Genomic DNA, 57,671 nt, shown 5'->3' with positions numbered 1-57,671 from the left:
GCGACCGAAGTCCTTTTTGTCGGCATACCACTTAGATCGCCAGTCTTTATTGACCGCGACGCGGAGACCGATCGGGTTAGTCTTTTGGCCCATATCGTTTACTCGTCAGAAAGCACAATTCGCACATGGCAAGTCCGTTTGAGGATCGGACCAGCCGAGCCACGGGCCTTGGGAGTGAACCGTTTCATTGTTAAGCCGGTGCAGGCCACAGCCTCGCGCACCGTCAAATTTTCAGCCTTGAGGCCGTTGTTGTTCTCAGCGTTCGCGATGGCCGACTTGAGCGTCTTGGCAACCACGCGAGCCGATTTGCGGGAAACGAACGCCAAGGCAGCCTGAGCCTTCAGCGCGGGCATGCCCTGAATCTGGCGAACCACCTCGCGCATCTTCTGAGCCGACATCCGAACGTTCCGGGTAATAGCTTTAACTTCCATACTATTTGGCCTCCGCTTTCGCCGTATGCGCACCATGCTTCTTAAAGGTGCGGGTCAGCGAAAATTCGCCGAGACGGTGACCCACCATGTTTTCAGTCACGAAGACCGGGTTGAATACTTTGCCGTTGTGAACATTGAATGTCAGCCCGACAAATTCGGGGGTGATCATTGAACGTCGCGACCAGGTCTTGATCGGGGCCTTGGAGCTGGTCGATTTCGCCTTCTGGATTTTCTCCAGGAGATGCAAATCTACAAACGGGCCTTTTTTGATTGAGCGTCCCATACGGTTGCGGTTACTTGAGCTTCATCGGACGGCCATCGCGGCGAACCAGGATGAACCGGTTGGAATGTTTTCTACGATTACGAGTCCTGTAGCCCTTGGCCAAAAGACCCCAGGGCGAGGTGAGGTGCTGACGACCACCACCGCTCTTGGACTTACCGGCACCACCACCATTCGGATGATCCACAGGGTTACGCGTCACACCACGATTCACCGGGCGAATGCCACGGTGACGGCTGCGACCCGCCTTACCCAAAATCACGTTCGAGTGGTCCACATTGCCCACCTGACCGATGGTCGCAAAGCAAACCTCGTTGATCTTGCGGATTTCGCCGGAAGGCAACTTCACCTGAGCATATCCCTCAGCACGCGACATCAGCATCGCCGCGCCGCCAGCCGAGCGGACGATCTGCCCACCGCGACCCGGGCTCAGCTCGATGTTGTGAATCTGAATGCCGACCGGAATCGACTTCAGCGGGAGGCTGTTTCCCAACTCGGGAGGGGCCGTCTCACCGCTCATCAACTTAGCTCCAACCTGCAGTCCTTGAGGACAGAGGATATACCGCTTGTCCCCATCGGTGTACTGCAACAGCGCCAAGCGGGCACTGCGGCAGGGATCATACTCGATCGCAGCCACCGTAGCTTCCACACCATGCTTATTGCGCCGAAAGTCCACCAAGCGGAGCTTCTTCTTATGACCGCCGCCGATACCCCGGGCAGTCACACGACCGTAGGCATTGCGCCCGCCCGATCGTCGCTTAATCTCCACCAGGCTTTTTTCGGGCCGGGTCTTCGTAATGTCGTCAAACGACGCGATGGTGATATATCGCGTCGACGGCGTTAACGGCCTAAAGGTTTTGACTGGCATAAAATCAATAAAACCGAGTTTGTTCTCGGAGGCGTCGAGCCATCATTCCCGGCTCCTGGAGAGCTTCGGTTATCGGTTCGACTAATACGCTCATCCCGAACACGGGACGAAACGGAGCGCGGAAAATAGCAAATGCATGGAGCCGTGCAACATGTTTTTCAAAAAACTTCACATCAAGCGGTCACGTGCCTCTCGAACCCGCCGCACGGAATCGGCACAAACGCCCCCAAATGCCGTCAAATGTCCCATTTTCCGACCAACCCGGGCCTCCTGTTTACCATAGAGGTGAAGTTTAATGCCCGGGTCCCTCAGAGCTTCGTTCCAACGAGGAATCCCCTTACCCCAAACATCCCCCAACAGGTTCGCCATGGCCGCGGGCGCATGCAGATCCGTCGCACCCAATGGCAGCCCACAAACAGCCCTCAATTGCTGCTCAAATTGACTCGTCACGGCCGCGTCAAGAGTTAAATGCCCAGAATTGTGCGTGCGCGGGGCGAGCTCATTCACGAGCAGTTTACCGTCCCGCGTGAGGAACATTTCCACGGTCAAAAGCCCGACGACCTGGAGCGCCTTGAGGATGCCGGCCGTTAGCGATTCCGCCTGCTCTGCCAGTGAGCGATCAATGTTCGCCGGAGCAAAAGTCACATCGAGAATGTGGTTAGCGTGTTGGTTCTCAAACACCGGAAAAGCCCGAAATTCACCGGCGGCAGTCCGAGCCCCAATGACGGATATCTCCTTCTCAAAATCCACAAAGGCCTCATAGATCCCCTCGGCACCTGCCAAGCTCCTCCATGCCGATTCCAGATCCGACGCCCCCCTGACCTTCACCTGCCCTTTGCCGTCGTAGCCAAAGCTGGCGGTTTTGAGCACCGCCGGTAACCCCAACTCCTGAGCCGCCCGCTGAAGTTCCTGCTCGCTGCCAATGCGTCGGAACGGGGTGACCGGGAAACCATGTTCCTGGAGAAAGGTCTTCTCTCGAAGCCGATGTTGCGTGATGTGCAGAACCCGGCCGTCCGGCCTCACCGGACAGACTTCAGAGGCCGCCTGTGTAGTCGCGGATGGCACGTTCTCAAACTCAAAGGTGACCACCTGGACGGTTGCCGCAAACCGTCGCACCGCCTCCAGATCCGCATAGCTGGCCACCACTTCCTCATCGGCCACCTGACCAGCCGGGGAGTGCGAGTCCGGGGAGAAAATGGCGACGCGATATCCCAACTGCTTAGCGGCCATCGCCAGCATGCGGCCCAACTGGCCGCTTCCCAGGATGCCGATGGTCGCGCCAGGCAACAGTGGAAAGCCGGGTGCCGTGGACTGAGAGCCTGATGGTGATCCGTTCATGTGTTAATGCGGAAAAATGGGTCGTTGCAGCCGGAAATAGATCCGGCGACTTGGAGAAAGAAGACGAGAGGCGGAGGCTTGATTCAAGCCGATTTCCTAGTTGCGGTCTCGCCCGGACAAGCACGAAGGATCGACTCAGCCGCGCTTGGGCTCCGGAAGTCGATGGCTGTCCGCCAAGACACGCCGGGTTTGTGAAGAGCGAAAGTCGGCATAGGCTTTTCTGAACTTGGCATGCTTGCAGCCGAGGATCGCCGCCGCGAGCAAAGCAGCATTGATGGCTCCGGCTTTTCCGATCGCCAGAGTACCCACCGGAATCCCGCCCGGCATCTGAACGATGGACAGCAACGAGTCCATCCCCTTGAGCGCCTTGGATTCAACGGGCACCCCCAGCACCGGCAGGACCGTTTTGGAGGCACACATTCCGGGCAGGTGGGCCGCCCCGCCGGCTCCGGCAATGATCACCTGGATGCCGCGATCCGCGGCGGAGCCGGCATAGTCGAAGAGCAGGTCCGGGGTGCGGTGCGCCGAAACGACCCGAGCCTCGAAAGGAATGCCCAAATCCGCCAACTGAAGAGCGGCGTGTTGCATCGTCTCCCAGTCGGACTGGCTGCCCATGATGATACCAACGAGCGCGGGCGCTTTAGGCTTCGATTTCACGAAACCGACTTAACAGCGTCGGCTGGTGGAAATCAATGCTGCTCACCAGGAAAAGGCGGTAATGTTGGCTAGATCCCGCACGAAAAGCTGGGTCCCCGCAACGGCCAGGTGAGCCCACGACTCCTGCTCGGATACCGACGCTGAAGCGAGCAACTGGAACGACTGCGAACTCGCCTCCAGCAGATACAGTTTACCTTTCTGATCAAGGGCCAGGATCCGGCTTCCAGAGGCCACCATGCTCCAATACTTTCCAAAGCTTTGATCGGAGGTCCAACGTTCAGCGCCGGAGGTAAGCTCGAGACACATGACCCGCTGGCTTTTAAGATGGCAGTAGGCAAAGTCACCGATCACCACCGGAGTAGACATGTAACCCTGCGCCTTATGCACCCAGGACTCCTCGACCTGGACGCCGCCGGCACCGTCGACCAGTCGATGGAGGATCGTCTTGCCCCCGTAGGTACTGGTCAACACGGAGTTCGATCCTACAATCACAGGGGTCAGAATGTTCATTCCACGAAAGGCTTCCACCGGTTTCGACCACAGCACACTGCCCTTCTCGAGATCCAGGCCTACCAGCGTTTCACGTGTCTGAACCACAAGTTGCCGCCGCCCCAACAGCGTGGCGATCACGGGTGACGAGAACGCGCTACCCCACATGCCCCCGCCATCTTTCATGGCGCGCCACACCACTTCCCCGTCCTCCTTCCGAATCTTAAGCACCGACGCCCCCGCCTGAACATACACCGAATCGCCATCCAGAAGCGGAGAGGAAACAAACCCAAAATCGGGAACTGGGGAACCAAGCAACTTCACGAAATCCAGCCTCCACCGGTTGGAACCGGTCACCACGTCGAGGCACACCAACACATCCCGCATCCCGGCCACAAACAGATTCGTGCCATCACAGGCGGGTGTGGCCCGGATCCAATCGCCGTTGGACTTGGCGAAGAAGGGCACGGACAGAGCCCCCTCCCAGGACTGCTGCCACAGTTGAGCACCGGTGCGGCGCTCCAGCGCTCGAACGATCTCCTCTTTCTTGTCGCGGGTCTCCGTCACAAACACCCGGTCACCGGCGATGATCGGGCCTGAGTAGCCAGGACCCAACCCGACCTTCCAGGTCTTTTTAAGCCCCGCCAAATTGGAGGGCCAGGAGGCCTCCATGACTTTTCCATCGCGCGTTGGCCCGCGCCATTGCAACCAATCAGACGCCCCGAGAGGTAGGGCTCCAAGCCCGAACCAGAGGAGAACCAGCAACTCTGCGTGAACCAGCCGTTTGCATCTGCCGATCAAGATCATGGCTTCAAGGAGATGAGGATGTTGGTCTAACTTTTATCAACGCTCGAATGGAGTCGGCCAACTCCTGGGCGCGACCCGGGGTCGGCTCGCCCAGAAAAAGACCCACCAAACGGCCCGTCCGGTCCAGCAGTAGGACATTTGCCGAGCCAGACTTCAGAAACGGCTGGCCCGCAATCTGCCCCTTCCAGTCCATCAAGATGGGATGCGTGTAACGCTCGACAAAACGGCGCCTGATCATGCCGCGCAAAACCGACGGCACCTTCCTCACATCCGCCACCCCACAGAGGACCACCTGGTTAGTGTCGTAACCGAGGGACTTCACCGCCGAAACCCACTTCGAGACCTCAGCCGCTCCTTCCCGGTCGGCACAAGTCATGACGGTGATATGCGCGGCGGGGAATGACAGGTCATGCCGCGCTCCATACTGATCGTCCAGAGTCAGACGCCCGAGACGAAACTCAGTCGCCGAGTGCGCATCCGCGCCCGAGCTAGGCAGATCGAACGAGGAAGCCACCAGCAGAGCCCCGCCCAGGAGCAGTGCGGTCCCCACAGCCGAGGCCGGCCGAGACCGGACGCTCTCCGGTGAATAGCTGCGCCCTTTCCAGGTGGCCGGACGGCCCAGCGCGTATTGCACCAGAGCGAACCACTGGATCAATAACAGCGCCAGGATGCCCACCGGATGCAGCAGAGCGCCCACGAGGGACTGATGATACCGCCGCACAGAAAGAAGCCGAGGAACCATTGCTAGGGCAATAGCGGTCAAGGCGGCACCCCGCTCGAGATTACCCAAAGCGCTCCAGCCAGCCAGAGCCACGATCCAGGGCAACACCTGCCCGCCCGCGAGAAGGAAAGACATCGGCAATATCCGCTTGGGGGCAGCCAATCCTTCAATGGCGTTCTTCGCTAGCCCGCACCAAACCTCGGAGCCATTACGATACATCCGGCAGGTGGCGAGCGGAGTCGCATCGAAGAGGTCGGTTCTAAATCCGGCCTGCCGGAAGACTCGGGGCAAGCGAAGACCATCGTGCAATGTTGCCGGGATCTTGGAATGCCCTCCGCACTCTCGGTAGGCTCGCCGACATGCCACAAACAGTTGGCCGCATCCCGCCGCGAAGGAGGGAGAGGCAGATCGCCTCATGGCGTGCATGGGCAAGAAGCCGAGCAGAATGAAGTGGATCAGCGGAATCAGCAGTTTCTCACTGAACGATCCGGTCTCCTGACGTGGAATGCCGCTGGCAAGGTCCGCCCGCGACTCCTCCATAAAACGCACCATTTGCTGCAAGGCTTGAGGGTGGAGCCTGACGTCAGCATCCATAAACACCAGCCAGCGCCGGTTCGATAGCCTCGACAGAACGTGGCAGGCGTGCTGCTTTCCACACCAGCCAGGAGGGAGGGGCGGAGCAGCCTCGAGCCGCACCCGGGAATCACGCGCTTGAAATTCTCGAACAATCGCCGCAGTTCGGTCGGACGAATGGTCGTCCAGCACGATCAACTCCAAATCGACCCCCGCGTTGGAGAGCACCGACTCCAAAGTGGCAGGTAGGTTTGCTTCCTCGTTGCGGGCAGGTATCAGGACGCTCACTCCCGCTGACTCAGCGTTTAGAGCATCAGGCCGATGCCCCAGCTCATTGGGCTCTTGAGGCAGTGGCAGCAGCGGACGATAGACGCGGCTGTTCGCTAGAAAGAGAAGGAAAGGCCACGACGCCAGTCCCAACGCGATCCAAGCTAGTGTTTCCCAATTCATCTCACTCCATGCTCCTTCTGGAAGCGTTCACCTCGCAGCCATGATTTCATGGCACGCCAGAGATCATAAACACCCCCCTGCCCTGCCCCACCTAGCAGCAGGCATCGAAAGTCATCCGGATCCCGTCGGCTTGCTGCAGCAGCCAACGCGTCCTGCGTGGCCGCCATCCGCGCCTCAAAAAAAGAAGTCCATTCCGCCACGCTCCGCACGGAACCGTTCTCATCCTGGCCCCGCACCACCCAATCAGGGCGACCTAATCGCACAAGAATCTCGGGCAATCGTTCCTCCCAGAACACATACTCGATCGCCACGGGCAGGAAGATCGCACCCGGGCTGCGCGAGGCCACCGCCCCGAGCCCAGGATCGCACCGCAAGGGGCGTTCCCGGCAATCCGCGAACCTTCCCTGGGGCGTGATGCTCAAGGCGGCCGTGGGAGAGGCTAGAATCTCCTCCGCCGTGCGCAGGAACCGAATCGCCCCCCGGGTGGTTCGACGCTCCACGCCAAAGAATCCCATCCTCTTGAACATCGCATAGCGCTCCACCGCCGCCTGCTCCATGGGAGCATAGAGGTGGCGGTGGGGGAACAAGGCATCCTTCAAAACCAGCCCCACCAGAGGATCCCACCAAGAGGCGTGGTTTACGTAGACCACCCAGGGCACCTGACTCGGGAGCTCCGGATAATCTCCGACACAACAGCGCAAGGAATGGAAGTGCCGGCGGAGATACCACCGAGAGTAACGGGTAAACCAGGAAACCCACCGGGGCGAAATAGGCGGCCGGCCACCTCCTGCAGGAACACGCACCTCCGAGCCCTGAGAAGGCTCCAACCGGGCAGGAGGCAATGCAGCCCTCACTGGGCCAGGTCCCAACGGCGCACTCGCGGGAAGTGTTCTCACAGCACAGCCGCCACCTCTCCAACAGCCTCTCGCTCTCCCATCCCACGAGAATCACCTCGAGCAACAAAACCATCGCGATCCAGAGTGTCCGCTGCGATCCATCCGCTCATGAGCACCATGGGCATGCCAGGACCAGGATGGGCCGCGCCGCCAGCCAGATAGAGCCCCTTCAAGTCGGGCGATCGATTCCCAGGCTTGAATGCCCCGAGAAACCGCCCATGACTCGCCAGCCCATAGATGGCGCCGTTCAAGACCCGATACCGATCGTGAATATCCTGTGGTGTCAACGCACGCTCGAAGACGATTCGACTCTCGATGTCTTTCATGCCGCCAGTACGCTTGAGCTTTTCCAGAATGACTTTTCGGTAAGCGGGAAACATCGCGGACCAGTCGTGGTGAGGTCGCAGATAGGGTGTGTGCACCAGCACATAGAGAGCTTCGCCGCCCTCGGGCGCGGTGCCGGGCTCCGTGCAGCTCGTCGCCGCCAGGTAGCAGGTCGGGTCGGGAGCCGGCTCACCTCGCCGGTAGATCCAATCGAACTCCTCGTGAGGATCGCGGCTGAACACGAAATCATGGTGGGCTAGATGCTCGTACCTGCGATTCAAGCCAAGATACAGAACCACTCCTGAGCAAGCCGGCTCATAGTCGCGACGTCCCTCAAAGCGGCTGGACACTTTTCCACCCAGCAGTTCCCGGTGCGTACGGACAGCGTCCGCATTCGAAACCACCGCAGACAGAGGAACCGTCTCACCATCCGCCGTCCGCACTCCGACCACTTGGCCGTCACGATGCAGAATCTGCTCAATGCTCGCCTGCATTCGGAACTCAACCCCCAGCTCCTGCGCGAGCCTGAAGAGGGCGTTCGGAACGGCGCGGGTGCCTCCCTTCGGATACCAGATCCCCTCGTCCGTCTGCATGTGTGCGATCCCACACAACACCGCCGGAGAGCCGTAGGGGGACGACCCCACGTATTGGGTGTAATGGTCGATCATTTGGGCGACGCGAGGATCCGGATTAAAAGCTCGAACAGTGGACGCCACGGTTCTACCCATGCGCATGGCGAGAACATCAGAAAGCACCCCGGCGTCAAACGAGGTCTTAAAGTCGAACATGTCACTCAACCCACCAATGGGCTTGTAGAAGAAAAACTTTTGAGAAATCTGGTTCAGTCGCTCGCTCAGAGACATGAACGCTTGATAGCCAGCTCCGCTACCACGGCCGGGAGCAAAGGCGTCGAGTCTGGCCGCCATCTGCTTCGTGTCCTCGATCAAATCAAGACTGGACCCATCGTCAAAGAAACACCGCCACTGCGGATCAAGTCGGATCAGATCCAGATAATCCTCCATGTTCCGGCCAGCCTCCGCGAAAACCCGCCGCAGGACCGAGGGGATCGTCAGAATGGTCGGCCCCATGTCAAAGCGAAAGCCATCGCCTTCGAGTTGGGCCGCCTTACCACCCAGCCAATCGTTGCGCTCGAAAAGCACGACCGAGTAGCCGCGCGCCGCCAGCGTGCAGGCCGCTGACAAACCAGCGAGACCGCTACCCACAATTCCAACTTTGGTTTCGTCTGAACGTTTCATAAATCTTGGTTCCTTCGACTTCGAGTAGCCATGGCTTTGAGCATCTCCAAGAGACCCGCACAGCGGTCGAAAATGCTGAAGCTGTGAGCGCAACGAAGGTAGCCTCCGAAGAGCGCAGCATCCCCGGGCTGAGGGGCCGCAAAGGCAGGACGAAAGCGCCCCGCGGTGCGGGTGACCACCTTGGGCACGGTGAGATCAAGCAGCCCCTCAGGGCCCCGGGTCACACCGAACCCGCTTGAAGCGCGGCCACCAAACGGGATCCGGGCATCGCCGGTCGGCACAATGAGGTCATTGATCGAAACCACACCACCGCGCAACCGGTGGGCAAGGTCCCAGCCGGCGGCTTCGTCCTGGGTGAACACGGATGCCCCCAGGGCATAGGCGCAGTCATTGGCGCACCGAACGGCCTCGTCCTCGTCTCCCACCGCCACCAACACCAAGAGCGGGGACATCCATTCGGATTGCAGAATCAGGCTGTCAGGCCGAATGCCGCTGAGCACTGCGGGCCCCCGATGCGCCGAGCCCACCACCCACCGTGCCCCGGCTTCCACGGAATCCGGACGGAGAGGGTGCCCGTCCACAAGGAGAATCTGGGGACTTGGAAGGGTGGAGACCGAACCAGCCTTCAGCCGCGTGGCGAGCCGCTCCTCCAGGGCAGACAGCAATGCAGCAGGCACGAACACCCGCCGCGGGGCCATGCAGGTTCGGCCCGAGTTCAGACAAAGCCCAAAGGCCAGCGCATCGGCGGCTAAATCGAGGTCGGCATCGGGAAGGATCACCACCGGATCAACCCCGCTCAGCTCCACAGTCGCGGGAATGCCTCGGGGCGCCAGAAAAGCCAGGACATCGCGGCCGGCGCTGGAAGATCCCGTGAACAAAACCTTATCGATGCCCACCGACATGGCCGCCCTGGCAGACTCGACACTCTCAGGCAGGACCTTGATCAGATTCGGATCCAAGCCCGCCTCGACAAGAAGAGAGGCCAATTTGAGAATGGGACCGGATGTTTTGGGAGCCGGCTTAACCCATACCGCATTCCCGGCCGCCAAGGCCTGAAGTAACTGAACTCCGGGCAGCAAGAGTGGATAGTTGGAGGGAGCAATGATCAGAACCACGCCGAGAGGTTCGCGCGTCACCTGGGTACGAACTCGACCGAGCCAGAGAGGGCGGCCCGCGGCCCCCAGTCGCCGAGGAGCCAGGACGGAGGCCGCCTCACGCTCCAAAAACCGACAAGCTTCCACCAAGGGCAATACTTCCGAGGCCAGAACCTCCTCGAGGGGACGTTGACGCACCTGAGCGCTGAGGCCGGCGATGGCGGCCCCCCCAGCAGCCACGTTCGATCGAAAGCGCCGAAGGATGCGCAGGCGCTGCTGAATTGGAGTGCAGGCCCAGACCGTTTGAGCCCAGCGAGTGATCCGCATCGCAGCTCCGAGGTCGTCGACCATCGGGGTGGACGCGGGAGATCGGCTATCGTGGTCAAGAATCATGCAGGAGAACTGGGGGTGGATGCGGCGACGCCGCTCGGACTCGACGCCCCGCTAAGCTTACTAGCAAACCACCGACGGAGGGTCCCCGCGGTCTCCGGGAGCACCGATTTGACCGCCCCGGAACCTCCGAGTGGCAGTGCCGACTCGCCGCCGTCGGAACCGGCTGTCATGCAGCCCGACCGACCCAAGTCTTCCAGCAGGAGACGGGAGCTGATGCGGGCACTTTCAAAAATCACCGGCAGGCCGCTTCCTGGATGCGTGCCGCCTCCCACCAAATAGACCCCGTCCAGATCTTCGAAACGGTTCCGCGGACGCAGATGCAGCATTTGATCGAGAGTGTGTGCCAGGTTGAAGGTGGCTCCTTGGTGGATTTCGTAGGTTTGGTCCCACTGGTCAGGAGTGATGATCTTTTCATACTTAACCCGGCCTGCCACATCACCGTATCCTGCCTTGGCCATCTGTCGGTAAAGCAGCTCCCGGAAGGGACCTTTTTCCCGGTTCCAATCCACATTCGGATGCTGGTGGGTCACGGGAGCCAGGACGTACAGACTGCTGTGCCCCCTCGGCGCCAGGGAGGGATCCGTAACGCAGGCGTTCTGGACGTAGAAGCTCGGATCGGCGCTCAATACATGCTGATTCTCGATCTCATCCAAATTCCGTTCGTAACTCTCGGAGATGTGAATGGTGTGGTGCGGAAGATCAAATTGGCCCTCGACCCCCAAGTACATCATGAAGGTGGAGCACGAGAACTTCTTGCGAGCGATCTTCTCGTCGGTCCATCGGCGCCTGACCTCATTTGGCACCAGTCGCTTCATAGACCGAGCAAAGTCGGCGTTGAGTACCACGGTCGAGGCACGAACTTCTCCCTCGTCCGTGCGGACCCCGACGGCCTTTCTCCCCTCCAAAAGGAAGCCCTTAACCTGCTGGTTGAGACAGATTTCTACCCCCAACCGGGTTGCCACGCGAGCCATGGCTTCCGTAACCGCGGCACATCCACCGAGGGGGTGGAAAACCCCGTATTCGTATTCCAAGAAACTCAGGATGCTAAAGAGGCTAGGACAACGGAAAGGAGACATCCCCAAATACTTGGACTGGAAGCAAAAGGCCAGACGGACACGCTCGTCGGAGAAGAAACGGCGTAGATAAGCATCGACCGATTGATGAGGACGCACCACCGGCAACAGCTTGAGCAACCGCAGGTTCACCACGTCCTGCCATCCCAGGAAAGGGCTTTCTAGACAGGGTTGAATCTGCTGGAGTTTCTCCCGATTCTCGGTCAGAAACCGACGGAACCCCGGCACATCCGCCGGCGAGAGCTCCCCGATCTGCTTCTCCATCCGCGAAATGTCCGCCGTGCAGTCCATCCGTCCGCCACTCCCGAACTGAATGCGATACTGGGGATCCAGTCGGACCATCTCCACCTCCGCGTCCAGAGAGGTCCCCGCCGCTCGGAAAATCTCATCGAGAATTCTCGGGTAAAGGAAAAAGGTAGGTCCCAAATCGAACTTGTAGCCCTCCGATTCAATGCGGGAAGTGCGTCCCCCAACGATCGGCAAGCGCTCCAAAACCTTCACTCGAAGACCGGCGGCAGCCAGCAAGATAGCGGTGGCCAGGCCGCCCGGCCCAGCTCCAACAATAACAGTATCGAGCTTCATGATTTGGCTCAGGTTTTAGGCGGCGACGAAAATCAAATCACGTTGCTGCATCAGCCGGCGCAACTTCGAAAGAGCCAGATTCTGCAACTGGCGGATGCGTTCCCGAGTCACTCCCATCAGGGCCCCGATCTCTTCAAGCGTCTTGGCGTTGCTGCCGTCGAGCCCAAACCGGAGGTTGAGAATGCTGGCCTGCCGCTTCGGGAGTTTGGGAAGGACTTCGCGAAGCAATTCAAGGGAGTTCTTCTGCTCCAGATGTTCGTCAGGACGCTCGCCATTCTCGTCGGCAATCACGTCCGCCAGGCGGTTCGCATCATCCAAACCCAGAGGTGCATCCAATGAGGCCGGCCGAACAGAAGCTTCGCGGATCTGACGAACTCGAGCCGGGCTCATGTCGAGTTCGGCAGCCAACTCCTCATGGCTCGCGTCTCGGCCATACTGGCCTCGGAAGCGGGCAGCCGCCTGGCTGAGATGGTAGACTTTCTCCACCACATTGATCGGAAGCCGGATGGTCTTGCCCTGGTTCGCCACGGCGCGGCGAATCTGCTGCCGAATCCAGAGCGAGCTGTAGGTGGAGAACTTGGCGCCCTTACGGGGATCGAAACGATCAACCGCCGTCATCAAACCGATGTTTCCCTCATTCACCAAATCCAAGAGCGGCAGGCCTAGGTGCTCATACTCGCGGGCAATCTTGACCACCAGACGAAGGTTGGCGCGGATCATCCGATCTCGAGCGAGGTCGTCGCCTTGCTGAACCCGATCGGAAAGTTCAACCTCTTCCTCGGCAGTCAGGAGCGGCTCCCTGCCCGCATCCCTCATGTAGAGCGTCACCAGGTCAGCCGCAGCCCACTTCACCGTTTCCGAGGAAGCTTCCGCATCCACCACCGCAGAAGTGGACGCGGGTTCGTCGACCACCACCGCCGACGGAGCCAATTCCATCGCTCGGTCAGGAGGCGCTAACTCGAGTAACCCCGGCGAGGTCCGGGACAGAATTTCGCCCCGGGCACTGGATCGAATCGGGCTGCTGACTATTTTAGGGCGCTGACTGCCGCAACGTCGCTTGGGAGCACTTCGCTTAACTGCACGTTTCGTTCGCATAAGGCATTTCCTCGTCTCAAAATTCAGAGAGCATGGGTCAGGCTCGGGCCGTCATGACATCCGCTCTTCACCATCAATATGTCAGCTGTACAGATTATGTCAAATGTTTGTCTATATATTGTTCAGATTAATTTCCTGCAATAATGAGCTGCATTACAATTCTTTGCGACGGGCACTTGCGGACTGTTTACATTTTGTCTAACGTATCACTCACGATGTCGGACTTGATTCATTCGATCAGAGTGGTGGCTCAGAGAACGGGTCTAAGCCCCCATGTGATCCGGGTATGGGAAAAGCGCTATGGGGCAGTTCGTCCTTCCCGAACCGAAACCAACCGCCGACTTTATTCCGAGGCCGAGGTGGAACGGCTCAGTCTGCTAAAGCAAGTTATCGCGGCTGGTCACAGCATAGGAAATGTCGCCGGCCTGGAGATGGAACGGCTCAGGAGCCTAGTGGAGAATGAACCTGCCCCCGGCGGCACACGACTAGGGGAGGAAGAGAAGACGCTGAGCTCAGCGGAGTCCTTCCTCGCAGAATGCCTGAGGGCGACCCGAGAGCTGGACTCAACAGCCCTCAACCATGCGCTGCAGGCTGGAAATGTTAAATTGGGGGCCCAGGGCCTGCTTCAGCAGGTGGTAGGCCCCCTGGTTCAACGTCTCGGCACCCTCTGGCGCGCTGGGGAACTCACTGCGGCACATGAGCACTTTGCCACGGGCGTGATTCGAACCTTCCTGGGCAAAGGGGTAAGCCCCTTCGTGAGCGCGAATCAGCACGCAAGGCTGATTGTCGCGACACCGGCCGGGCAACTGCACGAACTAGGAGCGCTCCTGGTGTACGCGGCGGCGACCAATCTGGGATGGCGGGTGATTTATTTGGGAGCCAGCCTGCCGGCGGCAGAGATCGCCGGGGCCGCACTACAAAATGGCGTCCGGGCGGTCGCGCTCAGCATTGTGTATCCAGAGGATGACCCGCAGATGGACCACGAACTCCGCCGGCTCCGCCAGCTTCTCCCCCCGGAGGTGTCATTGATCGTGGGGGGACGAGCCGCAGAAGCCTATCGAATGTCTATCGAAAGCATCGGCGCTTTTCTCATCGCCGATCTGAACGCTCTCTGCAGCACCCTGGATCAGCTGCGCAGGCCCGCCAAACAAGGAGCCGCGTGAAACAGCACTTCTTCTCTCCCAATATCGGCACCGGTGGCCGCCTGCTCCGTGGAGCCGGAGGACTCGCCCTGCTGGCAGGCGCCTGGTTCGGATTTAGCTACGCGCCCTGGCTGGGACTCGTGCTGCTCGCCTCCAGTTTATTTGTCCTCTTCGAAGCGGCCCGCGGCTGGTGCGTGATGCGGGCCTGCGGAATCAAAACCAAGCTGTGAGGCTCCCGGTCCCCCCCAAAAAAAGGACTCCCGGGTACGGAACAACCCAACCTGTGAAGTGTCAGGAAAGCTTGTCCCCATCTCCCGACACTCCCAACCAAACGTTAGGTCCGCTACCCGGGAGTCAAAGTCTCCCGTCTCTCATGGCTCGCGAGGGCACTTGCTGCCAACCCGGCTCAACGCCCCCGGAAAGGACTCAAATCTTGATTGATGCCTGCTCGCAATTGGTCCTCAGTCAAAACCCCATCGGCATCGCCATCCCAAGCCCCAAACCACTTCGAAAATCCAGTTCGAAACTCCGCCCGACTCAGTGAGCCGTTCTTGTCCGCGTCCAAGGCATCGAAGAAGGTTCGGCCGATGAACTCGCCCGGTCCACCCGGTCCACCCGGTCCACCCGGTCCACCCGGCCGGCCTCCCCGTCCACGGCCACCAAAACCCATTCGGTCGATTTGAAGACCCGGGGATTTGCCGGCCAATTGGTCAGATACCGATTGAGAACGCGCGGTGACAAAGGTACGAATCGGCTTGGGAGGGTCACCGAACATGCCCGGGTTAAACCCAGGCCCTTCGCCCCTGCCCGGTTCCGGGCCGCCGGGACCTGGCCCACCACCCCGTGCTCGTCGTACCGCCTCACCAGCCACCACCTTGTTGAAGACCTCGAGCTTCTCCTGGGACTCCTTCTCCACGGAGGGACGGATCACCTGGGCCAACTCCTCAATTTGGCCATGGATTCGTTCGGGACTGAACACGCTCGTGCTTAACTGCGACATCCTCTCCAGGTAGAGCTTCTTGAACGCCTCCACCCGAAACACCCGCTCCAAGAAACGATTTTCTCCCTGCCAGGGCTTTTGAATGCTCAACTGTTCCCGTTGATCCTGGGTTCCAACCATAGGAAACTGCCCAAATGAATGGTCCAGATCCCAAGGCCAGAATTGGAACTGCTGAGATTTGGGATGCAGGTAAACCAAGAAATTCTGTCCCAAAGCCAGGATGCTATCCATGTTCGCGAGCCAGACCGTGACGGCCATGAAGCTGGCGAACTCGGGAAGATCGAGGAACTTATGAATGTTCTGAGCAAACTCCTCATCACTGCTGCGGGACACCCACTTGCAAAGATCGATCACCCGCTGCTTCTGCTCCTGGGTCAACGTCTGCTTAGGGTCAAATGTCTGTTGATACTGAGACCAGTCGTCCCCCAAGTCATCAAACAGAACCCGAGCCACCGGCTTGAAGATTGCGCCCTTCTTCTCCCCGATCTGCTCCTCAGCAAAATTTTTGTCGGGGTTCTCGATGAGAGTGTACAGCCCCAGATAGGTCCGATCGTATTGTCCCGGCACCGTCACGAACACCTGAGCATAGGCATTCCTCGGCGCCGGAACTCCAGCGTCGCGAAACAATTGGTAGCTCAACGGCTCATTCATCCAACTAGGGTCAGTCACGTTGTTGTGCAGGTTCAGGGTGGTCAGGCCAAAGAACTTCTGCCCCTTGGTGTACTCGTTCAAATCGATCTTCATCGATCGCTTTAGCTGGCCACGGGACTCCATAAAGGTCCCATTTCCTTTATAGCGAACAGCCACCTCCTTGAACTCCTGACCGTCAATAGCCAGCGACGCTCGGACATAGTTGAACTCAACTCCGGCAGCCGATGCCAGACCGTTGCGCTTACCTTCCGCGCCTTGAAGATTCATGCCACCAGGACCCCCAGGACCACCGCCAGGCAACGGCATGGACGCAGAAATCCCCAGGCTGACCTGCTGAGAAGTGAGTTGCCCGGTATTGTCCTTGTCCCACGCGGAGAACCAGCGATCGGCCAATCCGGTGAACTCCTCTTTGGAAAGTTTCCCGTTCCGGTCGACGTCGCCTTGCGAGACAAACCCAGGCGCGAGAACCATCGCCGGGCCGAATCCACCCCGACCGCCCCCTCGTCCGCCTCCGCCAAATGGACCACGGTCGCCACCCTTTGGTTCCATGGCCCCCCACTGCTCCGGCGTGAAGGTGAGATGGATCGAGAAGAGATTCGTCCGCCGATAAACCTGAGCCCCCCCGGATTGTGAAGCCTCCTTAGCGACCACGCCGCTGACACCTGCCAGCAAGGCAACGCAAACCATCCACCGAATCTGAGAAAGCGACCAAAGACCCGTGTTCATTTTCAAAGCAATAGACGGAGCAAGCCTGTGCCAATCGTTTCACTCGGAGAGTCTCATCCCGGCGATCCCGCCTTAAAGCGAAACTTAACCTGAGAGAACCCAACACCGTTCCAAACCAAACCGATCGTCGGACTCGACCGCGGTATTGGAGGCAAGATCCATTAAGCAATCCTCGTTCCAGGGCAAAAAACCCAACAAATCAGGCGATGCGTGGCCTCGTCTCGCGCAAGAGGTGCGCAAACTTGCGCCTGAGCGTGCAAACAATGCACAAGGGAATAGCCCTCCCCATCTCCGCGTTCTCCGCGCCTCCGCGAGAGATTCCGGCAGTCCTTCGGAGTCAGGAGAGGGATCTTTTCTCGCGGAGACGCGGAGAACGCGGAGGAGCAGTAAATCAGTGCGAACTGACGGATCGTGCGGATCAGGCCGATCAAAGCCAGGTTGTTGCGATGGAAGGCGCAGAGGGTGTCGTGGTCCGGATGGCTATGGTGGTCCGAAGGAGCCCGATCACGCAAATTGGGAGGCAAAGGAAGTGGTGTGTCGTGATCAATATTGACGAAGCGGGGACCCATGCAAAACCCGACGCCGTTGCCCCGCTCCAGCTTCAAGCAAACCAACAGCGAATCGGCTCTTTTCCGCAGGAAAAATATCTAGCAGCCTGTCGCGACGATTCCTAAAAGATAACTCAGCACAAACGAGGTTCAAAGCCGGACTCACGTCCAGTGGGGATTAGTCCGACAGGCTGCTAGGCCAGCAGCCCGGCGACAACTTTACCGTGGATATCAGTCAGTCGATAATCCCGCCCCTGGAAATGGAAGGTGAGCCGCTCGTGATCGAACCCCAGCAGGTGGAGGATCGTGGCTTGAATATCGTGAACATGAACCGGGTTATCCACCGCATGAAAACCCAGATCGTCCGTGGCTCCAAAGGTCGTTCCCGCCTTGACTCCTCCGCCCGCCATCCAGAGAGAAAAGGCCTGCGGATGATGATCCCGACCCTGAGCACGCCCCAACGTCGGATTGGTCTCGACCATAGGGGTTCGGCCAAACTCACCTCCCCACACCACCAAGGTCTCGTCAAGAAGCCCCCGTTGCTTCAGATCGGTGATGAGTGCGGCCGATGCCCGATCCGTCTTATTACAATTATCCTTCACATTGCCGGCTACATCGGAATGAGCATCCCAGCCCTCGTGAAAGATGTTCACAAACCGCACCCCGCGCTCAATCATCCGCCGAGCCAACAGGCAGGCACGCGCAAAGGACGGTTTGTCAGGGTCGCAGCCATACAGCTCCAACGTCGCGCGACTCTCGCTCCGGAGATCCGTCAACTCCGGCGCCGAGGTTTGCATGCGAAACGCCATCTCATACTGAGAAATGCGGGTTGCGATTTCCGGGTCGCCAACCACTCCCAAACGCTCCTGATTCAAGGCCCCCACCACATCCAAAGTGTCTCGCTGAATGACTCGATCCACTCCCGCGGGATTGGTCATGTTCAGAATAGGATCGCCGGAGTTACGAAACCGGACCCCGGTATAGATGGTGGGAAGGAATCCGCTGGACCACAGGGCCGGACCTCCACTGATCCCTGCCCCCGTCGACATCACCACAAACGCCGGCAGGTTTTGGGTTTCCGATCCGAGCCCATACAGCGCCCAAGAACCCAGACTCGGCCGGCCCGGTACGGGAAACCCCGTCTGGAACAACATCTGAGCCGGGGCATGATTGAACTGGTCCGTGCGCACCGACCGCACCAGGCACAGATCGTCGACCACTTTGGACAGATGCGGCAAGACCTCGCTCAGCTCAATGCCCGACCGGCCATACCGCCCGAACTTGAACTGGGGTCCCAGAACCGCGGCGTCCGATTTGATAAAGGCGTAGCGCTGACCGCCGATCACGCTCGGTGGAATCGGCTTGCCCTGGAGGCGCGCGAGCTCGGGCTTGTGGTCAAACAACTCCAAATGGCTGGGAGCCCCGGCCATGAACAGATGAATCACCTGCTTGGCTTTCGGAGCCGAGTGCGGCTGGCGCACGGCCAACGCATCCTTGGGAAGAATCTTCGCTCCCGCCGAAAGCCCCAGCTGCCCGGTCAATAGCCCGGCCAGGCCAAGCTTGCCCAATCCATAACCGCACTCGCGGAGAAAGTGCCGCCGGGAAGTGTCGAGCGGAGAAAATGTGTGCAATTTCATGGTCAACCTTGCGTGATAAATTCGTCGAGGTTGAAGACCAGCCGCGCCAGCAAAGTCCACACGGCTCGCTCCCCAACATCCCCTTCCCCACCCCCCGCCACGCTCCGGGAGTCCATCTCCCCGCGCTGGATGCGTCCACGCTGAACCTCCGCAAAACGAAGCAGCACCTGAACCTCCCGATCGGTCGGACGACGGCTCAAGCTCCGTTCAAACAATGACTCGATACGACTTTGGTCCGTCCCGCCAGCCTTAACCAGGAGGGCCCCAAAGGCCTGGGCAATCTCCACAAAGACCTGATCGTTGAGGAGAGTCAGGGCCTGGAGGGGTGTATTGGATCGTTCGCGACGAGCCACGCACGCCTCACCGCTGGGCCCATCGAAAGTGTTGAACATCGCGAACGGCGCCGTCCGCTTGGCAAACACGTAGAGGCCTCGACGATATCGGTCCGGACCCGTACTGGCTGTCCATCCCATGGCTCCATAAGTCCCTTCCGACGTGACCGCTGCCGGCTGCGGCGGATACACGCTGGGGCCACCGATGGTGGGCTGAAGCAGCCCCGAGGCCCGCAGGGCGGCATCCCGCACCATCTCCGCGTCCAACCGTTTCCGCGGCCCGTGCGACAGTAGCCGATTTTCAGGATCCCTTTGCCCGGCCAGCTCAGTCCGCTGGGAGGTTTGGCGATAGGTGGCACTGGTCACCATCAAACGGTGCATCGCCTTGACCGACCATCCTTGCCGAACAAATTCCAGCGCCAACCAATCCAACAATTCGGGATGACTCGGGAGATCCCCCTGGAAGCCAAAATCCTGAACCGTCTTCACCAAACCGGTTCCAAATACCAGGGCCCAGTTCCGATTCATGACCACTCGGGCGGTCAACGGGTTCTCAGGAGAAACCAGCCAGCGGGCCAGCCCCAGCCGATCGCGGGTCGAACCGGAGGGCAGCGGATTCAGAATGGACAGCACACCAGGCTCCACTGCCTCCTTCGGCTGAAGGTATTCCCCGCGATGATGTACGAAAGTGGGCCGGGGATGACCCGCAGGCCGCTCGCGCATCACGAGAGTGGTGGTGGCCGCCGGACGCCGACGCAGCCGACGGATCTGTTCCGCCTCATTGGCCAGTTCCGGGCTGCTGAGTAAAAACTGGTTCAGCAACTCCTGACGTTCGGACGAGGTCAGCTCCTCTGACGGTTTGCGGAGCAAGCGTTCCATCTCCTCCGGCAAGTCGCGGGCGTCTGCTCCCCGTGGATCGGCCGTGACCGAGAGACGAAATCGCCCCAGCGACGCGGCGTAATGGCGCCAGAACTGCATCTTTACGCGCAGATCGCCAGTCGGCTCCAGGGGCGCCTCCAGTACAAATACCGCTTGATGCCGCTCACCCATTCGCCCAGCGCAAGACCAACCCGTTTGCAAGTCACCGTCAATCGCTCGCTGCGCCCCCACATTGTCAGCACCCAAACCAGTTTTGGCGTAGCTATGGCTGGCCTTCGAGATCTTGCAGGGCTGGCCGGAAGCCACCAGTTCCAACTCGCTGAGAAAGAAGTCTCCAGGGGGGCCCTCGTAATAGGTCATGCCCGGACCATGCGCCGGCAGCCGATCGTCCGGCAATACCTCCAGCCGCACCGCGGTTACCCTCGGAGGGAGGTCGCGGAAGGCCAGCTCGTAGGTGTCGTGCTTGGTGATGTCCCCCGACACAAAAATGCTTCCGTCGGGTTCCAAGCTCAGGATCGGTAGATTGGACCGCAACTCGACTGGACGAACCGGTCTCCAATCCACCAGCGAACGCCGCTCGCGGGTGAGCCAGTTCTGAAAGGACTGCTGCATCGCCTCCTGTCGGCGAACCGCTACCGCTCGGGTGTCGGCCGATGGAATCCCCAATCCCACGCGCAACCTTCCGATCAGATGAGCACCGCCGTAACGTTGAACCAACCGGACTTCGTAGCGAGTGCCACCCTCATGCCCCACTGGGGCCTCGAAGCTGAAATAACCAACTTTTGCCGAGTTCAATGTCTTCCTGGGATCATGGACCGCCCACCCGGTGGCTTCATCTCCATCCACCGCCGCGCTGATGAGAAATCCTGGCTGCTCGACGTCGGCGGTCGCGGAAACGATTTTCAACAAGCGCAGGGCGGCGCTCGCATCACTCAGCGGAGCCGCAAAAACCTGAATCTCACTCAACACGAAGTTGCCATGCGGAGTTCGTCCCGGGCCCTTGGAAGGCAGCGAGGGATCAGTCAGCGCTTCCAGCCGAAGCTGGTCAACACCCCGCGCCGAACTGGAGAACCGAAGCGTGTAAACATCGCGTTCCTCCGGCTTCCCCTGGAAGAGGAAAGAGCCATCCTCCAGCAGACGAGCTGGACGCTTGCTCTCGTCCTGCGCCGATCCATCACGAGGCGTCTCCCATCGAATCACATCCAACGGCCATTTATCCGCGAGAGCAGCCAGACGCCGAGCCGCTTCTTCCTGATTCTGCTTCCAGGTCGCCTCGAGCTTCTGGTCGGGAAGATCCAGGTCCGGCTCGTCGGCGTTGTTCAGGCAGGCCATCACCTGATAATACTCGCGGTGGGGAATCGGGTCGTACTTGTGCGTGTGACACTGGGCGCACTGCAGGGTCAGCCCCAGCCAGGTGGTACCGGTGGTCGCCACTCGATCATTCATGGCATGAAAGCGAAATTCGAGCGGATCAATCCCTCCCTCCTCATTTCGCATCGTGTTGCGATGAAAACCAGTGGCTACCCGTTGATCGACGGTCGGATCCGGCAGGAGGTCTCCCGCCAATTGCTCGATCGTGAACTGGTCAAAAGGCAAATCCCGATTCAAGGCACGAATGACCCAGTCGCGGTAGGGCCAGATGCTTCGGGCCCGGTCCTTCTCGTAGCCATTGGTATCGGCGTAGCGCGCCAAATCGAGCCAAGGCCTGGCCCAACGTTCGCCATAGTGCGGAGACCTCAGGAGCCGATCGACCAGGGACTCGTAGGCCTGCGGCGAAGAGTCGGCCAGAAAGGCCGACAACTCCTCGGCAGTGGGTGGAAGCCCGATCAGATCCAATGAGACGCGCCGCGCCAGCGCCGATTTGTCGGCTGGAGGGGAGGGAGACAACCCCTCGCTCTCCAGACGAGCCAGTATGAAGGAGTCGATGCCGTTACGAACCCAGCCCGAATCACGCACCGTCGGCAAGGCCGCAGCCCGGGGCGGTTGAAAAGCCCAATGCTGCTCATATCGAGCACCCGAGGCAACCCAGCGCTTCAAGAGGTCTTTCTGCTCCGCCGTCAGCGGCTTCTTGGTCTCGGGAGGCGGCATGACTTCGTCCGGATCCTCACTGAACAGCCGCGCCACCAGGTGGCTCTGATCCAGGCGACCCGGCACAATTGCTCGCCGCCCTGACTTGAGCTCGCGCGATGCCTCCTCGGGAAGATCCAACCGAAGACCACCTTTCCGATGGTTCTCATCAGGGCCATGACAACGAAAGCAGCGATCCGACAAGATGGGACGAATCTCCCGGCTGAAGGAGGGCCCCACGGTGTCACCTGGCCCCGCCGCTTCGGCCAGCGCCGCCACCGACAGGAGCAGCAGGACCCAGGCGAACCGAGGTGATCGGCGGCTACGAATTAAGACGATGGACAGCGGCATGGTTTGGCTGGGCGATGCATTGCGACCGTGGTCGTGGTCGGTAACTTGAGATGATGAAAACCTGGGCAGTATTCAAATCAACCGACAGGAAACAATCTCGATTATTTTGAAATAGATGCATCCGCAGGTGCGTCAAAGTCCTCATATGATCCCGCGTCTTCCACGGCTAGCTTGGCTCCTCCTGGCTCTTTGGACGCCGGTTCCCACTGTCCGAGCTGCCGAGATCGAGAGGACAGCACATTATGTTCAGCTGATCCGTGGAGATGACGAGGACAAACCACCAGGGCCGGATGCCAAAGTGGTTGGCACCCGCCTGAGCACCAGGCTGCGACCGCTGTTTCGCTGGAAGTCCTACTGGGAGATTCAGCACCAGCGGGTCGACGTTAGCCCGGGTGGAAAAACCAAGGTGAAGCTCAACCGCGAACGGGAGGTGGAAATCGACCTGACGGAACCAGGCAAGAGAAAGGTCACGGTCTCTCAGTCGGGCAAGGAGCTCGCACGCAGCATTCGCAAGGCCGGAGAAGCGATGACCATCATTGGAGGAGAGCGGGATGCACGCAGTGTCTGGTTCGTGGTCGTCCGCGTGGACAAGCCAACCCCTTAGGGGTTAGAGTTGCCCACCTATGATGACCCAGCGTTCTTGTTTTTTAAGGATTAGCGCGCTGATCCTTTGGCTTTCCCTTCCCCATCGAGCGCCGGCCGCGCCGGATCTACCCTCCCTGCAGCAGGAGGTGGCTCAAGCCATAGAGAACTTTAAGAAAGCGGATCCGGGTCTCCAGCGCTTCTTCTCCACAGCCGCGGGTTACGCGGTGTTTCCGGGAGTTGGCAAGGGAGGTCTGGTCCTCGGTGGAGCTCACGGCAACGGTCTGGCTTACGAGGGTGGCAAGCTGATCGGGCGGGCCTCGGTCACCCAAGTGACCTTTGGGGCCCAAATCGGTGGCCAACGATTTGCCGAGATCATCTTTTTTGAAACGCCGGCAGCCTTGGCCCGGTTCAAAAGCAGCAAACTCGAGATGAGCGCCCAGCTCAGTGCCGTCGCCGCCGCGGAGGGAGCGTCCAAGAACGCTAAGTATGTCGACGGGGTCGCGGTGTTCACGCAGGCCGTGAAGGGCTTGATGGCCGAGGCGAGCATTGGAGGCCAGAAGCTGAAATTTAAAGATTTGGCGGAACCCGTCAAACCTCAGAAAAAACGCTGAACCCAGCCCACTGACTCAACTCAGGAGGCCGCCGCCCAACCAGTCGCCCAAATCCAATAGGCTCCTGTGCCCAATGCAGAAATCGCCAGGGTTCCCAGCAGGATCCGATAGGGAACCAATCCAACCCTGGAAGTCGCGGTTACTACCCGGCCGATCACCTCCGCGAACCCGGCCATTGCCAGCATGGTTCCGAGCGTGTAGGCGGTGAGATAAATCACCACCTGGACCAGGCTTGGCAGCGCGAGCGTCGGAAGAACCGCAAAGAAGTGCGAGCTTCCCGCCAACCCGTGCAGGGTTCCGATCCCAAACGCCGCGTGCGCGTGCGCGTGGGGCGAGGCCGCCGCCGGAGGATGGGCGGTGCGCTCGGAATGAAGATGGAAGTGAACATGCTGGCTGTCGCCATGCGCATGGGTGTGAATATGCAGCCGACGAGACATGGCACGACGCAGGGTCCAAACACCAATCCCGCACAGAGTCACCCCCACCAAGCGCTCCGCCCAACTACTGTACGCCTCCACGGGCAAGGCCGAACGAAACGCGTAGAGGAGGCAGCCGATCAACACCACTCCCAGACTGTGACCGCAAGCCCATCGAAGTCCCGATTGCCAGGACGCCCGAGTGGAGGCGGCGGCCAGAGGCGCCACAGCCGTCAAGTGATCGGGCCCAGAAACCACATGCAGAGCACCGGCCAGAAAGCCAGTAAGAGCCACCAAACTCATTGGAGGCGCTCCCGGGACAGATCGATCATTTGACTCACGGGATCAGAAGCTACGCGAGGGCCTCCTCGGTGTAAAGCAGAGCTTACACGCGCTGAAAACACGTCAGATCCATGGCCAACGCCGACCCTCCGAACCAGGAGCGATGCTCACTCCGGCAGCGGTTTACCCTTGGTTTCCGGAGCAAACCAGATGAGCGCCATGCCGACGAGGTAAACCAAAGTCACAATAGCCCCCGCCTGCGGATAGCTTCCCCCCAGCGTCCTCACCAACTCTCCCTGGAGCAGCGCGCCTCCAGCGGCGAAGATGCGTCCAAAATTAAAACACAACCCCTGCCCGGTAGCACGAATTCGCGTGGGAAACAATTCAGGGAAGTACAAGGGGAACCAACCGTAAAACGAGGCGGTGACCGCGCTCACGCCAAAGGCATAGGCCATGAACGAGGCATCAAACTGGGAGATGGTCCGGAACATCAGCGCGCACATGGCGAGCGAGCCCAGACACAGCAGAAAAAACGCGATCCGACGGCCCAACTGAGCCCCCAGCAGCGGCGCGATGATGCAACCGAGAATCGCGCCCAAGCCTTGAATCATCTGCACGTTGCCCGAGGCCATACCCGCCGAACGCTTCCCTTCGGATTCAAGGGCCGCCCGCTTGGCCGCCTCTTCCGCGCTCAACGAGGCGGGGGTCCCATCGGCTTGATACCATCCGGGGTTTTCAGCCTTCAACTGGCTCTGGGCCTCACGCGAGACCAGCTGATTCGCCCACAGCGGGATCCAGGTAACCGACCCCCAGGTGCCGATCAATGCAACCGATGCGAAAACGATGGCCAGCAACGTTCGACCCCGAATCCCCGGTGCAAAAATCTCAACCAGCGGCTTGGATTTCCCATCCTTGACGGAGTCCTGCCACCGCTTGGATTCTGGTACGGCCAAGCGAATCAGGAAGACGAGCAGGGCCGGCAGCGCACCAATCAGAAACATAGTGCGCCAGGACTCAGGAGTGGGCGGCCAAACCCGGGCCACCAACCCCGTCAGCAGGAACCCGAAGTTGGCGGCGGCCCCAATGGCCCCAGCCAGCAGTGGACGCCATTTTTCGGGCCAACATTCCATCACCAGCGCCACCCCCAAAGCCCACTCCCCCCCCATGCCCAACGCGGCGATGAAGCGGAAGATCGCCAGATGAGTGGGGGTCTGAGCGAAGTAACCGCACCCCGTGAACAGGGAATAGACGAGAATACTAATCGCCAGTGCGCGCACACGACCAACCCGATCACCAAGCCAACCAAAAACCAGTCCTCCGGCCGCAGCTCCGATCAGAAATGCCGCGGTGATCTTTGCCATCCAAGGCCCCACCGCAGCGTCGCCGCCCTCCCCCAGCATGCTCAGCAGAGCCGGACGCGCCACGACGGGAAAAAGTCCGATCTCAAATCCGTCGAACAGCCATCCCAGAAAGGCCGCAAGCAGTACCATCCATTGTGCGGAGCTCAAGGGCTGGCCCGCTGACGATTGTTTTTCGGTCATAAAGTGAATGAGTTGGTGGCCGCATCCGCGAAACGAATCTCTATCTCTCGTTGAGGCCAGCACGCGACCGACGGTCCACCGGGATGATTTTGACCTCATCAGACGGGCAAACCAATCAATGGTCAAGGTTGAGATTGGTCGTTCGCTGAGGGTTGGCAGGGGTCAGTGGAGTCTAATCGGACTTCTCATCCAGTGCGGACTCGCGCAATCCAGCTATGTGGTCGCCCCACCCACAGTTCGGATGCTCAGCCGAGCAACTCCTGAATCTCCTCCCAACTCAGGGCTTGAGTGAAGCTCTCCTCACTACCCAGGGTCTGAGCGGTCAACTCACGCTTGCGCTGCTGCAGGGTCAGAATCTTCTCCTCCACGGTGTCGCGCGCGATGAGCTTGTAGCTGGTGACCACTCGGGACTGTCCGATCCGATGCGCCCGGTCGGTCGCCTGGTCCTCGACTGCCGGATTCCACCAAGGATCAAAATGGATCACGGTGTCGGCGCCGGTGAGGTTCAGACCCACGCCGCCAGCCTTCAGGCTGATCAAGAAAACAGGAGCTTGCCCCCGCTGAAAACGGTCGACCACCTCGCCGCGATTCGGAGTGCCGCCGTCTAGATAGCAATACTCGACCCCGTCCTCTTCCAACTGTTCCCGCAACAGCGCCAACATCTCGGTAAATTGGCTAAAGACCAACACCCGATGTCCGCCGTCTAAAACCTCCTGGAGCAGCTCACCGAAAAGATCCACCTTGCCGGAGCCTTCGTCCTTGGCAATGGACTCCAGCTTGAGCAGCCGTGGGTCACAACAGATCTGACGCAAGCGCAGCAGCGTCGTGAGCACTAACATGCGTCCCCGAGACGCCCCCGGTTCACCTCCCGCCTGCAGCATCTCCTTCCGTCCCGCCTCCAACACCTGCTGATAAATCCGACGTTGGGAGTCGCTCAGCTCACAGAAAGAAACCTGCTCCAGTTTGGCCGGCAGGTCGCGGGCCACCTCCTGCTTCAAGCGGCGCAGAATGAACGGCCGGAGTCGTCGTCCCAGACGGGCCGATGCGGACGAGTCCTTGCCCTTGCTGATCGGGAGCTCGTAACGCTCCCGAAAGTCGCTCGCGCTGCCGAGATAACCGGGCATCAAGAAGTCAAAGATCGACCACAGGTCGAAGACGGAATTCTCCAGCGGAGTGCCGGTAAGCACCAGACGATGGCGCGACCGAATAGACTTCACGGCCTGCGCATTCAGGGTCTGGCGATTCTTGATGTGCTGCGCTTCGTCCAGCACAACCGTATCGAAATCGACCCCTTGATACCGCTCCGCATCCCGCCGAATCAGCGCATAACTCGTGACCACCAGATGCGAGTCCGCGATCTCGGGAAACCAGCGCTGCCGGTCCGCCCCCTGCAAAGGCAGCACCTTCAGCTCTGGAGCAAATTTCTTCGCCTCCATGACCCAGTTGAACACCAGACTGGTCGGACAGATCACCAGCCAGGGCGCCTTGATCTCGCCCTGAGCACGCATCGCCCGGAGGAAGGCCAGCGTCTGCAGGGTCTTTCCAAGCCCCATCTCATCCGCCAAAATTCCTCCAAACTGGCTGCTGCGCAAAAACTGAAACCAGGCCACACCGTGCTTCTGATAGGGCCGAAGCACCTCTTCCAACGACCCCAGAGGCGGGCACTCCGGAAGGGCTTCTCCCGAGCGATGACGCACCTTCTCCTTCCAGGGGGCCGGCGCCTGCAACGTCCAGCCCTGCTCCCGCACGGTGGCCTCCAAGAAACCGGCCTGCTTGCTCGAAATCCGGTAGACCTGCCCCTCCTGACGTGGACTGCAGTCGCGCAATGACTCTTGAAACTCATCCAGCGCCGCCGCATCGAACACCGCGATCTTCCCGTTCTTAAGGCGGCCGTGGCTTTGTCCCGAAACCAGCAACCGCTGCATTTCCGCAGCCGACAAGGTCTCCCCCCCGCCGAGGCGAAAGCTGACCGAAAAGTCGAACCACTCCACCCCCGATGAACTCACCGCGAACTGAGGTTCGACCCGCTCGAGCTGGGTCGAACAGCTCTTCTGCAGACGCTCTTCCATCGTTACCTGCCACTCCCGCTCCAATCGCGGATGCTCGCGCGCGAAAAAGTTGAGGACCGTGTTCTGACCCGACATGCTCATCCGTCCCTGCGAATCCGGCGCCGAAAATCCACAACGCAGCAATCGTCCGATGGCCGCGCGCTCGGCTTCCGGATCCCGAGTCCCGAATTTACGAATATCCAGCTCATCCGGGATCCACGCATCCTGGTCGTCCACCACCGTGCCAAGGGGCAGCCGGCGCTGCCCGTAGATCGCCGTCAGCTGAGCCTCCAACTGGGCCAGGCCCCCGGTCAGCCTCAAGGCAAACCGCGGGGCCAGGGTCTCGATCTTGAACTCCTCGGGATGAAGGTTGTCGGAAGTAGCACCCCCGCGCAGCAACCCAGGCCAGTCACGGTTGAGAAACAAAGGAAGATCGGCCCGCGAGATCCAAACAGGAGTCCGAAGGACCGGCAGGAACTTGGCGTTGAGGTGCAGCGGAACGAAGCGCCCCGCTGCGAAGGTCCAGTGTCGATCTCCTTCGCCGACCAGAAGAGGTGGGAGTGGGCGAGCATCGGCGCGGGACAGCTGACACATGCCGTCCTTCTCCAGATGAGCCTTCAGGGCCAGTTTTCCAGGCTCTGCAGCCACCTCCACCCCGGCGCTGCGCCCCTGCGTGATGCGTGGATGCCCCACACACAACGCCAGCAGAGCAGCCAATTGGGAAACCTCCAGCTGCAGTAGCCCAGGAAACTCGCCCGCTGCCAAAACCTCGATGCGCTCGAGCAGCTCGCGATCCTGCTCCGACGCGTGATAGGTCGACGCCGGAGAGAGCGTGCTCAAAGGACTGCGGCCGCGGGGGGTACGAATTTCAAAGCAGACCATGACCCGCCCGCGCGCCAAAGCCGCTTCGAGATTGGGGGGCATGATCAAAAAGAGCTCCAGCGGCACCCCGACTTCACCCTCCCGCGCCCAGCGAAGTCGCGACGGACGCAGGGTGGAAGCCGGCTTGGTTCCGTCTGAGGGAGGCCGAGAGGGGGATTTGGCTGGGACCGGCGCCTCCTTGGGAGGAAGGCCTCGATTCAGATGATGCAGCCCCACCGCCACAGCATGGGCACAAATGGTGCCCCATTCGCGAGCCTGCCGACAGGTGCACATGTTCTCGACGTTCACCAGGTCTTTGATGATCAGCGTGGCCCGATACGAGGCCGTCCCCTCCTGGACCACGCCCTTCAAAACCGGAGGCGTCCAGTTGGAGCTGAGCACCCGCCCGCCCGCCAGGAGTGCGCGCGCCGACTTGACCGCTTCCCATCCAGCGATCTTCGCCAGAAACGTCTCATTGAGCTCCACTTCCGCCATGCGCCCCTCTTCATAGGCGAGGCGGGGAAGAAACTCAGCCAAATTGTTTGGACGCCGGGGCAAACCCAGGCTCCAAAAGTTACCCAACCGACGATGCCGCAAAATCTTCCCTCACACAGGGCGTGACACTTAGGCCTCTTTCCTGTCCAATCGAAAGGCATGCCGACGGAGCTCGAAATAGCTAAATCCGCTGCCCCGGCTACGCCTGAACCTGCGCCTAAAAGCGAGGAGGCTCCGGGGCTATCGCACTACCGTCGAACTCATCGCCGGTGGCGGGACAATGCGCGAAAGCTCATAGAACTGGTTCGGGATATTCATCCCCCACCGGAGCAGCAGGCCCTCCGCCTGCGGTCCGTGGAGCAGAACATTATTCTTCCGGTCAAGACACTGCTGGTGCTGATCGTGTCATGGTATGTCTTCGCGCCCGTCGCCAGCCTCGATACTACCCAGGGACGAAACCGCACCCGCCCAGCGCTGACCAAACCTGTCCTGACCAACGGTGTTCCTGACACCCTCGCCACGAATGCCCCGGTGCCAGCCAAGCCGCCTTCACTGCGGGTTGAAGTCGATCCGGGAGCTGCCAGCGGGGACAGCTTTAACGAAGGATATCGGGCGTTGCGCTGGCTGCTGGTCGTCTACATTCTGATCAATGTCCCGGCCGCCTTTCTGCTTCTACGGCCCAAAACCCTCGGCCTGAGGCTACGCCATATTCAAGGTGTCATCCTGGTGATCAGCAGCCTGGACGCGATTTTTGTGGCCTCACTGACCTATCTCACCGAAGGGTTCGCCAGCATCGTGTTTTGGCTGTTTCCTGGACTGATCCTTCGCAACAGCATGAGTCTTCCGCTGGCTCGGCCTCAACTGCTGCTGAACCTGCTGACGATCCTGCTCTATGTCACCGCGGGAACTCTGGATCTTTCCAACAACTACGCGGTGCTACCGGATGAACGGATCCCAGAACGCTCGGTCGTTTACCATTCGAGCAGTTCGGGGCCGGCTGAGCCGTTCCTCCTCCGCATCGCACTGCTCATGCTCCTGACCGTCTGCTGCTACGGCCTCCAGGTGCTTCTGGAGAAGCAGCGACAGACTGAGGAGGATGCCCGGGAGTTGACTACGCGACAGCAGCAACTCGACGTGGCCGCGCGGCTCGCCGCCCAGATCGCCCACCAGATCAAGAACCCGCTCGGAATCATCAACACCACTGTCTACAACCTCGAACGGAGCCTGCGCATTGGCAAGCGCGAGGCGGCTGAGCATCAGCTCGAGATGATTCGCGAGGAGATCAACCGCGCCGACCAGGTAATCACCCGTCTCATGGGTTACGCCCAATTGAAGGAGGGGCGGGTGGAGAAACTAGATGTGGTTGAGGAGATCGAGCGCGTGCTGCACGAAGTGTTCCCCCCGGTCGCGAAGTACTCCACTCAAATTGTCAAACAGTTCGGGCCCGACCTGCCGAGCTTATGGATGCAACGACAGCATCTCGGCGATATTTTCTCAAACATCCTGTTGAATGCGCGCGAGGCGTTGTTCGGCCAGGGTGAGATCCAAATCAGTGCCGAAGTCCAGCGGAATGGCGACTCCTTGTGCGTGACCATCGCCGACAACGGCCCCGGCATCCCAGCCGAAAGGGCGAACCAGGTCTTTCAGCCTTACTTCACCACCAAGGACAAAGGCAGCGGCCTGGGCCTGGCGATTGTAAAACAAAATATGAGCCTTTACGGAGGGACCGTGCGGGTGGAATCCGAACCCGGACATGGCTCTCGATTCATCCTCATCTTTCCCACTCGGGCCCTGACGAAAGTCCCTCAATGAGCCTATCCTCTCTTCCTATCCTGGTCGTCGACGACGAAAAAAACATGCGCGTCTCGCTCAAGGACCTTCTCGAGGGAGAAGGTTATGAGGTTCGCACCGTGGAGAGCGCCGAGGCGGCGTTGGAACTGCTGGGGAAGGAACGCTTTTTTCTCGGCATTCTCGACGGCCAGCTCGGGGGCATGTCGGGGTATGAACTGCTGTCGAGAATCCGGCAAGCTTGGCCGCAAATGATGGTGCTGATGATCACCGCCTACGCCACCCCCTCGCTGGCCGTTGAAGCCATTAAGGCAGGTGCCAAAGACTACCTCTCCAAACCCTACGCCCCCGAACAACTGCTGCACTCCGTGAGCGAGTGCGCACGGATTTTCCAACTCCAGGAAGAAAATGCGACCCTCCGGGCCAAAACCCAGGAAGCTTACCGCGTTGAACAGATCGTTGGCGACAACCCCAAGATCAAGGAGTTGCGACGGCTGATCCAGGTGATCGCCCCTTCGAACGCCACCGTCCTCATCCTCGGGGAGAGCGGCACGGGCAAGGAACTCATCGCCGGGGCCATCCACAGCCTGAGTGCTCGGCGGGACAAGCCCTACATCCGAATTAACTGCGCGGCCATCCCCGAAGCCCTGCTGGAAAGCGAACTCTTCGGACATGAAAAGGGAGCCTTTACCGGAGCTATCCGACTGAAGTTGGGTCGCGTCGAGGAAGCCGACGGCGGAACCATCTTCCTCGATGAAATCGGGGATATGAGCCGCCCCTTGCAGGCCAAATTGTTGCGGTTCCTTGAAAATGGCACTTTCAGCCGCGTGGGCGGCAACGAGGAACTCCATGTCAACGTTCGCCTCATCGCCGCCACCAACCGGAACATCGTTCAAGCCATTAAAGACCAAGAGTTTAGGGAAGATTTGTTTCACCGACTCAACGTCATGCAACTCACGCCCCCGCCACTCCGCGCACGGGGCAGCGACATCCTCCAGTTGGCAGAACACTTCCTCCAACATTTCAGTCCGGTCATGAACCGCAATCTGAAGGGCTTTAGTTCGGCCGCCAAACAGAAGCTGCTGGGACATCATTGGCCGGGCAATGTGCGCGAGCTTCGCAATTCGATCGAACGGGCCGTCATCCTCGAACCGACCAATGAAATCCAGGCCGGCAGTCTTCCCGACTTCCAAGTCGAGGCCCAGCTGAGAAGGTCCGAGGGTCCCGTGGTCACGGGAGCCCACTCGCTGGATGAGCTGCTGTCCAATTTCGAGCGGGATCTCATCACCCAGGCACTGCACCAGAACAATGAGTCTTTGACCCGAACCGCCGAACAGCTCAAGATCACCCGCCATGCGCTGCGGTATCGAATGCAGCGACTGAATATTAATGGAGGCCAGGATGTTGGGGATGAAGGTCCTGCGTCAAAAGCCGATAATCCCTCAGAATGAAAACGATCGTTCTCTATGCGGATAGCTCAACGGGAGCTGACGCGGCCCCGACTCCGGCGCCGGCCGCTCCGGCCCAGCCCGCCACCGGAGCCATCCATGCACCCCCACCAGCTCCCGCGCTGCTTTCCCCTTTTCGCAGCCACCTCGGCGGCCCTACCGAGATTCTCATCCTGCTTGTCGTCGTGGGCATCCTGGCCGCCATCCTCTTCGGCTGGGCGCTGATCTTTCGCAAACCCGCCCACAATCGTCTCGGCCGACGCAGCGGCGTGCTGTACGACGGGGAGAGCCGATCCTCGTCCGGAGGCAAGCGACGCCGCCGATCCCGACATCCCGAAAATCGGCCACGCAATCCCACGCTCAAAGAACGAGGAGGGCTGCCGCCCATGCGACAGGAAGATCCTCCGCAGGACAATGCCGGCCCAGCGGACGCCAAGAGTTAAGCTCGGGTTGAGCTTTACTAGTGCCCCCGGGTAGGCTGACATCGAGGTTGGAACGCAGCATGACTCGAAGCACCGGGCAGCCTCACGGCCGATCTGAGTCCCCTACCTTGCCAGGCAAGGGCGGGGTCGCAGAAGTTGTTGAGTCATCATCCGCCGCTTCCACCCCTCCCTCCAGCCAAACCACCGCACCTCGAGACTCATCCCCCGCCGCCCCCAAAGAGCTGGATGTGGAACAGAGCCAGCAAATTACCAAGAAAAGCGCATCCAATCTGGCTCTCGCCTTCGTGCTACTCCCCAAACCCCGGCGGGATGCCATGGCTGCTCTCTATGCATTTTGCCGCGAGGTCGATGATGTTGCCGATAACGAAGAGGTCCCCATTCCTGAGCGGCGCCGTCAACTCGAAGCTTGGCGTCAGGACGTCAAACTTGCGTGTCAGCCGGAGGGCACTCCCAAGTTTCCAGTCAATCGGGAGCTCCAACCGGTCATCCGAGGATACGGCCTGACTTTCGAACTCTTCAGCGAACTCATTCGCGGCTGCGAGATGGACCTTGAAATCACCCGCTACCATACCCAGGCGGATCTCGAGGAATACTGCTATCGAGTGGCCTCCGTGGTCGGGCTGCTCAGCATCGAGATCTTTGGCTACCACAATCCCCGCTGCCGCGAGTACGCCCTGCATTTGGGTAAAGCGCTGCAACTCACCAACATTCTTCGTGATGTGAAGGGCGACGCGGAACGCGGAAGAATTTATCTTCCCCAAGAGGATCTACAACGGTTCGGGGTCACTACAGATTCGATCCTCGCCCACCAATACTCCCAAGCCTACCGGCAATTGGCTCGATCTGTCGCGGATCGGGCCCGGGCCTTCTATCGCCAAGCGGCTCAAGCACTCCCCGAGGAAGACCGCCGATCGATGGTGGCCGCGGAACTCATGGGCTCGGTTTATTGGCGTCTATTGGAGAAACTGGAACGCGCCGAGTTCAATGTGTTTCAACCTGAACTAATCCGCCTGAATCGTTTTCAAAAACTGGCGCTGATCGCCCGAACCTGGTTTCGATCGCTCATCGGCAGTCGCCAGCCCAACTACGGCTGAAACTCGATTCCGTTGCGGGTGGCTCGAAAACGCCTCGCGCGAATGCTGGATCCGTCTCCCTCCTCGTAGTAGACAATCAGGACTGATCCATCCCTCAAGTTGACCATCGAGGGATAGGCACCCCCCACGGTATCCACAACCACGTTCTTGCTCCACGTGCGTCCCTCATCCAGACTGTAGTGCAGGCTGGTTTGCGGCACCCGATGCGCCAGCAGTATGATGCCATCCACGGTCCGATGCAGGTAAGGACAATGCCCCGGGAAATTAAAGGCTTGGGAAGGCGACCAAGTGCGGCCTTGATCGGAAGATAGGGAAAAAGCCATCGGCTTACCTCGATCTGCGCGCTGCGCGGCAAACAATTTCCCATCCTTCAGTTCCAGGACATCGGTTTCGGCGTCCAACCGCATGCCCGAGTTCGGAATGTCGACCTCGGCACTCCAGGTCTTGCCCCCGTCATCACTGAAAGTGACTGCACCGCGAGCGGAGTCATTCTCTTCCGTGTAAAGCCCCAGGATCAGTCGTCCGCTGGCAAGCTCCCGAACCGGCGAGCTGCAATAATACTTCTGAGAGAGGCGCTGCGGCTCCGACCAAGTGGCCCCCAAGTCCGAAGATACGACGATCCAGCTTCCCAGGCCGACATACGGCAGCTTGCCGGTGTCGTCCCCAGCCAAGGAGAAGAAGCTGCATAGCAGACGTCCGTCCTTAAGCTGCACAATGGAAGGATCTCGATCGTCGTTCGGCCCATCGTAGAGCGTTTGAGCCGGAGTCCAGGTCCGTCCTTCGTCACTCGAAAAACAAGAGCTGATGCGTCCGCCACGCGGAAGTTTGGGAGAGGGCAATGCGACATGTCCATACCCCGCATAGAACACCGCCATCAATCGTCCGTCGCGCACCCGGCAAACGTCAGGGAAGGCTTCGTAGGCTCCTGCACCAGCGTCCTGGCAGACCATGATGGGTTTGGGGCCCACGGAAACGGGAGCGGCATCCGAGTCGGCGGCCCCCGCCAAAAACGCAGCCTGAAACATTCCGAAGCAGAGAAGGCAAATCCATGGAGTCATCAAGGGCTGGTGCATAGGTGCGTGTTAAGCTCGAGCACACCCGATTTCTCCCCCTTGGTCCAGTCCCGGTTTTGGATGCATCCCGCAGGGGTGTGATGAAGATGCGGGTGAGGACAACGAATCCCGACTCCGTCGGGGGGCAAAAGCTGTAGAGGGCTACAGCACTCCATAGCGTCAAGCGGCTCGCGAAGCATCTTGGAGTTGCCCGTGAAGCGGTCCGATGAGGTTTATAGTTCCATAGTCCGGTAGACCTCTACCGCTTTTCAGCACCCGACGGAGTCGGGAGAGTTCCACAGCCGCGGAAACGCACTCTCGCGGGCTTAGTCACACCCCCCCGGAATGGACAATGAACATTCCTGGATGTTTTTGCCGCTCCCCCACTTTTTCCCAACGAGAAATTTCAGAAAAGGAGGACCTCCGCTTGCAATCGGAAAAAGGTGTGGTCCTGTGATGGTATCGGACATCCTGCCTGCCGGTGGTGGCGGGGCTGGAAGACGCGACACGGAGCCATGGTTGGAAAATGCGAGAACATAGCCCTCGCAAAACTCTGTGGTGCAAAAGTCAGCGTGGTTGCCACTGGCAGGCAGGATGCCTACTCAAGCCAGTCAACGAGTGAGTCCCAGGGCTTTCTTGCGCAGCTGGCGCAAGCGCTTCATGGGGCTCTGAGGATCGCGACCGAAAAAGTCGTGCATGCGCAGGTATTCGGAATAGAGCGAGTCATACACGCGCTTGTGCTTCGGGTTGGGCCGATAGGACTTGGCTTCAATCCGCGCCATCCGCTGCGCCGCTTGGCGCACATCACGATAAAGCCCAGCGGCCACCGCGCCGTGCATCGCCGCACCCAAAGCGCAAGCCTGCTCTGAGGATGCCACCTGGATCGGCCTACCGGTCACATCCGCGTAGATTTGCATGAGCAACGGGTTCTTCTTGGCCAACCCACCGCATCCGACCAACCGTCGAATGGCCACCCCCTGGGAGGTAAAAGCCTCAATGATGCGTCGAGTCCCAAAGGCGGTCGCCTCGATCATCGCCCGATAAATCTCGTGCGGTCGGGTTCCGAGGGTCGCTCCCAACAGCAGGCCGCTGAGCTCAGAATCCATCAGGACGGATCGACACCCGTTCCACCAGTCGAGAGCCAGTAAACCTGATTCCCCCGGCTGCAGCGCGGCCGCCCGGGTCTCCAGATAGCGATATCGATCCACTCCCTGCTGGCGCGCCTGCTGATCCACTTCCGCCGGCACTCCGTGTTTCATATACCAGGCAAACAGATCCCCCACTCCCGCCTGTCCGGCTTCATACCCCCAGGATCCCGCGACGACGCCGCCATCCACCACGCCGCAAGCACCCTCGACAGATTGCTTGCGGTCGCCAACCAGCAGATGACAAGTCGAAGTTCCCATGATCATGACCAACTCGCCGGAGCGGCCCACGCCGCAAGCAGGCACCGCTACATGGGCATCGATATTTCCCACCGCAACCGGGGTACCCGCTTTAAGCCCCAGCCTCTGGGCCATCGCGGCCGTCAGTCCATCGGCGCAGGCACCGAGGGGCAAAGGCGTACCACCCAGTTTCTCCGCAACCACTCGGGTGAGCTTGGGATGAAGAGCTCGAAAGAACGCTTCCGACGGATAGGTCCACCCACCCTTCCCATCCGGATACACCCACATAGCCTTGAACCCGGCGGCCGAAAGGTTCCTTCGCTCCGAGCCACACAGCTGCCAGACGATCCAATCTCCGGCCTCGATGAAGCGATCCGCCGCATCATAGACTTCCGGCGCCTGTCGAACCGTCTCCAGCAACTTGGAGAAGAACCACTCGCTCGAGTAGCGTCCGCCATAGGCCCGGATGAATTCCTCCTTCCGCTTCAAGCCAACCGCATTGATATGGTCCGCTTCCGGCTGGGCGGCGTGATGTTTCCACAGTTTGACCCAGGCATGCGGCTCGCGACGCCACCGCGTCTCGAAGCAGAGAGGTCGTCCGTCGGCCCGGGTTGGGAGCATCGTGCACGAGGTGAAGTCGGTCCCAATGCCCAATACCTGCTCTCCACGCACTCCCGCGTCGGCCAACACCCGGGGAATGGTCCGTTCCAACACCTCCAGGTAGTCGCCAGGATGCTGCAGGGCGAACTCCGGAGGAAGGCGCTTGGTAGAGCCGGGCAACCGCTCCTCCACCGAGCCATGCCGATATTCATGGACCGCCGTCGCCACCTCTTCTCCGGTAACCGCATCTACCAGCAGAGCCCTCCCTGACAGCGTGCCGAAGTCGATTCCAAGGACATACGTGCGCGACGAGGTCGAAGGACGTCGCGGGGAGGACTTGTTCTTGCTCTGGCTCATGTGTGTTAGGAGAGAATTGAGTCGGTATTGAGTGCCAACAGTCGTGAATGCGCGCCAAGGTATCGAGTTCATTGCCTGGCTCAAGTGCAAATGATCGAATCGAAGTCGATTGGCTTCGTCCAAACTACATTGAGGCTTCACAAGCCTCACCCAAACTGCTTAACTTGACTAATCCATGCTCGGTTTAAACCGCAATTGTGCCGGGATGCCGCGAAGAGACTTTCTCCAGGTGGGGCTCGGAGGCCTGCTCGGATTAGGCCTGACCGATCTACTCCGTCTCCAAGCGCAGGCGTCATCACCCGTCCCCGGGAGCAAGTCGTCCTCTTCCCGGATGAATTGCATCATGATCTGGTTGGATGGTGGCCCTTCCCATTACGAGTCGTTCGATCCGAAACCCGGAGCCCCTCAGGAAATCCGGGGTGAATTCAAGGACATGGCCACGGCAGTTCCGGGTATCCGCTTCAGCGAAGCGATTCCGAATTTGGCGAAGGTGGCCGATCGGATGACCGTGATTCGGTCGATCTGCCATAAGGATCCCAATCACGGCGGTGGAAACCATTACATGATGACCGGCGCCCCCACTCCGGTCCCCGTCGCCTGCGGTGCTTCCGTCACCTTTCATCCCTCGTTCGGTTCGGTGGTCGCCCACGAGCGGGGCATTCGAGAGGGCATGCCGGCCTACATGTCGATGCCCCAGGTCTCCCGCAGCGGAGGACCCAACTTCCTCGGTGGCAAACACGCACCCTTTGTCATCAACGGAAGCCCCAACGATAAGAATTTTCAGGTCCGTGATGTCGTCCTGCCCTCGGAGATCAGCAGCAGCCGAGCCGCCTCGCGCCGACAGCTGCGCACCACGCTGGATGACATGCAACGCTACCACGAGAAGCTGGCCGAAGACCCGGCGGTGACCTTCGACCAATACTACCAGCAGGGCGTGGATCTGGTGCTCTCCCCCAAAGCGCAGGCGGCCTTCGACATTCATCGCGAGGAGGAGAAAGTCCGGGACAGCTACGGACGTCATGACTTCGGACAGCGATTGCTCTTGGCACGTCGGCTCGTGGAAGTGGGTGTGTCCTGGGTGACGGTCTATTACGGGGGCTGGGATCATCACACGAAGATCTTTGACGCCTTCAAGGGGGACCACGGGAAGCGGATGGATACGGGCGTTGCCGCACTCATTCGCGACCTCGACCAGCGAGGCTTGCTCGACAACACGCTAGTACTGTTGCTGGGAGAGTTCGGACGCACTCCCAAGGTGAACAAGGATGCCGGACGCGATCATTGGCCGCACGCCATGTCGGTCATGGTGGCGGGTGGAGGAGTTCCCCGCGGACACATCATCGGTGCCACCGACGCGAAAGGATACCATGCCGCCGAGAGCGTGTATCGCCCCGAAGATTTCGCCGCCTCGATCTACACCAAAATGGGGATCGATCCTACTCAAGTGCTCCACACGAACACCGGACGTCCCGTCCAGCTGGTCAACAATGGACGCCTGATCCGCGACCTGTTCACGTAAATCGTAATCGTAATCGTAATCGCGATCGTGATGGCTCGCGCAAAACAATGGCGCCAAATGGGCGGCCTCTACCTCGCCGCCCTTCTCAGCGCAACCGCAGCTCCCCCTGCCCTCGATCATCTCTATCCCGTCGCGATCCAGGCCGGCACCACTCAACAGGTGAATGTCATCGGCAAGGTGGATCCGTGGCCTCCCAAAGTTTGGGTCGACTCGCCAGGCATTCACATCCAGCCGCTCACCAACTCGGGACTGCTCTCGATCCATGTCGACGCCAACCTGCCGCCAGCAGCTCATGCGATACGCCTCTTCAACGACGAAGGCGCAAGTCCGATCCGAGTGTTGGTGACCACCTCCCAGCCACAGACCCCGGAAACGGAACCAAACGACCACTTCAAGAAGCCTCAGAGAGTTTCCCAACTGCCGGCGGCCATCAACGGTAGGCTCGATAAGAGCGGGGATGTCGACTCCTACTCCATCGAGCTTCGCGAGAACCAAACAGTAATCGCCTTCATCGAAGCCTTCGTCCTGGCGTCGCCTATCGATGCCGTGCTGCGGATCATCGATTCGAAAGGGGTTCAAGTGGCCCTCAATCACGACGATGGCAAAACCTTTGATCCCTTCATCGCCTGGACGGCCAAGACCGCCGGCACCTATATCCTGCAGGTGTTCGGCTTCCCCTATCCCGCTGGTTCCGACGTTCGGTTCGCCGGCAGCTCCTCCTCCGTATATCGCTTGCTAGTCTCCGGAGGCGCGTTCGTCCATCATACCCTTCCGCTGGGAATACCTTGCGGCCAAGCCGCAAAGCTCCGTGGCGTCGGATGGAACTTCCCCGCGGGCCAGGAACTCTGGATGGAACTGAGCGGGCTGGCTTGCGCGCCAGGTAACGCCATCCAAGTCATCCAATTCCCGGGCATCGAAAACCCGATTGCAGTTCGGGTTGGGCAAGGCTCTGAAATGCTGGAAGAGGAACCCAACGACAACCTCGCCCAGGCCTCTGCGGTAACCCTGCCGAGCGCCATCACCGGAACCATCTCCAGCCCGGGGGATGTCGATCGCTACCTTTTTCAGGCCCAAAAGGGCGATCAGCTCGAATTCCAGGTCCGGTCAGCCTCCTTGGGCTTTCCGATGGATCCTTGGTTGCGCTTAGAAGACCAGGCGGGCAAGGAACTCACCCGGTCCGACGACGGATCCAACGCCGACCCCGCTATCGAGTGGGCAGCGCCCGAGACCGGTTCCTACCAAGCGGTGGTGGGAAACCTCCTGCGCCGCGGAAATTCGGACTGCCTCTATCGACTCAGCCTGGAACGACGAACACCGGGGATTGCGCTATCCGTGGCTGCCCATGCGTTCACGATCAAGGCCGGGGAGACCAACGAAATTCCGGTCACGCTCAAACGTCTCAATGGAGACACACGCGTGCTCAAGACAAGCCTGCGTGGACTTCCGTCCGGGTTGACCTGCGAGCCCGTGCCCACTCCGGAAAAGGCTGGGGAATTTAAACTCAAACTGGTGGCAGCCAAAGATGCCAAACCGGCGAGCGGGGAATTTCAGGTTATCGGAATCGAGGATAAAAGCGGTGCGGAGCACACGGCCCGGTTTAGCATCGTGGCCACCGGCACCGACAACGGGGTGCCCAATGGTTTTCATAAACTGTTAGTCGAAAGCGTCGACCGCCTTTGGCTCACTGTGCTCCCGCTCCCGACCGCCAAGCCGTGAGAATCAGCACGGGAATGGGCCAGCGTGGCCCACACTCTGTTGCAGCGTCCTCTGTTCCTGCACGATTTCCCAGCCCCGAGCGCAGCGGGTGCCAGATGGTTTCACACGAAGCCCGCTGACAGCCACAAAGCTAACGAACGGATGAAAACCTGGCCGGGCCGAAAGTGCAGAGAAAGCACAACAAGTTCTTTTCCTGTCTGAAGCGAGTTTTCCTCCGTGTGATCTGTGTGGTCCGCGGGCAACAACGTCTTTCCCCCTTCCCTCAGAGCAATTCGCGGATGGGTTCGCCTTGTTCGACGAACCGCATCGGACGTCCCCCGTGGTCAAGGTAGGTCGAATCGTGGGAAATTCCGAAATGGCGGTAGATGGTGGCAGCGATGTCCCCGGGGGTCACCGGACGCTCAGCAATCTCACCGCCGTCTCGTGAGCTGGCCCCAATGACCTGACCATGACGAAATCCGCCGCCCGCCATCAGCATCGACATCACGTAGGGCCAATGGTCCCTTCCATCCGAGCTACCTTGGGTGCCCAACGTAGGCGTCCGACCGAACTCTCCCATGGCGATCACCAGTGTGTCTTCCAGCAGACCCCGGTCCTTCAAGTCGCTCACCAACGTCGTGACTAGATGATCGAAGGTTGGAAGCAACGGACGAAGCCCGTTCCAGATGCCTCCATACGGCGGAATGTTGTCGCCATGGGTATCCCAAGTTCCGGAGGCCGAATGGTTGCTGAGGTCAATCGTGACAAAGCTGGATCCCGCCTCGACCAACCGGCGGGCCAACAAGGCCTGTCGGCACCAAGCATGACTGCCATAGCGTTCCAAGACTTTCGCCGGTTCCCGGCTGAGATCGAACGCCGCCTGGGCGCGCCCACCGGCGACGATGTCGAACGCCTTAGCGGTAAAGCGATCCATCGCTTCCATCTGGCCGCTGGCATCCAGATCGTGTCGCACCTGATTCATCTGCTGCGCCAGGCTCTGACGCGATCGCAGCCGGTCCAAAGTCAGCCCCGCCGGCAGCTTGAACAACTGATCCACATTCGCTCCGTTGAACGGATCGTGCTGCTGCCCGGCATAGCCACCCCACGCGACATGCGATCGGTCCTTTAAATTCAGCACCACGTAGGGCGGCACACTGGGGTCGTTCGCCCCGTGCATCTTCGCCACCAACGAACCGATCGCCGGATAAAGATGGCCGCGTGGGTTGAGACGCGGCTCAGCAGCGAGATTCGCCGTCTGCATCACCATGTTCGGCTCATGGTTGCTCTCCCGACAGTCGACCGATCGGATCAGCGTGAACTGATCCAGCATAGCCGCCTGCTTGGGGTAGTATTCACAGAGATGAACCCCAGGGAGCTTGGTGGGAATATCCTTGAAGGGACCGCGAATCTCGGAAGGCATTCCGGGCTTCACGTCCCAGGTATCAATGTGGGAAGGACCACCGGTCATCCATAGCAGGATCACCGCCTTCGATTTCCGCAGCGCGCCTGGCTGATTCTCCTCCGCCGCACGGGCGCGAAGCTGGAGCAATCCCGGAAGGGTCAGCCCTGCCAGTCCCGCCAGGCTTGCCTTCAGCACCCCACGCCGGCTCCACACCGCCAACCCCTCCCGCTCACGGCCATTCAAGAATCGGAAGGCATGCTTCCGCTCGTGTGAATGCGGCGTGGAATGGGACATAAGGACATCGCTCAGCGGCGCTTCTTTTCACGCCGTTTCAACTCTTTGCGCGCTTCCTCAAACCGCTTGGATTCTTCGCGATCAAACTCTTCCTCCGCCAAAGTCACACCTGGCAACTTCGCCTTTTCCTCGATCGCGATGTCAGCAGCGTCGGTCGGAGTAGGCAACACCGTCGGACGAATCAGGACAATCAGCTCGGTGCGATCCGATTTGTCAGAGTTGCTCCGGAACAGAGCCCCCAGCAGCGGGATATCCTTGAGCAGCGGCACGCCGCTTCGGCCCTTCTCCTTGTTGGCATTCACGAATCCTCCCAGCATGACGGTCTCACGGTCGCGCACCGCCACGGTGGCGTTCGCTTCGCGCTCGGTGGTGATCGGGACGTCGCCAATCTGCTCAATCCGAACGCTGCCCTTGAAGCTCTGAACTCGTTGACGAATTTCCATCACCACCAACCCGTCCGGGTTGATGAGGGGAAACACCGATAGCGTGATACCAATCTGGAGCTGCTGGATCTGGGGTCCGTAATTGTAAATCCCGCCAGAAGTTCCGGCCGATGTGGGATAGGGGCGGGTTTCACCGACGAAGATGTCGGCTTGCACCGCGTGCGATGTCTGGATGCGCGGACGGGAGAGGATGTTCGCCCGGCTGTCGGTCGCCGCTGCCCGCGCCGCCACATCGAAGTCGCCGCCCCACTTGCCAAAGTAGCTGAAGGCATTGCCCAGGTTCAGCAGGTTGGTGGCCGAGGTCGCATCGCCAATCGATTGCCCATTGTTGACGCCGCCCGCGCCAGTGAAGCGTCCCGTGGTCTTCGGACGCTGGATGTAACTCACCCCATACTCCAGACTGTCATTCAGCGAGACCTCCATGACGAGAGCCTCGATCAGAACCTGCGCCAGCACCACATCCAGCTTTTCGATGATGTTCGAGATACTCGCCAAATCTTGCTTGCTGGCGAAAATGAGGAGTGAGTTGGTGCGTTCATCAGCGATGATCTTGGCTTGCCCCAGAACATAGATGTCCTCTTTGCCGCCGCCCGCGGCATTGCGGATCTGGTTGAGCCGATTGTTGAAGGACCCACGTCCCGCCCCCCCCGCGGTAGCTCCGGGCGCCACCGGATTGACTGCTGCTTGGAGAGGGTCAAAGAAGTTGGCGTCCAAGGGCACCGTCGTGCCGCTCTGCGGCAGAAAACCATCCACTGGAACCGCACTCCCGTTCTGATAGTTGTTGTAGCCACCGCCGTAGTTGTTCCCGATGCCGCCGCCATAGCTGCGGTTTCCAATCGAGCTGCCGCTGCGCGACCCGCCGAATCCTCCGACGCTGCCTCCGCCAAACCCACCTCCTCCGATGCCGCCACCCCGACTCCCACCGCCCCCCGAACGGCCGCCGCCGGCGCCAATCGAGACCCCGCCACCGCCACCGCCCTGGCTCAAGGAGGAGAGGACGTTGGCGATGTCGCTCGCCAGGGCATACTTCATGGGAATGACCACCGGATCGTAATCTCGCGGCGTGTCCACATCGACCTTCCGCAACACCTCCAGCATCCGCTTCACGTTCTCGGAGAAATCGCGCAGCACGATGTTTTGAGTATTTGGAATGATGATGTTTTTCCCGCTCGCCGAGGCAAACTGGCTGAGCAGGGTGTTCAAGCTTTCCGGGTCGATAAACTCAAACTTGGCCACGTACTGCACATACACACCCGCTTCAGGAAGCTGGTTGGGATCCCCCTCGTAGAACACGGTTCCGGACTGCAACGCTTGGTTGCTCTGCAGCGCCTTCACAAACTTGTCGCCTTGCGGAACCATGCTGATCTGGTTCAGCGCCAAAATGCTGTCGAGCGCCTCAAGCGCCTCCTTCCGGGTCAGAGGCCCGGGCGGGTGAATGGTAAGCTTCGGAAAATTAAGGTTCGCAGGTCGCAGCACCGTTTTTCCACTGAAGCTTTGATAGAGCTCGATCACGCTCTGCATGTCCATGTCGTTCATCTCAACGGTCACCAGCTCGTTGGGATCGTTGGTCGCAGAAGGATCGAAGACCGGCTTGACTGGAGGGGGTGTGGCGCCAGCGGCGCCTCCCGCGGGATTACCGCCGGCCACCGCCGGATTCACCTGACCCGCCACCCCAGGCGGGACCGCCCCCGGGTTGACCGGCGTCGCCGGAGCCGCAATGGTAGTCTGGCCAGGAACACCGCCCAAGGGACGGACCGATGCCGCATTGGTTCGCGGACGCGGCGTGGGCAAAGCCGGAAACGCGGGCAGAGAAGGACGGTTGGTGGCCGCTGCCGTATTCACCGCGTTGCGCAATGAATTGGTGAACTTGCTCAGTCCCGCGGTGGGAGGGGGAAGCGGAATTCGAGGTGACGGTGCCACCGGCGCGGGCGGCGGCGACACGGCCGGAGCAGCTGGTGGCACGACCGGAGCGGGATCCGCATCCGCATCCGCAGCTGCCGGCGCAGGCGCCGGCGCCGGCTGGTCCGGAGTTTGATCTTGGCCCGTCGCGGTGAGCGCCAAGGCACAAGCCAGAAGGAAGCAGGAGAGGTTTCTCACAAAGTGGCTGGGGGTTGTTGAATGGCGGGCGTCCATGGCGCGGTACAAGGTCTTCATTTGCGTGGAGCAATCGCCTGGTTGGTCGTGAGACGCGTCGGCCGATTCGTCTTGGGATAGGTCGGGGGCGCCTTAAAGGGAGAGGCGACGGGAGCTGTCACCTGTGACGTAGCGGTGGCGGTCGTGGCAGTCGTGGCGGTGGCGGCCGCAGCCGACTTCGCTTGGGCGGCCGCGCGGGAAGCGGGAACCTTTTGATAGCTCGCGACAAAGGTAAAGTTGACGTTCAATCGCATCCGAGCCGGATCGGGAGTCAGGTTCATGGCCCGCACCCGAATGAGCGAATCGCTCTTGCCGAGATAGTAGAGGAAATCCACCAGCTGTTCTTCCGATCCGTTCATGGTGGCGCTGGCAGTTCGCTCTTCAAAAAACAGGTTGGTTTTACCAGTGGCTCCCCCGCGACCCGAGATGTTTTGAATGGCGAGATGCGCTCGTGCGGCTTCAGAACTCACGGTCTTGACCACGTCCAACGCCTGATCCTCCGAAGGCACCGCCTGCCCAATCTTCCGCAGCCGCTCCAACTCCTTGGCATAGACCGGATGCTTGCGAACCTCCACGGCATATTTGTCGAGCTGCACGCGCGAATCCTTGATCTGCTGCTCGATGCGGCCCCACTCCCCGAAACTCGGCACTACAAAGATGAGATTCACCACCACAAACACTGCGATGGCGGCAAACACCACCAGCCGCTTTTCAGCGGGACGCAGATTCATCTTGTCGAGATACGAGATCATTCGAGATCTGGCCTCCGAATATCACAGATCATGCTCCACGAGATCTGCTGCCCACCCTGCTTCACGGTGATGGTCGGCCCGGCGATGGGCCCGAACAATGGCTGATCGGCCACCCGTGCCTTCTTCAGCAGCTCCACAAAATCAAAGACCCGGTTCCCCGCTTCAGCGCCCCCGCTGCCATTGACAGTCAGCTTGGCGCCACGATCGAAGATCATGGAGTCCAGGGAAAGTTCGGCCGGCAGGTTGGTGGACACCGCAGCATAACAGTTCAACGCCGCGAACTGCAGGTTCACCTGATCCTGCAGAACCCGGACCTGATCGCGCAGTCGCAGCGCATTGGTATAAGCAATGCCCTGAGCGCGCTCCTGCGTGGCTACCGAATCCAGGTCAAAGCGCATGTACGCCACGATCGCGAAATAAATCAGAATGGCGAAGAGATAGGCCGCCACCAAACCGAACAGGCCCTGCATCCAGAGCTTGTCGACGAAGAGCTGTCGATACTTGGCCGCATACTCCGGTGGCAGGAGGCCGGCTCGGACGTTCCCTTGAATCGCGCGGCGGGCGGTCAAGCCGGCGAGAGTCTTTTCCGGAGCGGCGGGCACCATCTCGATAGGAGGATCGAAATGACCTTCCAGGCGCGCGAGCAACGCTTGGCCGACAACGGCCTCCGCGACCAGATAGTAGCGCGGCAGAGTCGTGAGCCAGCCCTCCAATTCGCCCGCCCACGCCATCTGTCCGAGCTGAGATTTGAGAGCTTCGCCGAAATTCCCCTCGGCCGGCAGATGGATCTGCCCAATGCTCTGCAGAGTGCCCCCATACCACCACGCGACCCAGAACGACTGGGAACCGTCCTCAATGGTGATCGGAAACAGCAGCGCGCAATCCCGACTGATCTCCAGTGCCAGCAACTGATCGATGAACGGAAGCTCGATCCGGTCCGCGAGATAGCCAAACCCCTCCAGCTTTCCGAGCAACTCCTCGACCAACTGCCGGGCCACCACCACCAAAATCACGGTCTGGTTTTCGCTCAACCCACGCGAGGGCACCAACTCGTAGGTCCAGACAATCTGAGGGACCGGCAGCGGAGAAAGCTTCTCGAGCTGAAACTCGAGCATCGAATGAGTCTCCGCCGGATCCTCCGCCTTGGGCAGATGAACCACGCGAACGAAGACCTGGGACGGCGAGAGAACGGCGAGGTTGAGGCGAGGACGAACCAGCTCGTTCCAATCCTTCGCAATCAGCTTCAGATCCGTGGCCGCAGCCGCCTCCAGCGGCTCCTCGCGACTCAGGGTCACTTTGCCTCCAGCGAGACTCGCCTGCCAAAGACGCGGCCCGGTCGGGCTCAGCCCCATGACATTGCACGCCTGCCAGCGCGGTTTGTTTACGCCTTTGCCCACTTGTCAGTTTTTTCCTCTTCAACGAGCGAGCGCATATGCTCCTCGCTCTGCGTCACGCGAAGCACTTCCTCGATGGTGGTGATGCCCGCCAAGGCCTTCTTCCATCCATCTGTTCGCAACGTTTTCATTCCATAATCCATCGCTTTGGCCGCAATGGTCGACGCAGCGGACCGGTTCAGAATCAACGGCCGCAGTGCATCATTCATGACCATCAGCTCGTGAATGCCCTCGCGACCCTGATACCCCAGCTGCCGACACTCTTCGCAACCGGTTCCCTTCCAGAATTTCGCCTGTGCCATACCTGCCTCTGGAAACCCCGCTTTCACCAAATAGTCTCGCTCCACCTTCTGCTCCACTTTGCACTTGGGACAAATCCGCCGAACCAGACGTTGGGCCATCACTGCCTCGACCGAGGACGCCACCAGGAACGGCTCGATCCCCATGTCAATCAGCCGGGTGAAGGCACTCGGGGCGTCATTCGTGTGCAGAGTGCTAAAAACCAAGTGACCGGTCAGCGCGGCGCGAATGGCAATTTCCGCCGTCTCCAAGTCGCGAATTTCCCCAACCATGATCACGTTCGGATCCTGCCGCAGAATGTGCCGCAGGCCCACGGCAAAGGTCAGTCCGATGTCGGATCGCACGGCGATCTGGTTGATGCCCTTCAACTCATACTCAACCGGCTCCTCAATCGTGATGATCCGCTTGGTCACTGAGTTGATGGTGCTGAGGAAGGCATACAGAGAGGTGGACTTTCCCGAGCCAGTAGGCCCGGTCACCAACATGATGCCGTGTGGCTTCACAATAATCTCCCGGAGCGCCGCCTCCTCCTCCCCACCAAATCCGAGCTTCTCCAGGCCAAAGAAGATCTTTCCGCGGGTCAGCAACCGCAACGACACGCTTTCACCATACACCGTGGGAACGGTGGAAACGCGGATGTCGATCTCCTCGCCCTTGATGCGAACATTAATGCGTCCGTCCTGCGGGAGCCGCTTCTCGGCGATGTTCATCCCGGCCATGACCTTGATGCGGGAGATGATGGAGGACTGATAGTGCTTCAGCTGCGGGGGCATCGGGGTCTGATGCAAAATGCCGTCAATGCGATACCGGATTCGCAGCTCATCCTCCGCAGGCTCAAAATGAATATCCGTTGCGCGGTCCTTGAAGGCCTCCCAGACGATCTGGTTAACGAACTTGATGACGCTGGCTTCCTGATCGCCTTCGGTGATTTCCTTGTCCTCCGCCACCACCAGCTCCATGGGCTCGTCCTTGGAAAGCTCATCCAAAGTCTCGGCGCCAACGCCATAGTACTTCTTCAGCGCCTTATCGATTTCCGCTCGGGGCGCCAAAGCGAACTGAACCGGTGATCGAGCATCGAACTGCACCGAGTTGATCATCGAGGGATCAAACGGGTTGCTGACGGCAACCTGAAGCTGGCCATCGACCACGTTAGCCGGGATGACCGAATACTGAAAGGCCACCTTGGTCGAAATCCGATTTCGAGCCTCCGTCGGAATTGAAAGCGATCGCAGCTCCAGAAAGGGCCAGTTGAGTCGCTTGGCCAGCTCCTGCAGGAAGGTTTCCTCGGATCGGCCGCACTCGCGCGCGATAAACTCGATGAGCGACTCCTGGCCTCCGTTCTCAGCCGCCACTCGCCACGCCTTACTCCACGCGTCCACCTGGTCCGGAGTGGACTGGGTAACTTCCGAGATTAAGTTCTTTAGCGATAAAAATGACACAATATTAGCCGGTGCGCGTGTGTAGAGTAACGCGCGACGCTAGTAAAAGTTGCGGAAGGGGTCAAAAGATTTAGCGTTTTGATCCCACGTAACCGTTTGGCAATCACTTCTCAGTGAATCGGGTGAAGCCTGAAAGACTTGATCCGATTTTTCCAAGGAGGCCTACATGCCCATGATCTGATACCCGCAATCCACGTAAAGGACCTGCCCGGTGATCGCGGCCGCGCCGTCACTCGCCAGGAAAGCGCCGGTCGCCCCCAACTCGTCCGGAGCAACATTTCGCTTGAGGGGGGAATGGGCCTCATAGTGCTTCATCATGTCCAAAAAGCCCGCGATACCCCGAGCGGCCAGGGTGTTCATAGGGCCGGCACTGATGCAGTTAACCCGGATTTTCTGCGGACCCAGATCGTAGGCGAGGTAGCGAGTGCTGGCTTCCAAAGCTGCCTTGGCCACCCCCATGACGTTATAGTGCGGCACTACCTTCTCCGCCCCGTAGTAGCTCATCGCCACAATGCTTCCCCCTTCGGTCATCAGGGGAGCAGCGCCCCGAGCCAATGCCACCAAGGAATAGGCGCTCACATCGTGCGCTACCCGGAAAGCTTCCCGACTTGTGTCCACGAACTTTCCTTCCAGCGCGTCCTTGGGAGCATACGCCACGGAATGCAGCAGGAGGTGCAGCTTGCCATACTTTTGGCCAACCTCGGTGAAGACTCGTTGGATGTCCTCATCTCGGGTCACGTCGCAAGGGATCAGCAAAGTATCAGCTCCAAAGGTTGAGGCTAATTCCTCCACATTCTCCTTGAGGCGTTCGCCTTGGTAGGTGAACGCCAGCTGAGCGCCAGCCTTATGCCAAGCCTGGGCAATAGCCCAGGCAATGGATCGCTTGTTCGCTACCCCAAACACCACTCCGATTTTTCCAGATAGAAGCGTCATAAACGGTTGATATGAATGCGTCGGGAGAATGGAAGCAAAGCCTCCACTCAGGCAAGACTTACATCCCGAAAAGTCCCAGATCCCTCCTCGCCCCCTTCCTCGTAATCGTAATCGTAATCGTAATCCGTCAGTCGGTTTGGTTTCCTGGTTCCCACCTCGTGGCGGTATCCTGGCGGAGTAACGGGGTCCGATGTTGAGGAGGAAGGGATTACGATTACGAATGACCAGAGTCCCCTCCAACTCCCCGCTGGCACTTTCTGCCGCAGAGTGTTAGCCTGATGAAGGTCTTCCAACTCAAACATGGCGTACCGCGTTTTTCACGCGCCGATCGGCCTGATCGCTCGGTTGTGCTGGATCAGCCTGGTGCTCCACCATGCTGATGTTCAGTGCTTTGCCGCACCTCCCTCGGCTCACACGCGATGGTCAAATCCAAAACCACACGGCAACCAGGTTTTCGGCCTGACTTACTCCGATGCCCTCCAACGAGGGCTCCAAGTGACGGAAAGAGGGCTTATCTACTACAGCGATGACCTGGTGACTTGGATTCCGCGCGAAACTGGAACCAACCTAGCCTTGCGCGCTGCTCTGTTCCTACCGACCGGAAGAGCAGTTCTCGTAGGGGAAAGTGGTTCGGTATACTACTCCGATAACCTTAACGGACCCCAAAGTATCCAACCAGGAACTCATTTGGACGGGCCGACTGAGGATTGGCTCGAAGGGGTGGCGGCTTCTCCCCAGCAGATCGTGGCGGTGGGTGACGCGGGAGCCATCTACACCAGCAATGACGGGGTGCGTTGGAAGCGGCAATCAACCCCCTTCAGCACGTGGCTGACGGGGGTTGCTCACGGGCCGGCTGGCTTCGTCGCGGTCGGCCAACAGGGAACAGTGCTCCAAAGCCAGCAAGGAACTAATTGGGTTTCGCGCTCCGTTGGGACCAAGGATTGGCTGGGAATCACCTACGGAGGGGGCCGATACCTCGCCGTGGGACGGGCGGGTACGATCGGGTCGAGTAGCAATGGTATCAACTGGAGCCTCGAATCCTCCGGCCGAACCAATGACCTCTGGACGGCCTCAGCCAACGCCTCCTCGCGACTGGTCGGGGGCAGCTTCGATCTGCTCATCAGCGAAACAAACGGTCCCTGGGTGGATCAGTTCATTCTCTCGAACTATCCCGCGCCTGCTGGAACATATTATGCCTCCATGGCGCGGTCCAACTACTTCCTGGCCGCCGGCCGTAGCGGTCTGATGGTTGAAGGATACCAACCACTCGCCGGTTTCCCCTACTCCTGGTTGGAAACCTCCGAATCGCTTCGCCCCTGGCTGTGGAGCGCAACTCGACTGAATGATCTTTATGTCGCCGTCGGTCAGAACGGAACTCTGCTGACCAGCAGCGAAGGAGTCGATTGGACCCTGGAGCTCGCACCACGTTCCGTGACCAATGTCACGCTGCTGGGGGTGGGAGGCGATTCCAACCTGCTGGTGGCCGTCGGAACGAAAGGCTCGATCATCCGGAGCCCCAACCTGCTCACCAACCTGCCCTCACAGTCGGGGAACGGAACGAATCTTAGTTCAACCTTCGGGGTTATCTGGCTCGAATCTGAGAACAAGCCGACCACGAACCAACTCCAGGGAATCACCGCCGGCCACGGCCTTTATGTGGCGGTCGGCGATCAGGGGGAAATCGTGGTGAGCAGCAACGGAAGCCTCTGGACCCGACGCAATCCGGTCAACGCCAACCTGCTATCGAGCGTCACCACGACGCCGGACGGATTCATCGCGTGCGGCCAAAAAGGGACACTGATTGCGGGGGGAGCCAACGGACTGGGTTGGCGTCGAATCACGAGTCCCACCACGGCCTGGCTATTCCGAGTTCGCGAACACGACGGCACGCGCGTGGCCGTAGGCGAAGGCGGCACTCTGCTGACCAGCACCAATGACAGCGCGTGGGTTGCGCGAGTGTCAGGAACCACCGAGTTCCTCACCGATGTCGCGTGGGCGGGGGATGCTTGTTTCATTCTTGGCCAAAGTGGCACGCTGCGCTGGAGCACCAACTACGCCTCCTGGAAGGAACTCAATACCTACACCTATCGGGATCTCTACGGCCTGGCCACGGATGGCCGGCAACTCATCATGGTGGGCGAGGAAGGGGCCATCCTCAGAAGTTCCGTTGTCTCGGACACAACCCCGGTGGAAATTTTGGCTTACTCGCGGACCCTCAGTCCGACAGGAGAGCTCTGGAATCATCTTTTCCTATTCGGCGGCCACGTGGATCAAGGGTTTAACCTGGAATGGAGCCAAACGCTTTTCCCTGACACCTGGACGCCTCTTTCCTACCTTGAGATGAGTCAAGGGTCGGGCACCCTCACCTATCTGTTCACCCAGCCAGCGACGAATGCGGCACCGCAGGCCTATTACCGAACAAGGCTACGTGGGGAATAAAAAAAGCCCGCATCCGCGGGCTTTCAGTCTTATGAAGTAAATCGTAAAGGGGGCTACTCAGGTAGGCCGATTTAGTTTCGGCCAAAATAATTGGACTTCTGAGGAAGCAGGGTCGAACCGACCGACACGGTGTTGTGGCGCCGAGTGGACGTAATGGATTCGATACCCGTGGAGGACAGGAGCGGCTGCTCCGGAACAGAAAGCTCAATATCGGTGTCGTTGACGGCTTCGTCATCCTTAGCCTTCAGGATGCGCAGCGTCGTGTTGAACCCACCATAGAAACCAGCCCAGTAGAAGACGATCGCAGAGAGTGCCAGCAAGCTCAGGTAAACAAGGTCTTTAGTAGTCATGGCTTCTTAAGTTCAGGTTCGGGGGTCAATCGGAGATCAACCACACTCCTCCTAACAAGCAGAGCGAATGCCAAATCTAACCTTAGCTAGAAACCACCAGACTTTTGGTCTCAAATGTGTCCTTGGGTAAGACAATCTTTCTCGCGCCAACGCTCCAGAAACATCAACCAACCGCGTCTATCAACAGGTTAAGCTTTCCTGGCAGATTCGGGGCGAATTTCGATGCTGTGTCGCCTCATCGACAGCGCTGCACTGGCGGTCAGGGAAGCCCTTCCTAAACAGGTTCGGCTCGCCCGTTTTGCCCCAAGGCCAAGGCAAGTGTCTCAAAAAATGTCCCAGGCAGAGACATTTTCACCGAACGTCAGGCGCATGGATGACGAAGTCCGGGAAGTCCTTGCCGAGTATCGCCGGCAAAATCGACACCTTCACGTTCCTGAATCCAACACCTAGAAACCGGAGGGTTCAAAAAGATGGGCCGGGGCGGGAAGCACAGTGACACCCCCGGTATAACGCCCTCCAATTCTCAACAGCAAACAGCAGGGGCCTACCGCCGCGTTTGCGTCTCGCCAATCGATGGCTCCGGAAGCCGAGTGCGTTCCCAGAGGATGGTTTCCTGGAGGTAAGTCCGATAAGAGTAACCCAAGGCTGCCACCAAACCATGGGTCCCATCCAGCAGCCCCAGTTTCCAACAATAGACCTCAAAGAACTTCCAAACCGACTTCAAAAAAATCCTTAAAGGCAGACAGGCATAGCGCTTTCCTGCCTCCATCCGAGCTCGGGCCGTCGCTTCCGCGTAGGGGGTTTGTTTGGAAACAAAGTGCGCGAAGGAGCGGTAGGTGAAATGGATCAGCGGTGCCTCAAGTCGACCCACCTGGGCCGAGTCGAGCAGAACCTTGGCGTGCGGTTCCACCCCGCCAAACCGTCCTGCGTCCTTCCGGTAAAGCCGAAGCACCCGATCCGGCGACCACCCTCCCCACTTCATGTGGCGCCCGAGAAAAAAATTGGCCCGCGGCACCTCATAGCCCTCCTGGCGAGGGTTCTCCAAGACCTCCACCAATGCCCGTTGCAATTCCGGCGTCACCCGCTCATCAGCATCCACATTGAAGATCCACGGATGGGCAGCCTGGCTCGCCGCGAAGTTCTTTTGCTCAGTGAATCCAGGCCATGGATTTACCCAGACCGAATGGGTGTAGCGACGCGCGATCTCCAAGGTCCGATCCGTACTTCCCGAATCCACCACCACAATCTCGTCCGCCCAGCCCAACCCCTCCAAGCAGTCGGCGAGATTGGATTCCTCATTGAAGGTGAGGATGGTGGCTGTGCAACGTTGTCGGCCCATGGGTCAGAATCCAGCAGCTGCGGGGGGACTGCGCAAGCCCAAACCCTTTGGATATCAAGAGCCGTCCATCCCCCCCGCACGCAGCGCCTTCTCGCAGCACCGGCTGTCGGCGCGATGCGATCCTGTTCCTACACCGAACGACCGCCGTTCCATCGCGCCGACAGCCGGTGCTGCGAGAGCAGATTGTTCGTGCCCTCACCACCACGCGCCCCTTATGTTTCTCAGGACTATGAACGCTACTGTGATTTTGTGGGTCTACATCGCCTTTCTCATCGCCGGCGGCTTAATGGGTTTCATCAAAGCCGGCAGCAAGGCCTCGCTGATCGCCTCTTCGGTGCTGTCGATCCCGCTAATCCTCTGCGCGCTGGGCTACTTCAGCCTGGATGTCGCCAAGGGCTTCCTAATGTTCCTCACCGTGTTTTTCGGACTGCGCTTTGCCAAAGGAAAGAAATTCATGCCCATGGGCATGATGGCCATTTTGAGCCTGGTAGCCCTGGCGCTGCTGTTCGTCGGTGCCACCCCCAAAGTCTAGCGCTCCAGCTGCCCTCCCCATGACCGGACGCGAACTGCCCATTTGGGATGTCCACGACGCGTTGCTCCGCCCGCTCCGGGAGGGCAATCGCTTGGTTCTGGTCGCCCCCACCGGCTCCGGAAAAACCACCCAGGTCCCCCAGATGGCCTTGGATGCAGGACTAGCGGGCGACAAGAAGATCATCGTATTGCAACCGCGTCGAGTCGCCGCACGCACAGTCGCAGCCCGCGTGGCGTGGGAACGGAAGTCACCGGTAGGCAAAGAAGTCGGCTATCAAATACGTTTCGAGGACCGGACGGAAGCGGGCACTCGCATCCTCTTCATCACCGAAGGGGTTCTGCTCCGTCAAATCCAGGACGACCCGCAACTCAGCGACGTCGGCGTCCTGCTCTTCGATGAGTTCCATGAACGGAACCTGCTCAGCGATGTAGCGCTCGCCCTGGCCAAGCAGCTCCAAGCCACGACCCGGCCCGATCTCAAAATCGGCGTGATGTCCGCCACCCTCGATGCCGAGCCAGTCGCGGCCTATCTGGGCGGCTGCCCAATTGTGATCTCCGAGGGCCAATCCTGGCCGGTCGAAGTCTCCTATCTTGACTGCCCCGACGATCGCCCCATCACCGAGCAAGCGGCGGATGCCGTCGAGCGCATTATACAAACCAGCGTCGAGGGGGACATCTTGGTCTTCATGCCGGGCATGGGCGAAATCCTGTCCACCATGAACGCCATCCGCAGCCAACGGTTGGCCGAACGCGTGGCCCTGATCCCGCTGCACGGGGAGCTTTCTCCCGAGGAGCAGGACCTGGCTTTCGCTCCCAACGCACTGCGCAAGGTCATCGTGGCGACCAACGTCGCCGAAACCTCCGTAACCATTGACGGCATCCGTCATGTCGTCGACTCCGGACTGGCCCGCGTGGCCCGCTACGATGCCGAGCGCGGGATCGGCACACTCAATCTCGAGCCGATCAGCCGGGCCTCGGCCGACCAGCGCAAAGGCCGCGCCGGCCGGACTGCGCCCGGAACCTGCTGGCGACTTTGGACCGAGAGCGCTCACCTGAATCGAGCGGAGCGAAATACCCCCGAAATCCAGCGGGCCGACCTCGCCGAGGTGGTGCTGCTGTTGCATTCCCTGGGCATCCGCCGAGCGGCAGGCTTCGCCTGGCTCGACAAGCCGGACACTCAAGCCGTGGAGAGGGCGGAATCGCTACTCACCCAGCTGGGCGCACTGCGCAGCGCACGCCCGATAGCAGGCCAAGCCATCGAAACGCATCGTCACGAAAGTGATCTCACCCTCGTCGGACGCCAGATGCTTCGACTCCCCATGCATCCCCGCTACTCGCGAATGCTGGTCCAAGCTTCCAAGCACGGCTGCGTCCCGGCCGCGGCACTCTGCGCCGCGCTCGTCAGTGGACGCGACTTACTCACGCGCATCGGACGCGACGACAAACACATCGCCGAAGCGCGGGAGCTATTCGAAGCCAGCGCGCTGTCCGATTTCTACACGCTGATGCGCGCCTATCAGTTCGCCAAGAACAGCGACTTCAATCCTGAGCGCTGCCGTCGCTACGGCATCAATGGCAAAGTTGCTCGCGAGGTGGAGCAGACGTTCAAGCAGATCCTCGACATCGCGCGGCAGCATGGCTTCGTACGCGATGCGGCCCCGGCCGATGGAAGCCCTTCGGCCACCGGAGGCAACGATCCGGCACCGACAGACACCAAAAGCAAAGCGGCCGCCGCGCAGGATCCTCTGCTGCGCTGTCTGGCGGTGGGGTTTGCCGATCAGCTGGCGATCCGTCGCGATCTGGGAACATTGGAGTGCGATCTCACCGAAGGTCGACACGCCACGCTCATGCGTGAAAGCGTCGTGCAGCAGGAAGCTCTGTTCGTCGCGGCCACCATCCGCGAGGTGCCCGGCCGAGGATCCAGTCCTCTGACCCTCTTGGGACTAGCCACCGCGGTGAAGAAGGAATGGCTCCAGGAGTTATTTCCCGATCAGCTCACCGGAGAGGTCGAACACTTGTTCGATCGCGGGCACAAGCGGGTTGCCGCCGTGCGCCTGATTCGTTTCCAAGATCTGGTCATCGATCATCAGCATCAGCGCGAAGTGGATCCGGAGGCTTCGGGCCGCTGCCTGGCGGACGCGTTTCTGCGCGGCTGGTTCGAGCTTCCACAGCTCAATCACGAGCTGAAGCAGCTGATGGCCCGGATCAACCTCATCGACGCCGCCGCGCCCGAGCTCGAGTTTCCCCCGTTCGATCGCGACGCACAGCTCAAGGCACTCACTCGGGCCTTCGAAGGGATGACGCTGGTCAAGGAGGCACAAGCCGCTGCGTTGAAGGAAGCCTTCCTGGCCCATCTCGCCCCCGAGCAACGGGGCTGGCTGGATGAGCTCACACCGCTAGCAATCCCCTGGCATGACGGGAAGAAGCTCAAATTGACCTACGCTGAAGCAGCTCGAGATGAAGAGGGCGAACCTCAGTCGCCAGAGGCCCAGGTGAAGCTCCACGAAACCTTCGCCCTCAAGGAGCATCCTCATATCCTGGAGAACAAGCTTCCGGTTAAGCTTTGGCTCTGCACTCCCGATGGCAAGCGCCTCGAGTCCACCTTCAACTGGCCTGCATTCAAAAGTCTGACGTATCCCAAACTCCGCTCGACCCTGTCCAAGAAGTATCCCGGCGTCATTTGGGTGTAACCAGACCGCCTGGGATAAACACACCATCTCGTCACGGCGGTAGGGAGAGACTCCGTCGAGCCCACTCCTGCCCCACGCTCAGGATAACAAAGGGGCAACTCCGCAAGGCCCGCCAGGTGTTCGTCGCCATCTCGGCTCTCCTCGCCGCAGCCCCTTCCCTTTCGCCAACGCAGGGCATGTCAGGGCTCGAACAGAGTCTCGCCCTACCCCGCGTCGAACCGCTTCGCGGTCAAATCTGCCCTATCCCCACATCGTCACGGCGGTAGGGGGGGGTTGAACGCGGGCCCCCAGCAGGCCCCCGCGCCGCCGGAAAAACAGGGGACCGCGCCCGGGCAGCCCGGTGGGCGGGGCC

Annotated in this window: 42 protein-coding genes (1 of these 42 running past the window's edge); 13 read left to right on the top strand and 29 right to left on the bottom strand. The window is 60.0% G+C overall.

Annotated elements, in window-relative coordinates; all coding sequences use genetic code 11:
• The 13 genes from rpsC to JNN07_01445 all read right to left on the bottom strand — a co-directional run.
• Positions 1–93, bottom strand: partial view of a 30S ribosomal protein S3 gene (rpsC, locus tag JNN07_01505; protein MBL9166396.1) — the 5' end (the start) only. The gene continues 588 nt to the left of window position 1, outside the view; 93 of the gene's 681 nt are visible here — the first part of the coding sequence; its start codon is at positions 91–93; its stop codon lies off the left edge, out of view.
• A gap of 5 nt (positions 94–98) precedes the next feature.
• Positions 99–431: a 50S ribosomal protein L22 gene (gene rplV / locus JNN07_01500; GenBank protein MBL9166395.1), complete on the bottom strand. Its 333-nt coding sequence runs from the start codon at positions 429–431 to the stop codon at positions 99–101.
• Between the two features lies 1 nt (position 432).
• Positions 433–714 (bottom strand): 30S ribosomal protein S19, encoded by a 282-nt coding sequence (gene rpsS / locus JNN07_01495; protein MBL9166394.1) that lies wholly within the window; start codon positions 712–714, stop codon positions 433–435.
• Positions 715–724: 10 nt separating this feature from the next.
• Positions 725–1,579 carry a 50S ribosomal protein L2 gene (rplB, locus tag JNN07_01490; protein ID MBL9166393.1) on the bottom strand — a complete coding sequence of 285 codons (855 nt, stop codon included), beginning with the start codon at positions 1,577–1,579 and terminating at the stop codon, positions 725–727.
• 168 nt (positions 1,580–1,747) lie between these two features.
• Positions 1,748–2,917 (bottom strand): 5-(carboxyamino)imidazole ribonucleotide synthase, encoded by a 1,170-nt coding sequence (locus JNN07_01485; protein ID MBL9166392.1) that lies wholly within the window; start codon positions 2,915–2,917, stop codon positions 1,748–1,750.
• Positions 2,918–3,052: 135 nt separating this feature from the next.
• Complete coding sequence (gene purE / locus JNN07_01480; GenBank protein ID MBL9166391.1) at positions 3,053–3,532, bottom strand: 5-(carboxyamino)imidazole ribonucleotide mutase; 480 nt, start codon at positions 3,530–3,532, stop codon at positions 3,053–3,055.
• An 84-nt stretch (positions 3,533–3,616) separates the two neighbouring features.
• Positions 3,617–4,870 (bottom strand): PQQ-binding-like beta-propeller repeat protein, encoded by a 1,254-nt coding sequence (locus JNN07_01475; protein ID MBL9166390.1) that lies wholly within the window; start codon positions 4,868–4,870, stop codon positions 3,617–3,619.
• A gap of 4 nt (positions 4,871–4,874) precedes the next feature.
• Positions 4,875–6,614, bottom strand: coding sequence for a glycosyltransferase (locus JNN07_01470; GenBank protein ID MBL9166389.1), 1,740 nt, complete (start codon positions 6,612–6,614; stop codon positions 4,875–4,877).
• Entirely contained in the window at positions 6,611–7,315 is a 705-nt protein-coding gene (locus JNN07_01465) for a lysophospholipid acyltransferase family protein (GenBank protein ID MBL9166388.1), read from the bottom strand. Before JNN07_01465 ends, JNN07_01470 begins: the two co-directional genes overlap by 4 nt.
• A 191-nt stretch (positions 7,316–7,506) precedes the next feature.
• Positions 7,507–9,090, bottom strand: coding sequence for a phytoene desaturase (crtI, locus tag JNN07_01460; GenBank protein MBL9166387.1), 1,584 nt, complete (start codon positions 9,088–9,090; stop codon positions 7,507–7,509).
• The gene (locus tag JNN07_01455; GenBank protein MBL9166386.1) at positions 9,087–10,577 is read right to left on the bottom strand and encodes an aldehyde dehydrogenase family protein; all 1,491 of its coding nucleotides are present in this window, start codon (positions 10,575–10,577) and stop codon (positions 9,087–9,089) included. The genes crtI (JNN07_01460) and JNN07_01455 overlap by 4 nt, the downstream gene beginning before the upstream one ends.
• Complete coding sequence (gene crtI / locus JNN07_01450) at positions 10,574–12,232, bottom strand: phytoene desaturase (GenBank protein MBL9166385.1); 1,659 nt, start codon at positions 12,230–12,232, stop codon at positions 10,574–10,576. The genes JNN07_01455 and crtI (JNN07_01450) overlap by 4 nt, the downstream gene beginning before the upstream one ends.
• Before the next feature lie 15 nt (positions 12,233–12,247).
• Positions 12,248–13,168 (bottom strand): sigma-70 family RNA polymerase sigma factor, encoded by a 921-nt coding sequence (locus JNN07_01445; GenBank protein ID MBL9166384.1) that lies wholly within the window; start codon positions 13,166–13,168, stop codon positions 12,248–12,250.
• Positions 13,169–13,542: 374 nt separating this feature from the next.
• Here JNN07_01445 and JNN07_01440 point away from each other — a divergent pair, with 374 nt between their 5' ends.
• Entirely contained in the window at positions 13,543–14,490 is a 948-nt protein-coding gene (locus JNN07_01440) for a MerR family transcriptional regulator (protein MBL9166383.1), read from the top strand.
• The gene (locus JNN07_01435) at positions 14,487–14,699 is read left to right on the top strand and encodes a DUF2892 domain-containing protein (protein MBL9166382.1); all 213 of its coding nucleotides are present in this window, start codon (positions 14,487–14,489) and stop codon (positions 14,697–14,699) included. The genes JNN07_01440 and JNN07_01435 overlap by 4 nt, the downstream gene beginning before the upstream one ends.
• Positions 14,700–14,875: 176 nt before the next feature.
• Here JNN07_01435 and JNN07_01430 read toward each other — a convergent pair whose 3' ends face one another.
• The 3 genes from JNN07_01430 to JNN07_01420 form a co-directional block, all read right to left on the bottom strand.
• A complete protein-coding gene (locus tag JNN07_01430; GenBank protein ID MBL9166381.1) occupies positions 14,876–16,846 on the bottom strand; it encodes a CotH kinase family protein in 1,971 nt (656 codons plus the stop codon).
• A gap of 742 nt (positions 16,847–17,588) precedes the next feature.
• Positions 17,589–19,031, bottom strand: a complete 1,443-nt coding sequence (locus tag JNN07_01425; GenBank protein ID MBL9166380.1) for a DUF1501 domain-containing protein — start codon at positions 19,029–19,031, stop codon at positions 17,589–17,591.
• A gap of 2 nt (positions 19,032–19,033) precedes the next feature.
• On the bottom strand, positions 19,034–22,660 hold the full coding sequence (locus JNN07_01420; protein MBL9166379.1) for a PSD1 domain-containing protein: 3,627 nt from the start codon (positions 22,658–22,660) through the stop codon (positions 19,034–19,036).
• 145 nt (positions 22,661–22,805) lie between these two features.
• On the opposite strand from JNN07_01420, the gene JNN07_01415 reads away from it, so the two are divergent.
• Together JNN07_01415 and JNN07_01410 are read left to right on the top strand one after the other, a co-directional pair.
• Positions 22,806–23,264, top strand: coding sequence for a hypothetical protein (locus JNN07_01415; protein ID MBL9166378.1), 459 nt, complete (start codon positions 22,806–22,808; stop codon positions 23,262–23,264).
• 19 nt (positions 23,265–23,283) lie between these two features.
• Positions 23,284–23,856: a hypothetical protein gene (locus JNN07_01410; protein MBL9166377.1), complete on the top strand. Its 573-nt coding sequence runs from the start codon at positions 23,284–23,286 to the stop codon at positions 23,854–23,856.
• Between the two features lie 20 nt (positions 23,857–23,876).
• Here JNN07_01410 and JNN07_01405 read toward each other — a convergent pair whose 3' ends face one another.
• The 3 genes from JNN07_01405 to JNN07_01395 all read right to left on the bottom strand — a co-directional run bounded on the left by JNN07_01405 (position 23,877) and on the right by JNN07_01395 (position 29,541).
• The gene (locus JNN07_01405; GenBank protein ID MBL9166376.1) at positions 23,877–24,575 is read right to left on the bottom strand and encodes a nickel transporter; all 699 of its coding nucleotides are present in this window, start codon (positions 24,573–24,575) and stop codon (positions 23,877–23,879) included.
• A 146-nt stretch (positions 24,576–24,721) separates the two neighbouring features.
• Complete coding sequence (locus tag JNN07_01400) at positions 24,722–26,095, bottom strand: MFS transporter (GenBank protein MBL9166375.1); 1,374 nt, start codon at positions 26,093–26,095, stop codon at positions 24,722–24,724.
• Positions 26,096–26,340: 245 nt separating this feature from the next.
• Positions 26,341–29,541, bottom strand: a complete 3,201-nt coding sequence (locus JNN07_01395) for an SNF2 helicase associated domain-containing protein (protein ID MBL9166374.1) — start codon at positions 29,539–29,541, stop codon at positions 26,341–26,343.
• 117 nt (positions 29,542–29,658) lie between these two features.
• On the opposite strand from JNN07_01395, the gene JNN07_01390 reads away from it, so the two are divergent.
• Genes JNN07_01390 through hpnD form a run of 4 tightly spaced genes read left to right on the top strand, consistent with a single transcriptional unit; the run spans position 29,659 to position 34,272 of the window.
• Positions 29,659–31,311: a GHKL domain-containing protein gene (locus JNN07_01390; protein MBL9166373.1), complete on the top strand. Its 1,653-nt coding sequence runs from the start codon at positions 29,659–29,661 to the stop codon at positions 31,309–31,311.
• Positions 31,308–32,738, top strand: a complete 1,431-nt coding sequence (locus JNN07_01385) for a sigma-54-dependent Fis family transcriptional regulator (GenBank protein MBL9166372.1) — start codon at positions 31,308–31,310, stop codon at positions 32,736–32,738. Before JNN07_01390 ends, JNN07_01385 begins: the two co-directional genes overlap by 4 nt.
• On the top strand, positions 32,735–33,178 hold the full coding sequence (locus tag JNN07_01380) for a hypothetical protein (protein ID MBL9166371.1): 444 nt from the start codon (positions 32,735–32,737) through the stop codon (positions 33,176–33,178). The genes JNN07_01385 and JNN07_01380 overlap by 4 nt, the downstream gene beginning before the upstream one ends.
• A gap of 59 nt (positions 33,179–33,237) precedes the next feature.
• A complete protein-coding gene (gene hpnD, locus JNN07_01375) occupies positions 33,238–34,272 on the top strand; it encodes a presqualene diphosphate synthase HpnD (GenBank protein MBL9166370.1) in 1,035 nt (344 codons plus the stop codon).
• On the opposite strand, the gene JNN07_01370 is transcribed toward hpnD, so the two are convergent.
• Together JNN07_01370 and JNN07_01365 are read right to left on the bottom strand one after the other, a co-directional pair.
• Entirely contained in the window at positions 34,263–35,345 is a 1,083-nt protein-coding gene (locus tag JNN07_01370) for an exo-alpha-sialidase (GenBank protein ID MBL9166369.1), read from the bottom strand. The two genes, hpnD and JNN07_01370, sit on opposite strands and share 10 nt — an antisense overlap.
• Positions 35,346–35,935: 590 nt before the next feature.
• A complete protein-coding gene (locus JNN07_01365) occupies positions 35,936–37,666 on the bottom strand; it encodes a ribulokinase (GenBank protein ID MBL9166368.1) in 1,731 nt (576 codons plus the stop codon).
• Positions 37,667–37,841: 175 nt separating this feature from the next.
• Here JNN07_01365 and JNN07_01360 point away from each other — a divergent pair, with 175 nt between their 5' ends.
• Both JNN07_01360 and JNN07_01355 read left to right on the top strand, forming a co-directional pair.
• Positions 37,842–39,185: a DUF1501 domain-containing protein gene (locus JNN07_01360; GenBank protein MBL9166367.1), complete on the top strand. Its 1,344-nt coding sequence runs from the start codon at positions 37,842–37,844 to the stop codon at positions 39,183–39,185.
• 30 nt (positions 39,186–39,215) lie between these two features.
• On the top strand, positions 39,216–40,901 hold the full coding sequence (locus tag JNN07_01355) for a PPC domain-containing protein (GenBank protein ID MBL9166366.1): 1,686 nt from the start codon (positions 39,216–39,218) through the stop codon (positions 40,899–40,901).
• Between the two features lie 262 nt (positions 40,902–41,163).
• Here JNN07_01355 and JNN07_01350 read toward each other — a convergent pair whose 3' ends face one another.
• The 6 genes from JNN07_01350 to JNN07_01325 form a co-directional block, all read right to left on the bottom strand.
• Complete coding sequence (locus JNN07_01350; GenBank protein ID MBL9166365.1) at positions 41,164–42,576, bottom strand: DUF1501 domain-containing protein; 1,413 nt, start codon at positions 42,574–42,576, stop codon at positions 41,164–41,166.
• A gap of 11 nt (positions 42,577–42,587) precedes the next feature.
• Entirely contained in the window at positions 42,588–45,173 is a 2,586-nt protein-coding gene (locus JNN07_01345) for a hypothetical protein (GenBank protein ID MBL9166364.1), read from the bottom strand.
• Positions 45,170–45,904: a hypothetical protein gene (locus JNN07_01340; protein MBL9166363.1), complete on the bottom strand. Its 735-nt coding sequence runs from the start codon at positions 45,902–45,904 to the stop codon at positions 45,170–45,172. Before JNN07_01340 ends, JNN07_01345 begins: the two co-directional genes overlap by 4 nt.
• On the bottom strand, positions 45,901–47,301 hold the full coding sequence (locus JNN07_01335; protein MBL9166362.1) for a hypothetical protein: 1,401 nt from the start codon (positions 47,299–47,301) through the stop codon (positions 45,901–45,903). The genes JNN07_01340 and JNN07_01335 overlap by 4 nt, the downstream gene beginning before the upstream one ends.
• Complete coding sequence (tadA, locus tag JNN07_01330) at positions 47,286–49,037, bottom strand: Flp pilus assembly complex ATPase component TadA (GenBank protein ID MBL9166361.1); 1,752 nt, start codon at positions 49,035–49,037, stop codon at positions 47,286–47,288. The genes JNN07_01335 and tadA overlap by 16 nt, the downstream gene beginning before the upstream one ends.
• Before the next feature lie 162 nt (positions 49,038–49,199).
• On the bottom strand, positions 49,200–49,970 hold the full coding sequence (locus JNN07_01325) for an enoyl-ACP reductase (GenBank protein MBL9166360.1): 771 nt from the start codon (positions 49,968–49,970) through the stop codon (positions 49,200–49,202).
• Positions 49,971–50,270: 300 nt separating this feature from the next.
• Here JNN07_01325 and JNN07_01320 point away from each other — a divergent pair, with 300 nt between their 5' ends.
• On the top strand, positions 50,271–52,409 hold the full coding sequence (locus tag JNN07_01320) for a hypothetical protein (protein MBL9166359.1): 2,139 nt from the start codon (positions 50,271–50,273) through the stop codon (positions 52,407–52,409).
• 71 nt (positions 52,410–52,480) lie between these two features.
• Here the strand turns inward: JNN07_01320 and JNN07_01315 are convergent, their stop codons facing one another.
• Positions 52,481–52,759, bottom strand: coding sequence for a hypothetical protein (locus JNN07_01315; protein ID MBL9166358.1), 279 nt, complete (start codon positions 52,757–52,759; stop codon positions 52,481–52,483).
• A gap of 544 nt (positions 52,760–53,303) precedes the next feature.
• On the bottom strand, positions 53,304–54,098 hold the full coding sequence (locus JNN07_01310) for a glycosyltransferase family 2 protein (GenBank protein ID MBL9166357.1): 795 nt from the start codon (positions 54,096–54,098) through the stop codon (positions 53,304–53,306).
• A gap of 229 nt (positions 54,099–54,327) precedes the next feature.
• On the opposite strand from JNN07_01310, the gene JNN07_01305 reads away from it, so the two are divergent.
• Positions 54,328–54,630, top strand: a complete 303-nt coding sequence (locus JNN07_01305; protein ID MBL9166356.1) for a TMEM14 family protein — start codon at positions 54,328–54,330, stop codon at positions 54,628–54,630.
• Between the two features lie 19 nt (positions 54,631–54,649).
• Positions 54,650–57,319: a DEAD/DEAH box helicase gene (locus JNN07_01300; protein MBL9166355.1), complete on the top strand. Its 2,670-nt coding sequence runs from the start codon at positions 54,650–54,652 to the stop codon at positions 57,317–57,319.
• Positions 57,320–57,671: the final 352 nt, after the last annotated feature.

The organism is Verrucomicrobiales bacterium (assembly GCA_016793885.1).
Taxonomy (GTDB): Bacteria; Verrucomicrobiota; Verrucomicrobiia; order Limisphaerales; family UBA11320; genus UBA11320.
Note: the sequence above shows the minus strand (reverse complement) of the source record. Positions and strands in the feature narration are given on the sequence as shown.

Bases quoted from the DNA above. Each gene is read 5' to 3' on its own strand.
- rplV (MBL9166395.1), bottom strand. From the start codon at position 431: ATGGAAGTTAAAGCTATTACCCGGAACGTTCGGATGTCGGCTCAGAAG.
- rpsS (MBL9166394.1), bottom strand. From the start codon at position 714: ATGGGACGCTCAATCAAAAAAGGCCCGTTTGTAGATTTGCATCTCCTG.
- rplB (MBL9166393.1), bottom strand. From the start codon at position 1,579: ATGCCAGTCAAAACCTTTAGGCCGTTAACGCCGTCGACGCGATATATC.
- JNN07_01485 (MBL9166392.1), bottom strand. From the start codon at position 2,917: ATGAACGGATCACCATCAGGCTCTCAGTCCACGGCACCCGGCTTTCCA.
- purE (MBL9166391.1), bottom strand. From the start codon at position 3,532: ATGGGCAGCCAGTCCGACTGGGAGACGATGCAACACGCCGCTCTTCAG.
- JNN07_01475 (MBL9166390.1), bottom strand. From the start codon at position 4,870: ATGATCTTGATCGGCAGATGCAAACGGCTGGTTCACGCAGAGTTGCTG.
- JNN07_01470 (MBL9166389.1), bottom strand. From the start codon at position 6,614: ATGAATTGGGAAACACTAGCTTGGATCGCGTTGGGACTGGCGTCGTGG.
- crtI (MBL9166387.1), bottom strand. From the start codon at position 9,090: ATGAAACGTTCAGACGAAACCAAAGTTGGAATTGTGGGTAGCGGTCTC.
- JNN07_01455 (MBL9166386.1), bottom strand. From the start codon at position 10,577: ATGATTCTTGACCACGATAGCCGATCTCCCGCGTCCACCCCGATGGTC.
- crtI (MBL9166385.1), bottom strand. From the start codon at position 12,232: ATGAAGCTCGATACTGTTATTGTTGGAGCTGGGCCGGGCGGCCTGGCC.
- JNN07_01445 (MBL9166384.1), bottom strand. From the start codon at position 13,168: ATGGAATTGGCTCCGTCGGCGGTGGTGGTCGACGAACCCGCGTCCACT.
- JNN07_01440 (MBL9166383.1), top strand. From the start codon at position 13,543: ATGTCGGACTTGATTCATTCGATCAGAGTGGTGGCTCAGAGAACGGGT.
- JNN07_01430 (MBL9166381.1), bottom strand. From the start codon at position 16,846: ATGAACACGGGTCTTTGGTCGCTTTCTCAGATTCGGTGGATGGTTTGC.
- JNN07_01425 (MBL9166380.1), bottom strand. From the start codon at position 19,031: ATGAAATTGCACACATTTTCTCCGCTCGACACTTCCCGGCGGCACTTT.
- JNN07_01420 (MBL9166379.1), bottom strand. From the start codon at position 22,660: ATGCCGCTGTCCATCGTCTTAATTCGTAGCCGCCGATCACCTCGGTTC.
- JNN07_01415 (MBL9166378.1), top strand. From the start codon at position 22,806: ATGATCCCGCGTCTTCCACGGCTAGCTTGGCTCCTCCTGGCTCTTTGG.
- JNN07_01410 (MBL9166377.1), top strand. From the start codon at position 23,284: ATGATGACCCAGCGTTCTTGTTTTTTAAGGATTAGCGCGCTGATCCTT.
- JNN07_01405 (MBL9166376.1), bottom strand. From the start codon at position 24,575: ATGAGTTTGGTGGCTCTTACTGGCTTTCTGGCCGGTGCTCTGCATGTG.
- JNN07_01400 (MBL9166375.1), bottom strand. From the start codon at position 26,095: ATGACCGAAAAACAATCGTCAGCGGGCCAGCCCTTGAGCTCCGCACAA.
- JNN07_01390 (MBL9166373.1), top strand. From the start codon at position 29,659: ATGCCGACGGAGCTCGAAATAGCTAAATCCGCTGCCCCGGCTACGCCT.
- JNN07_01385 (MBL9166372.1), top strand. From the start codon at position 31,308: ATGAGCCTATCCTCTCTTCCTATCCTGGTCGTCGACGACGAAAAAAAC.
- JNN07_01380 (MBL9166371.1), top strand. From the start codon at position 32,735: ATGAAAACGATCGTTCTCTATGCGGATAGCTCAACGGGAGCTGACGCG.
- hpnD (MBL9166370.1), top strand. From the start codon at position 33,238: ATGACTCGAAGCACCGGGCAGCCTCACGGCCGATCTGAGTCCCCTACC.
- JNN07_01370 (MBL9166369.1), bottom strand. From the start codon at position 35,345: ATGCACCAGCCCTTGATGACTCCATGGATTTGCCTTCTCTGCTTCGGA.
- JNN07_01365 (MBL9166368.1), bottom strand. From the start codon at position 37,666: ATGAGCCAGAGCAAGAACAAGTCCTCCCCGCGACGTCCTTCGACCTCG.
- JNN07_01360 (MBL9166367.1), top strand. From the start codon at position 37,842: ATGCTCGGTTTAAACCGCAATTGTGCCGGGATGCCGCGAAGAGACTTT.
- JNN07_01355 (MBL9166366.1), top strand. From the start codon at position 39,216: ATGGCTCGCGCAAAACAATGGCGCCAAATGGGCGGCCTCTACCTCGCC.
- JNN07_01350 (MBL9166365.1), bottom strand. From the start codon at position 42,576: ATGTCCCATTCCACGCCGCATTCACACGAGCGGAAGCATGCCTTCCGA.
- JNN07_01345 (MBL9166364.1), bottom strand. From the start codon at position 45,173: ATGAAGACCTTGTACCGCGCCATGGACGCCCGCCATTCAACAACCCCC.
- JNN07_01340 (MBL9166363.1), bottom strand. From the start codon at position 45,904: ATGATCTCGTATCTCGACAAGATGAATCTGCGTCCCGCTGAAAAGCGG.
- JNN07_01325 (MBL9166360.1), bottom strand. From the start codon at position 49,970: ATGACGCTTCTATCTGGAAAAATCGGAGTGGTGTTTGGGGTAGCGAAC.
- JNN07_01320 (MBL9166359.1), top strand. From the start codon at position 50,271: ATGGCGTACCGCGTTTTTCACGCGCCGATCGGCCTGATCGCTCGGTTG.
- JNN07_01315 (MBL9166358.1), bottom strand. From the start codon at position 52,759: ATGACTACTAAAGACCTTGTTTACCTGAGCTTGCTGGCACTCTCTGCG.
- JNN07_01310 (MBL9166357.1), bottom strand. From the start codon at position 54,098: ATGGGCCGACAACGTTGCACAGCCACCATCCTCACCTTCAATGAGGAA.
- JNN07_01305 (MBL9166356.1), top strand. From the start codon at position 54,328: ATGAACGCTACTGTGATTTTGTGGGTCTACATCGCCTTTCTCATCGCC.
- JNN07_01300 (MBL9166355.1), top strand. From the start codon at position 54,650: ATGACCGGACGCGAACTGCCCATTTGGGATGTCCACGACGCGTTGCTC.